The sequence below is a fragment of the Pseudomonas beijingensis genome, from assembly GCF_030687295.1.
Taxonomy (GTDB): Bacteria; Pseudomonadota; Gammaproteobacteria; order Pseudomonadales; family Pseudomonadaceae; genus Aquipseudomonas; species Aquipseudomonas beijingensis.
This window is the reverse complement of the sequence record NZ_CP117425.1, coordinates 974,347-1,031,078: the sequence shown is the minus strand read 5'-3', so window position 1 is coordinate 1,031,078 and position 56,732 is coordinate 974,347. Positions and strand designations below refer to the sequence as shown.

Genomic DNA, 56,732 nt, shown 5'->3' with positions numbered 1-56,732 from the left:
TCGGGGAAGTATTGTTGCACCGCCAGTTGGAAGGCACTGAGGTTCTTGCGGTACTCCTGGCGGATATAGCGCAGGTGCCGGTCATAGCCGCCGTTTTCCAGGTAGGCGGCAATGCCCATCTGCGTAACGCTGCACGCCGAGTGAGTGCTGAAGGTCTGGAGCCGCTGGATTTCCTGCTGGAATTTCCCCGCGATCATCCACCCGATGCGCACTCCTGGCGACAAGGTCTTGGAAAAACTCGAACAGTAGATAACCCGGTCCAGTCGGTCATAGGCCTTGAGGGCCTTGGTACGCCCCTGCTCGAACATCAACTCGCCATAAATATCGTCCTCGACGATCTGGATGTCGAAGTCCGACGCCAGGCGCAGCAGTTGCTTTTGTCGTTCTTCCGGCATGGTGCCACCAAGCGGATTGCTCAGGCGCGTGGTCAGCACCAGCGCCTTGATCGACCACTGGTTGGCCGCCAACTGCAAGGCTTCCAGGCTCATACCAGTGACCGGATCGCTGGGGATCTCGATGACCTTGAGGCCCAATAGATCCGCCAGTTGCAGCAAGCCGTAATAGGTCGGCGACTCGGCGGCAATCAAATCCCCCGGCCGCGTGAGCACCCGCAAGGACATCTGCAGCGCATCGACGCATCCGTGGGTGATCACCACCTCGGAAGGGTCCACCACGACACCGGCATCGCGCATGCGAATCGCCACTTGGCGGCGCAACGGCTCGAAACCCGGGCTGAACATGTAGCTGAACGCCCGTGGGCTGTGGAAACGCGTGACCTTGGCCAGTTGCTGATGCAAGGCTCGAACAGGCAGATAGTCGACGCTCGGCACCGCCGCGCCCAGGGGGAACACCCCTTCGCGTCGCGACTCGACCAATACCTGCTGGATGATGCTGCTGCGCGTCACCAGCCCCGGACGCTCTACCCGGGCAATGTCCGGCGTCGGTGCCGTCAGGGCCGGCGTCTGGTGCACGTAGTAGCCCGATTGCGGCCGCGCGCGAATCAGCCCCTGGTCTTCAAGGTTGGCGTAGGCCTGCAGCACCGTGGCATGGCTGACGTTGAGCTGCGAGCTCATTTTGCGCACCGAAGGCACGCGTTCACCGGGCTGATACACACCACGCCGGATGTCTTCAGCCAGCTGTTGAGCAATACGTTGATAGAGCAGGAGGTTGGTCATGACGCAGCACTCGATTTCACGGGCATTTTATTCTTGTTGGAAACGATACCGGAACAGTTTAGAAGTGTACTGGGACAGTTGCCAGATTACTCGACAGTACAGTGGAGTGACAGCTCTAACTGTACTCATCCTGCGTCGACTGCAGGGCCAAAAAAACCCGGCGCCTGTTACAGGGGCCGGGTTTTCCAGTGACGCAACCCTTAGCGGGCGGCGCCGAGCTGGCCTTTTTCGTCGGAGAACACAATTTCAACGCGACGGTTCTGTGCCCGGCCCCGCTCGGAAGCATTGACGTCCACCGGGTACTCATCCCCATAGCCTTCGACCTGAATGCGCTTTTCATCAATCCCCAGGTCCACCAGCACATCCGCTACCGACTGTGCACGGTCGCGGGACAGCTTGAGGTTTTCCTGCTTGCCGCCGGTACTGTCGGTATACCCCTCGATACGCACCACGCGCTTGGGGTTGAGCTGCAAGAACTGCACGATCTTGAGCACGACCCGGTTGGCCGAGTTCTTCAGTTCCGCTTCACCGGTGTCGAACAACACGTCGCCCAGGGTCATCACCAGGCCGCGATCGGTCTGGGTGGTCGCCATCGCCATGATCTGCTCTTCGAGCCATTTGCCCTGCTGCTGCACACTCAGCAACTTGGATTCACGCAAGGCCAACTGCAGGCGCTGGCGCTCCAGTTCGAGCTTCGCCGCACGTTCTTCGTTGAGCACCTGGTTACTGTGTTCCCGGGCGATCGCACTGTAGCGTTGGCTCAGGTAGGGCGTAATGCTGCACGTCCTCGCCGCTGCCCCAGTAGCTGGACAAGCGATCGGCACGAGCCAGGGATTCACCGGCGCGGATCAAGTCCCGGGGTGCGGCACGCAACACGTTGGCGTCTTCCTTGACCTTCTGGAAATCGGTGCTGGCCTGCTCGAGTGCCGCTTCGCTGCGTTGGCCGGCGCAGCCATACAAGCTGGCCAGGCCGGCGAGGACCAAACCGCCCAATACGTGGGAGTGCTTCATTGGGCGTCCTCCCTCAACTGTTTGCGCAAGCGCTTGATGCGGGTGTCGAGCACGTTCAATTGCTCCTGGCTCTTGAGGGTCAGCACCTTCGCTTCGGCCAGGCGGGCGTCGAGTTCAGCCTGTTCGGCCCGCATGCGCGCCTTCTTGTAGGATTCGTCGGCCATGTTGGATTTGGCGCGGGCGAATTTTTCTTCAGCCAGTTTCAATTCGGGCACTTCGTCGGCAGTGGCGCCAACGGCCCGGGCTTGCTCCAGTGCCTGTTCGGTCAGGCGGATCTGTTCATTCGGCGCCGGATCGGCTGCGCAGCCCGCCAGAGCCAGAACGGCCAGGGCAGCGAAAAGAGGTCGAATAGTCACTAATGTTCCCTACTGTTTTGGGGCACTGACAGGTGGCTGCAACTGTGTGTTCCAACGCTCTAGATTGCGCTGCAACACAGCCTCCGTCAGACCGGACGCGGCCAATTCTGTCATCTTTTGCGCCAGCTGTCCGCGTAACCATGGGTCATTGCAGGCGGAGTTATGGGAAACCGCGAGGAACAACCCGGGTTTGTCCACCGGTTGTGCCGCGGCTTGCAGGTCGCTGGCCATCCCCAGTGTCTGCGCCATCGCCAGGCCTGAATAGCGCCCCGCCAGGACATATTCCACCTCTCCCAACAGCAATTTCTGAAAGGCCTGGGTCAGGTTGGGCGTGCGCACCAAGGACAATTTCTGCTCGGCAAAAACGCCGAATCCTTGGGTCATGCGAGACTTTTCCGACAAGGCGCCGGGATGACCGTGAAGATCCTCGGGCTGGTTGATGACCAAAGTCGAGTCCTGGCGGGTCCAGACAAGGTAATCGTTTTCCAGCAAGGGCGGATGGACGTAATCCAGCGCCTCCAGCCCGGTGACGGTCAGCGGAGCGTCGGTGAGCAGGTCCATGCGTCCACTGCGCACTTCGTCCAGCGCCTGGGCGCGCTTGCCGGCATACAACAATTCGATCTTGATCCCCAACTCCGCCGCGACGTGCCCCAGCAGATCGGCGCCAGCGCCAATCAGGTGCTTGGGGTCCTGAGGGTCTTGCCAGAGGTAAGGTGGCGCGTCCGGGCTGCCGGTGGCGATCAGGCGTTCACATTTGCCGGCGGCGACAGACAGGCCTGGCACGAGCGCCAACGTCCACAGCAACGACCAGCCGGTCAAACGACGCAGATCCATGGCGATATGCTCCCCTTGCAGCGAAAAAAACAGTGCAGAAAATAAAAAGCCCGGCCAAAGGGCCGGGCTCTTTATAAGTGAAGACGCCGGATTAGACCAGCTTCTCCAGCTCAGGGATGGCTTCGAACAAGTCCGCTACCAGGCCGTAGTCGGCCACCTGGAAGATCGGCGCCTCTTCATCCTTGTTGATCGCCACGATCACCTTGGAGTCTTTCATACCAGCCAAGTGCTGGATCGCGCCGGAGATACCGACGGCGATGTACAGCTGTGGCGCAACGATCTTGCCGGTCTGGCCGACCTGCATGTCGTTGGGCACGAAACCGGCGTCGACCGCGGCGCGGGAAGCACCGACGGCGGCGCCCAGCTTGTCGGCCAGGGCATAGAGGTGCTTGAAGTTGTCACCGTTCTGCATGCCACGACCGCCGGAAACGACGATCTTGGCCGCGGTCAGTTCAGGACGGTCGGACTTGGCCAATTCTTCGTTGACGAAGCTGGAGATGCCGGCGTCATGAGCAGCAGCGACTGCTTCAACGGCAGCCGAACCACCTTCGGCGGCAACCGGGTCGAAACCGGTGGCACGCACGGTGATGACCTTGACCGCAGCGTTCGATTGCACGGTGGCAATGGCATTGCCGGCGTAGATCGGGCGCTTGAAGGTGTCGGCGCTTTCAACCGAGATGATTTCGGAGATCTGGTCGACGTCCAGTGCGGCGGCCACGCGCGGCAGGATGTTCTTGCCGTTGGAGGTGGCGGCCGCCAGGATGTGACTGTAGCCCTTGCCCAGCTCGGCGACCAGCGGAGCAACGTTTTCCGGCAACTGATGCGCGTAGGCGGCGTTGTCGGCCGACAGCACTTTTGCCACGCCAGCGATTTTCGCAGCGGCTTCGGCAACGGCGCCAGCACCCTGCCCGGCTACCAGGACGTGGACATCACCACCGATTTTGGCGGCGGCTGCAACGGTGTTCAGCGTGGCCGGAGCCAGCGCTTTGTTATCGTGTTCGGCGATTACCAAGATAGTCATAGTCAGATTACCTTCGCTTCGTTTTTCAGTTTCTCGACCAGTTCAGCCACCGACTTGACCTTGATGCCCGCGCTGCGTGCAGCCGGCGCTTCGACTTTGACGGTCTTGTTGGTGGAGGCGGTGGAAACGCCCAAAGCGTCCGGAGTCAGCACTTCAAGCGGCTTCTTCTTGGCTTTCATGATGTTTGGCAGGGACGCGTAGCGCGGCTCGTTCAAACGCAGGTCGGTGGTGACGATGGCCGGCAGTTTCAGGGAAACGGTCTGCGCGCCGCCGTCGATCTCACGGGTCACGGCAACGCTGTCGCCGGACACTTCGACTTTCGATGCGAAGGTGCCCTGACCGTAGCCGCTCAATGCCGCGAGCATCTGGCCGGTCTGGTTGTTGTCGCTGTCGATGGCCTGCTTGCCGAGGATCACCAGCTGTGGCTGTTCCTTGTCGACTACGGCCTTTAGCAGCTTGGCCACGGCCAGGGAAGTCAGGTCTTCGGCGGATTCGACGAGGATGGCGCGATCGGCACCCAGTGCCAGCGCGGTGCGCAGTTGTTCCTGGGCGGTGGTCGGGCCGATGGAGACGACGACGATTTCCGTTGCCACGCCTTTCTCTTTCAGGCGTACGGCTTCTTCCACGGCGATTTCGCAGAAGGGGTTCATCGACATCTTGACGTTGGCGAGGTCGACGCCGGAGTTGTCCGCCTTGACGCGAACCTTGACGTTATAGTCGACCACTCGTTTGACAGCTACAAGAACCTTCATGGATTCCTCGTTACTCTCCGGTGAAAAAAAGTCGCCTAGGCGAACCTGGCGGTTGATGCTCATGGGCGCAAGGGCACCTCTAAAAACGCCGGCATGAACCACACATGACCTTGCTCACGGGAGTGAAGACCATTGGTCAGTGATGACCGATGAGTCATTCATTATCGCGGCGTGTAAACTGCGCCTCGGAACCGCGCAATACGTCACTTTATGCTGCCTTCGCCCTGTCTTTAGAGGTGCTCTTGAAACCAACAGTCAGCCTACGGCGAGCGCAAAACCGCCCGTATCTTGACCGGAACGCCTATTCCGGTCAATACGGCAAAATGGTCAGTCATAAGCCGTACGTCAGTGATTTATCTGGGCTGCGGCAATTTCAAACAAACGTTTGTATTGGACCCTGAGAGTGGTGTAGATATAATGCGCCGCTTAAGAGAGACCCGCGGTTCATCCATTGTCGATTTCGTCGCTTTTTGCGAAGCAAACAAGGATGCAACGCCAAACCTCCAATTAGAAAAACTGTGAGCCTTGAGTAGGAGATAGCCTGTGGAACGCGAATACATGGAATTCGACGTGGTCATCGTCGGTGCCGGCCCCGCTGGCCTGTCTGCCGCTTGCCGACTGAAACAGAAGGCCGCCGAAGCCGGTAAGGAAATCAGCGTCTGCGTGGTCGAAAAAGGTTCCGAAGTCGGTGCGCACATTCTCTCCGGCGCGGTGTTCGAGCCCCGCGCCCTGAACGAACTGTTCCCCGACTGGAAAGAGCTCGGCGCGCCGTTGAACACGCCCGTCGTTCGCGATGACATTTATGTCCTGAGAAACGCCGAGGCCGCGAGCAAAATCCCTGACTTCTTTGTGCCCAAGACCATGCACAACGAAGGCAACTATATTATTTCCCTGGGCAACCTGTGCCGCTGGCTGGCCCAGCAGGCCGAGAACCTGGGCGTGGAAATCTACCCGGGCTTCGCCGCCCAGGAAGCGCTGTTCGACGAAAACGGCGTGGTTCGCGGGATCATCACCGGCGATCTGGGTGTCGACCGCGAAGGCCACCCGAAGGACGGCCTCTACACCCCCGGCATGGAATTGCGTGGCAAATACACGCTGTTCGCCGAAGGCTGCCGTGGTCACATCGGCAAACAGTTGATCAAGCGTTTCAACCTCGACAGCGAGGCCGACGCCCAGCACTACGGCATCGGCCTGAAGGAAATCTGGGAAATCGATCCGGCCAAGCATCAACCCGGCCTGGTGGTGCACACCGCTGGCTGGCCGCTGGACATCATGGGCACCGAGAACACCGGCGGCTCCTTCCTCTATCACCTGGAAAACAACCAGGTGGTGGTCGGCCTGATTATCGACCTGTCCTACAGCAACACCTTCCTGTCGCCGTTCGACGAGTTCCAGCGCCTCAAGCATCACCCGGTGCTCAAGCAGTACCTGGAAGGCGGCAAGCGCGTCAGCTACGGCGCCCGTGCCATCTGCAAGGGCGGCCTGAACTCGTTGCCGAAAATGGTCTTCAAGGGCGGCGCGCTGATCGGTTGCGACCTCGGCACCCTGAACTTCGCCAAGATCAAAGGCAGCCACACCGCCATGAAATCCGGCATGCTCGCCGCCGAAGCCGTGGCCGATCGCTTGTTCGCCGAGTCCGAAGGCGGTGACGAACTGACCGCCTACGTCGACAACTTCAAGAACAGCTGGCTGTACGAAGAACTGTTCGCCAGCCGCAACTTCGGTGCCGCGATCCACAAATACGGCGCGATCATCGGTGGCGGCTTCAACTGGCTCGACCAGAACATCTTCGGCGGCAAAATACCGTTCACCCTGCACGACAACAAGCCTGACTACGCTTGCCTGAAACTGGCGGCCGATTGCAAGAAAATCGACTACCCGAAACCGGACGGCAAGCTCAGCTTCGACAAACTCAGCTCGGTGTTCATCTCCGGTACCAACCATGAAGAAGAACAACCCTGCCACCTGAAGCTGACCGACCCGAGCATCCCGATCAGCAAGAACCTGCCGCTGTACGACGAACCGGCCCAGCGCTACTGCCCGGCTGGCGTGTACGAAGTGGTGACCAAGGAAGACGGCGAGAAGCGCTTCCAGATCAACGCCCAGAACTGCGTTCACTGCAAGACCTGCGACATCAAGGACCCTGCACAGAACATCACCTGGGTATCGCCGGAAGGCGCTGGCGGGCCGACTTACCCGAACATGTAAGCCACACGCTGAACATCGAGGCTCCCGCAATGGGGGCCTTTTTGTTGCCTACATTTCAAGGCACACCACAGTCCAAATGTGGGAGCGAGCTCGCTCGCGATGGCGGTTTATCATTCAACACAGATGTCGGCTGACACACCGCCATCGCGAGCAAGCTCGCTCCCACAAGGGATTTGCGTGGATCACGCCACGCGCTCTTCCCCGGGGTTGCGCTCGAAATAGCGCTTGTACTCGCGACTGAACTGCGACGGGCTCTGATACCCCACCTGATGTGCAACCTGGGCCACGCCCATGCCCTCGATCAGCAGCAACCGCTGAGCCTTGAGCAGTCGCAGCCGCTTGAGGTACTGCACCGGCGACAGCAAGGTGCTGCGCTTGAAATGCTCATGGAAGGTCGAAGCACTCATGTTCGCGCAACTGGCCAGGGTCTCGACGTTCAGCGGCTCGGTGAAGTGCGCATGCAAATGACTCAAGGCCACGGCGATCCGGGCGAACTGGCCTTGCTGCTCCACCAGTGCCCGCAGCACATCGGCCTGGGGCCCGCGCAACGCGACGAACAGCAACTCCCGCAGCCGTGCCTGGCCCATGACCTGGCATTCCAACGGATCGTGCAAGCAGCGCAGCAAGCGTTCAACACACCCACGCATGGCGTCATCGAGCACTGCGCAGGTCATCGATTCCGGCGTCTGCGGCGCCAGGTTCCGACCCGGTACCAGCCCCATGGCCAGCACCAGCTCCCCCAGCATCGCCCGATCGATCGCAACGGAAACCCCAAGCAGTGGAGCATTGGGCATGGCGTAGGTTTCGCATTCGAACGGCACCGGCAAGGCCTGGATCAGATAATGCCCGGCGCCATATTCCAGCGTACGAGGCCCCAGGTACGCCAGTTTGCTGCCCTGGGCAATGATCACCAGGCTCGGCTCGTAGAGCTGCGGGCCACGGGCGACGTCCTGGCTGGCCCGAAGCGTATGCACGCCGGGCAGTGGCGTCGGGACGAAACCGTCGCGGGTCGCCAAGGGTTCTATCAATGAAACCAACGTGGCGTTGGCATCGAGATGGCGGGTCAACAACATGGGTGAAAACTTCACGAAAAAGGGGATGAAACCATCATCGCAGGTCTCGCGCCACAGAGGATCAAATCCTGGCCAAGACCGGAGGATTAGGCATGACAGGCGGAGGAATCGCCATCGCCGCCTGTCGCCAGGACTCCCAGAATGGACGCCTCACCGTTCATTGTTTAGCGAGGTCCATCATGTACACAGCCATCGGATATGCCGCCCAGTCGGCCACCACTCCCCTCGCCCCCATGAAATTCGAGCGTCGCAGCCCGCGAGCCGACGATGTGGCGATCGATATTCTCTACTGCGGTGTCTGTCACTCCGACATCCATCAGGCCCGCAATGAATGGGGCATCGCCGTTTATCCGCTGATGCCCGGCCATGAGATCATCGGCAAAGTCACCGCCGTCGGCGCGGACGTCACCCGCTACAAGGTTGGCGACCTGGTGGGCGTAGGCTGCATGGTCGACTCCTGCCGCGAGTGCGAAGCGTGTCACGCTGACTTGGAGCAATACTGTTTCGAAGGCATGACCCAGACCTACGCCAGCCCGGACCGCGTGAGCGGCGGCCACACCATGGGCGGTTACTCCAACAGCATCGTGGTTAACGAGCACTTTGTGCTGCGCATCCCGGCCGCACTCGACCCGGCCAGCGCCGCGCCGCTTCTCTGCGCCGGCATCACCACCTACTCACCCCTCAAGCACTATGGCGTGAAGGCCGGTGACAAGGTCGGCGTGCTAGGCATGGGCGGTCTCGGCCACATGGGCATCAAGTTCGCCAAGGCCATGGGCGCAGAAGTGACGCTCTTCACCCGCTCAGCCAGCAAAGCTGACGAGGCTCGTCGCCAAGGCGCGGACCACGTGATCGTGTCCACCGACGCCGAACAGATGGCTGCCGCAGCCGGACGTTTCAACTTCCTGTTGGACACCATTCCGGTGCAGCACGACCTCAACCCCTACCTCGACACGCTGCGTTTCAACGGCGTGCACATCATCGTGGGCCTGGTCGAGCCGATCGATCCGCCGGTACACGCGGCAAAACTGATCATGGGTCGCCGTGTCCTGGCCGGCTCGTTGATCGGCGGTATCGCAGAAACCCAGGAAGTGCTGGATTTCTGCGCCGAACACAACATCAGCTGCGACATTGAAATGCTCGACATTCGCCAGATCAACGAAGCCTACAGCCGCATGATCGCAGGCGACGTGAAGTACCGCTTCGTCATCGACATGGCGACGCTCAAGGCCTGACGTTCGTCAGACCTTGGCACCCAGTTCCGCCGACAGCCGGGCTGTGACCCCTTTGACCAGGGGAATCAGCTCGGCCATCTTTTCCAGCGGCATGTATGGCACGGTGCTGGCGATACTGATGCCGGCGACGATACGCTTGCCGGCGTCACGGATCGGCGCCGCCACACAGCGAATCGACGGTTCGTTGTCTTCCAGGTCGAAGGCATAGCCCCCCGCCACGTACTCCACCATCCGTTGCTGGAACTGTTCCCAGGATTGCTCCTGATGCTGGGGCCAGAACTGATTCTTCCCACCCGCCGGGAGGCTGATTTCATACAGCCGCTTCCATTGTTCCTGAGTGTCATCGAGCATCAGCGCCTTGCCGATCCCGGTGCGCGCCAACGGCATGCGATGGCCTACGCGCGAGCGCATTTCCGGGCCGTTACGCCCCGGATTCTTCAGCAGGTACAAGACTTCGTCGCCCTCGCGAATCGCCAGGTGAACGGTGTCTCCGGTCAGCGCCGACAGCTCGTCCAGGTACGGCCCCGCCAGGCTCACCAGCGGCAACTCTTCCCGGGCCTGGAAGCCCAGCTCGATCAACTTTGGCCCCAACAGGTAACCCACTTGCGGCACCACGCGCAGGTAACGTTCGTCCACCAGGCAACTGGCCAGGCGATGGGTGGTGCTGCGGGTGGTGCCGATCAGCCGGGCGATTTCCTTCAAGTCACGGGCACCGCTGGCGACCGCCTGGACCACGCCCAGGCCACGCAGCAATGTTTGCGTGCCTGTGGGCGCGGCGTCCTTGGTGATTTTTGGATCGTCTTGCTGCATAGCCGGCCTTCAACAGTGAGCGGGAAACGGGCGGCATTATGGTCGCCCGCCCCGTAGGACTACAACTCGATGCGCTCGACCTTCCCGACCAGCAGGATGTAGGACAGCGCGCCAGCCAATGCCAGGACAGAGATATAGGTAATGGCCGGGGCGAATGAATCGCCGCTGGCGAGGAAGCCAATCACGATCGGCGTGGCGATGGCCGCCAGGTTGCCGATGAAGTTGAACACCCCGCCGGTCAGCCCGAGCAGTCGTGCCGGCGCCAAGGTCGAGACCAGCGACCAGGTGATCGACGCCAGGCCAGTGCCGAAGAACGCCAGGGCCAGGAAAGCGATCACCAGCGGCGTCGACTCGACAAAGTTGGCGCCGATGATCGAGGTCGAGATCAGCAACCCGCCGATGATCGGCAGCTTGCGCGCGAACCCCACGGTGGCGCCGCGGCGAATCAACCAGTCGGAGAAAAACCCGGAGCACAGCACGCCGACAAACGCTGCGAGGAACGGCAACGACGCCAGCAGGCCAGACTTGATGAAGTCCATGCCGCGATATTTCACCAGGTAGGTCGGGAACCACGTCAGGAAAAACCACAACGTAGAGTTGAGACAGAACTGACCGAGGTAAATGCCCCACAGTTTGCGCTGGGTCAGGACGATCCCCAGGTCCGCCCAGCTGAATTTCGCCTTGGCCTTGGCGGTATCGGCCTGGATATCCACCAGCCCGCCGCCTTCGCGGATCAATTCGATTTCGGCAGCGTTGGCACCTTTGAAATCCCGGGGCTCGCGATACACCGCGTACCAGATCAGCGCCCAGAGAATGCCCACCGCGCCCGTGGCGACAAACACCATGTGCCAACCGAAGGCGTGTTGCAGCCAGGCTAATACCGGCGTCAGGAAGGCCAGGCCGACAAACTGTCCGGAGGTGTAGAAACCGATGGCCGTGGCCCGCTCGCGCTCGGGAAACCAGGTGGTCACCACGCGGCTGTTGATCGGATAAGCCGGCGCTTCCAGGGCACCCACCGCCATGCGCAGCACGAACAGCGCGATGAAACTGGCGGCGAACCCCAGCATCACCGTGGCCACCGACCACAACAGCAATGCCACGCTGTAGAGAATACGCGGTGGCACCCGGTCCACCAGCCAGCCACCGGGGATCTGCATGGCGGCGTAGGTCCAGCCGAACGCCGAGAAAATCAGCCCGACGTGGATCGGGTCGATGCCCAGGTCGCTGGTCAGCGCAGGGGCGGCAATCGAGAGGTTGCTGCGGTCCAGGTAATTGATCACCACGGTGATGAACAGCAGGACCATGATGAAAAAACGCTTGCGGCTGGGCGTCACCAACGACGCTTGCGCGCTCAGGGTGTGCGCTTGCATGTGAGGTGCCTCTTTTTATGTTTATTGAGGAAACGGGCGCATCGAAGAAGATCTCCCTGCTTGCGAAGATCAAACTGTGGGAGCGAGCTTGCTCGCGATGACGGTGTGTCAGTTGGTGCATGTGTGACTGATACATTGCCATCGCGAGCAAGCTCGCTCCCACAGGGGACCTGGGGTGCGCATGAGCTTTGCATTCACCACAGGACCACAGGGACTTTGGGTGGATCAGGCGTGACTCACCACTCGGCAAAACTACCATCGGCATGGCGCCAGATCGGGTTGCGCCAGCGGTGGCCGATGGCGGCGCGTTCGATGACGTATTCCTCGTTGATCTCGATACCCAGGCCCGGACCATTGGGGATCTTCACGAAACCCTTGTCGTAGTCGAACACCTGCGGGTCCTTGATGTAATCCAGCAGGTCGTTGCTCTCGTTGTAGTGGATGCCCAGGCTTTGCTCCTGGATAAACGCGTTGTAGCAGACCGCATCCAGTTGCAGGCACGCCGCCAGGGCGATCGGGCCCAGCGGGCAGTGCAGCGCCAGCGCTACATCGTAGGCTTCGGCCATGTTGGCGATCTTGCGGGTTTCGGTGATGCCGCCGGCGTGGGACGCATCCGGTTGGATGATGTCCACGTAGCCTTCGCTGAGCACCCGTTTGAAGTCCCAGCGCGAGAACAACCGCTCGCCCAGGGCAATCGGGGTGCTGGTCAGCGGCGCCAACTCCTTGAGGGCTTCGTAGTTTTCGCTGAGCACCGGCTCTTCGATGAACATCAGTTTGTACGGGTCGAGCTCCTTCATCAGCACCTTGGCCATCGGTTTGTGCACACGACCGTGGAAGTCCACGCCAATGCCGACGTTCGGCCCGACGGCATCGCGCACCGCCGCCACGTTGGCCAGGGCCAGGTCGACTTTTTCAAAGGTGTCGAGAAACTGCAGCTCTTCGGTGCCGTTCATCTTCACCGCCGTGAAGCCCCGCGCCACCGCCTCTTTCGCCGCCCGGGCGGTATCTGCCGGCCGGTCGCCGCCAATCCACGAATACACACGGATCTTGTCCCGCACCTGGCCACCCAGCAGGTCACTGACCGACACGCCCAGGGCCTTGCCCTTGATATCCCACAGCGCCTGGTCGATGCCGGCCAGGGCGCTCATGTGAATAGCACCACCGCGGTAGAAGCCGCCGCGATAGAGCACGGTCCAGATGTCTTCGATGTTGCGTGGGTCTTTGCCGATCAGGTAGTCGGACAATTCCTCAACGGCAGCCGCCACCGTGTGGGCACGGCCTTCGACCACGGGCTCGCCCCAACCGGTCACGCCCTCGTCGGTTTCGACCTTGAGGAAGCACCAGCGCGGCGGAACGATAAACGTGGTCAGCTTGGTGATTTTCATCTTGTTGTCTCTCTTGTCAGATGCAGCGCACGGAGCGCTGGAAAAGTCTTCAGTTCAAGGCATTCCATGCGGCCACGTAGGCCTTGGCGCGTACCGCCACTTCATCCGCTGTCAGGCCCGGCTTGAACAGCCCGGAGCCGAGGCCGAAACCCTTGACGCCAGCCTCGACGAACACCGCCATGTTGTCCGGTGTGATCCCGCCCACCGGCACCAGCACGGTCCCGGCCGGCAGCACCGCGAGCCAGGCCTTGACCACCGCCGGGCCCATTTGCTCGGCGGGAAACATCTTCAGCACATGGGCGCCTTCGGCCAATGCGGCAAAGGCTTCGGTGGGCGTGGCGACGCCTGGCGACAGGTACAAGCCCGCCGCTTTCGCCGCGCGCAGCACCTTCGGATCGCTGTGGGGCATGACGATCACTTGACCACCGGCGGCTCTCACCTGCTCGACCTGTTCCGGCGTGAGCACGGTGCCGGCACCGATCAGGCAATCAGCGGGCAAGGTATTGCGCAGGATGCGGATACTTTCGTACGGCTCGGGGGAATTGAGCGGTACTTCGATGACGCGAAATCCTGCGCTGTACAGGACTTCGCCGATGGCCGCCGCCTCTTCGGGACGCAGACCCCGCAGGATCGCGATCAGCCCGTTGTGCGCCAGTGCTTGTGTGAGCATGTCAGACCTCCAGTCAGGTTCAGGGGACGGTGGAATCGAGCAACCCGGCCGCCACGGCCAGTTGCCACAAACCGCGTTCGGTGGCCTGTTCGGCCAGGACCACCCGGGCGAAGCCGCAGGCGTCGAGGGCCCGTTGATAACGGACACAGAGTTGGGAGTTGCCGATCAGCACCACCGTCGGCAGGTGCAGGCTGTCGCGGCGCCGGCGCTGTACCTCGGCCAACGCCGTCAGTTCATGGCCGATCAACAGGCCCGAGAGGTAGTCCGCCTGGGCGCTGGCCGCCAGCTCGCCGGTCAAGCCCAGGCTGCGGGCGCTGAACACGGTGGACAACGGACCGATCTGGCCGTCTACCGATAACGCTACCTGCACGCCGCGATCAAAGGCCGCGCCATCGAACGTCACATTCCGTTGCTGGGTACGGCCGAGAATGCTGTGGTCGCTGAGCACGGCGAAGATCTCGCCGGTCATGAAGGTATCGAAATGCACGATGCAGCCATCGGCCACTTCTACCCATTTCGAATGACTGCCGGGCAGGCCGATCAGCACCGCTTCGTCCGGCAGGCTGTGCAAGGCACCGAGCACTTGGGTTTCTTCGCCGCGCATGACATTGGGCAAGCGTGAGCGCTGAATCACCCCCGGTACGATGTGCACATCGACACCGCGAAGGCTGCGAACGGTTTGTAGGGAATGTCCGAGATTGGCGACGTTGGCGGGTGTGTCGCAGTACGGCGCTTCACGCCAGCCCTGGGCACTGCCGACCATGCCGCAGGCAATCACAGGCAAGCCCGGCTGTGCGTCGAGCCAGTCGCCGCAGGCCTCGTCGAAGGCCAGTTCGAAACCGTCGATGCACACCCGACCGGCCACGCTTCGCGGCCCGGAGGGCAACTGCATGATCCCCGATGACAGCGAACGCTGCTCGAGCACCTCGCCACCGGCTGCGAGTTTGTAAGCCCGTAATGAGGTGGTCCCCCAATCGAGCGCGATCAATTGCGCCTGCATCCGCTTCACCTGTTCTGTTTTTTGGCAGTGAGTGAGACGGACTATAAACCCGGGCGCGACATAATCTCAATATATAAATATCACTCCCATATATTGGGATAAAATCCGCGAACGACAAAGCCAATCGCCATCCGCCCAAGACCCTGCTACGTTTTCTGACCGGACGCCAAACAACTAGGGAAAAAGTGATGGGACAACTGCTGAAAATCCTCGGTCGCACTTCCTCGATCAACGTCAGAAAAGTGTTGTGGACCTGCCAGGAATTGGACATCGCCTACGAGCGCGAAGACTGGGGCATCGGCTTTGCCTCGACCCATGACCCGGCATTCCTGGCCTTGAATCCCAATGCCCAGGTGCCAGTGATCATTGATGAGAATGGCGTGCTCTGGGAGTCGAACACCATTTGCCGCTATTTGGTGGGCAAGCATGGGCGCAGCGATCTGCTGCCCGTCGAACCTGCCGCCCGGGCGCGTGTCGAGCAGTGGATGGACTGGCAAGCCACAGAACTCAACCCGTCATGGGGTGATGCATTCTACGGACTTGTGCGCAAACACCCGGATTTCCAGGACCCACAACTCATCGCTGCCGGCGTCAAAGGCTGGAACGAGAAGATGGGTTTGCTGGAGCAGCAGTTGAACCGCACCGGCGCCTACGTGGCCGGTACGGCATTTTCCCTCGCGGACGTGCTCATTGGCTTGTCCGCCCACCGCTGGCGCCAGACGCCCATGGAACGCCCGGACTATCCAGCGGTGACCGCTTATTGCAAGCGGCTCGAACAGCGCCCCGGATTTGCCGAGTACGCATCCAACGCCTACTCGTGAATCTCAATTGCCGTTCGCGAAATCCCGTAGCACCTTGCCGTCCATTCGGTAGCGCACCCACTCTTCCTGTGGTTGCGCGCCGAGGGATTTGTAGAACTCGATGGCCGGCGTGTTCCAGTCCAACACGCTCCATTCGAAGCGACCGCAATCGTTGTCACAGGCGATCTTCGCCAGATGCCGCAACAGCGTCTTCCCTGCCCCGCCGCCGCGCTGTTCGGGTGTGATGTACAGGTCTTCCAGGTACAGGCAGTTACTGCCCAGCCAGGTGGAATAGCTGAAGAAGAACACCGCGAAACCGATCGGCACGCCATCACGCAGGCAGATCAGCCCGTGGGCAGTCGCGCCTTCACTGAACAGGCTGCGCTCGATGTCGGCCACACTGGCGATGACTTCGTGGCGGGCCTTTTCGTAATCGGCCAACTCGGTGATGAAGGCAAGGATTTGAGGCGCATCGCTGGGTTGCGCGGGACGGATCTCGATCGACATGAACAGGCCTTGTAGCCAATTGAAAGCGCCATACTAAGCCGCCAGGTGCCGCTCGTCACATCCCGATCCAACTATTTGATCGCAGACGCCAGCCTCTTTCCAAAATGCCATTCGTCGCGCCCCAGGCACCAACCCCAAACCGCCACGGCCCAAGACCAGGTAAGCATTCTAAAAAATGGAGGCGACACCATGATCACTTCAAGGCTGACTGCATTCACCTTCGCCGCGCTGCTGTCCTCGGTGGCTTTCGCGGTTTCTACCTCGGACACCGGGCCGACCGACCCCGTGGAGCAGTCCAACTCCCCCGCCACGCAAGGCCTGCCCAAGTTGAACACCGACGGCAACGGCGGCGGAGGCCTGAACAATGGCCAGCCACCGGCCAGCACCGGCACCGATCCGCGCGTGCAGGGGAATGACACGGGGCGCCAGGGTGGCATGAATACGCCGGACTCGACCGCGCCTGATAACGCCGAGACCGGGGTGGGCTCGAAAACCACGACCGGTAGTTCGGGCTCTGAAGGTGGCGCCGCCAGCCAGTAGCCTCTGCCCGGACAGTTGAGGAGGAACATCCCATGCCTCGTGGAAGCAAAGACAAATACACCGCTGAGCAAAAGCGCAAGGCCGAACACATTGAAAAGAGTTACGAGAAAAAAGGTGTGTCCGAGAACGAAGCCGAGGCACGGGCCTGGGCGACGGTGAACAAGCAGTCCGGTGGCGGCGAGCGCTCCGGTGGCTCAGGTAAGGAAAAACCGGCGACGGCCAAGAAAACCGACCGCAAGGAATCGGCCCGCCGCGCCGCCAAGACCCGCGAAGGTCACCCGCGCACCAGCAAAGCCTCCCATGGAACCCAGACCGTGGACAGCCTGATGAAGGAGGCCCGGGCGAAAAATATTCCCGGGCGTTCGAAGATGCGCAAACAGGAGTTGGTCGAAGCGTTGCGCAAGGCGGGGTGATGGTTGGCATCAGGGAGGACGCTATCGCGAGCAAGCTCGCTCCCACACTGGCTCTGCGCTGTGCCGAGGTTCAAAGCCCTGACACAAAAACCCTGTGGGAGCGAGCTTGCTCGCGATGGCGGTGGGTCAGGTTAGAAGATGTTGGATGTGCCGACGCCTTCGCGAGCAAGCTCGCTCCCACACTGGTTCTGCGCTGTGCCGAGGTTCAGAGCCCTGACACAAAAACCCTGTGGGAGCGAGCTTGCTCGCGATGGCGGTGGGTCAGGTTAGAAGATGTTGGATGTGCCGACGCCTTCGCGAGCAAGCTCGCTCCCACACTGGTTCTGCGCTGTGCCGAGGTTCAGGGCCCTGACACAAAAAACCTGTGGGAGCGAGCTTGCTCGCGATAGCAGTAGATCAGTCGCCAGCGATTTCTGGCTTCAGCGTTGCTTCAAGCGGTCAATCACCACCGCCAGCAACAGGATCGAGCCGCGGATGACGTATTGGTAGAAGGTGTCGATGTTCTTCAGGTTCATCGCGTTTTCTATGATCGCCAAAATCAGCACGCCGGCGATGACGTGACGAATCATGCCGATGCCGCCGCTCAACGACACCCCGCCCAGTACGCAGGCCGAGATCACGGTCAGCTCGAAGCCCTGGCCGATCATCGGTTGGCCTGAGGTCATGCGCGACGCCAGGATCACCCCGGCCAAGGCGCCGATCAAGCCATGCACGGCGAAGATGATGATCTTGGTACGATCGACGTTCACCCCTGCCAACAACGCCGCTTCCTGATTGCCACCGATGGCCATGGTGTTGCGCCCGTAGGTGGTGTAGTTCAGCAGCCAACCGAAAAACAGGAAGCAGACGATGGTGATCAGGATCGGCACCGGCACACCGAATAATTGGCCGTTGCCGAACACGAAGAACGATTCCTGCGACACACCCACCGCCTTGCCGTTGGCAAAGATGTAGGCCAGGCCCCGGACAATCTGCATCGTCGCCAGGGTGGTGATCAAGGCGTTGACCCGCAGCTTGGCGATGACGATGCCGTTGATCAGGCCGACGATCAGCCCCATCGCCAGCGCCGCGCTGACACCCAGGAATACGCTGTTGGTGTCGCGCATCACCACCGCCGCGACCACGCCCGCACAGGCGATCACCGAACCGACCGACAAGTCGAAGTGCCCGGACGCCAGGCAATACAACATGGTGCACGCGGCGATGCCGGTGGTGGAAATCGCCAGGCCCAGGCCGCGCATGTTCAGCGGCGACAGGAAGTTGTCGATCATCAAGGTGCAGAGCACGAAAATACCGATGGCCGCCAGCAGCATGACCCAGTCATCCAGGAAACGGCGCAGGTCCAGGGGTTTGCGTGCCGTTGGCAGTGCATTGTTTTGAATGGTCATGATTTACCTCTCAGTTCGCCGCGTCGGCAACGCGTTGGCGCGGCAGCGCCAGTTGCAGCAGGTTGGATTCATTGGCCTGGTCACGCGGCAGCTCGCCGCGCATGGCCCCTTCGCAGAGCACCAGGATTCGGTCGGAAATGCCCATCACTTCCATCAGGTCGCTGGACACCACAATCACCGCGATGCCATCGGCCGCCAGGTCGTGGATAATCTGGTAGATCTCCGCCTTGGCGCCGATGTCGATGCCACGGGTCGGTTCATCCAGCAGCAGGACTTTCATCGGCATCGACAGCCAGCGACCGAGAATCGCCTTCTGCTGATTGCCGCCGGACAGGTACATGATTTTCTGGCTGGCCGCCGGGGTCTTCACCTTCAGCGACTTGATCTGCTTGTCGGCATTGCCCCGCTCCCAATCACCGCGCAGCAGGCAGCAAAGGGTGGAATGAGCCGGGCGCGCACTGATGTTGATGTTCTCGCCCACGCTGCCCAACGGGATGATGCCTTCCTTCTTGCGATCTTCCGGGCAGAGCAGCACGCCAGCGGCGATGGCATCCCGGGGCGAACGCAATTTCAATTCCTTGCCGTGCAGCACGAGGCTTCCCTCGCTCTGGCGCTCCAGGCCACTGAGCAAGCGAAACAGCTCGGTACGACCGGCACCGACCAGCCCGAACAAGCCGAGGATCTCGCCCTTGTGCACCTGGAAGCTCACTGGTTCGCGCAAGCCCGGCCCCAGCAGGCCCTTCACCTGCAGCGCCACATCACCGCGCTCCCGAGGGCGGTAATCATAGATGTCCTGGATGTCGCGACCGACCATGCACGTGACCAACTGATCGTGGGTAAGCTCGCTCATGTCCTCGAAGGTCCGGACATAACGACCGTCCTTGAACACCGTCACCGCATTACAGATGCGGAACACTTCTTCCATGCGGTGGCTGACGTACAGCACCACTTTGCCCTCGTCTCGCAAGCGGGCGATGATCGCCATCAAACGGTCGATTTCCCGGGCCGACAGGCTACTGGTGGGTTCGTCGAAGGCAATGACGTGGGCGCCACGGGACAAGGCCTTGGCGATTTCCACCAATTGGCGCTGGCCGAGGGACAGGCGACCGACTTTTTCCTGCGGATCGATCTCGTCGGCCAGGCCTTTGAGCAGCGTCAGCGCCTGCTGGCGCAGCACGCCACGATTGACCAAGCCGAAACGCGCCGGCAAATGGCCGAGAAACAGGTTTTCAGCAACGGTCATTTCCGGCACCAGGTGCAGTTCCTGGTGAATCACCGCCACCCCGCTGGCGATGCTGTCGGCGGTGCCTTTGAAGGCCATCGTCTGTTCGCCGATCTGCAGGTCACCGCTGCTCGGGATGTAGGCGCCACCAAGGATCTTCAGCAACGTGGACTTGCCCGCGCCGTTCTCGCCCATCAAGGCATGCACCTGCCCCGGATGTGCGACGAAACTGATATTGGCCAGCGCCTGCACGCCGGGAAAGGATTTGCCGATCCCGTTGAACCGCAAGCTGCCGCCGATGTTGTGTTGCCGTGTCGCTGTTTGCGCTTGCATAACCACCTCGAACTTACAGAGATCAAGCGACCCCGCCACTCATGTGACCAGGGCCGCTTTTGAATCAACCGGCCATCAGTTCCACAGGCCGATCTTTTCCAGCTCCTGCTTGAAGTTCTCCCGGGTGATCAGCGTCACCTCGTCCATGGCGGTGTACTTCGGCGGCTCCTTGCCGGTGGTGATCCACTCGTACATCATTTCGGCGGTCTTGTAGCCTTCGATGTGCGGGCTTGGCAGCATCGAACCGAAGAAGCCGCTGTTAGGCTTTTTCAATTCACCGATGGCATCGGTGCCATTGATACCGATACCGATCACATTGGCCGCCTTGAACCCGGCCGCTTCGGTGGCGCGTACGCCGCCCAGCACGGTGTTGTCGTTCATGCCGCCGATGATCAGGTTGGTCGCGCCGCTTGGCAGCTTCACCAACGCCGAGTTGACGGAGTCCATGCTGCCGGGTACGTCGAGGGTCTTGAGCGGCGAATAAAGGATGTGGTCTTCCGGCATCCCGGCCTTCTTCAGGGCATCGACCGAACCGTCGGTGCGCTTCTTGCCGGTGTCCAGCTCGTTGAAGGTGCTGATCACGGCGTAGGTGTTTTTCCAGTCCCAGTTGCGCTTTTTCGCTTCAGCGGCCATGGCCTGACCTTGCTTCTGACCCACTTCGAACGCGGCCATGCCCAGGTACGGCACGTCTTCCATGAACTTGCCGCTGGCGTCGACAAAGCGGTCGTCCACGGCAATCACCTTGAGATCGTTGAGCTTGGCCTTGGCCATGATGGCCGGGCCGAGGGATACGTCCGGCGGGCAGATCACAAAGCCCTTGGCCCCGTTGGCGGCCAAGCTGTCGATGGCCGAGAGGGTCTTCTCGCCATCAGGCACGGCGATCTTGATCAACTCAAAGCCTTTGTCCTTGCTCGCCTTCTCGGCGAACGCCCATTCGGTCTGGAACCAAGGCTCCTCAGCCTGTTTGACCAGGAAACCGATTTTTACGGGATCGGCCGCCAGCAAGCTGCTGCTGAGGCTGACTGCGGTAACCGCCAGGGCGGCGCGACACAGGGAACGGATCCCACGACGATGTTTCATAGTTGACTCCTTGTTTTTTTTATTGAAAGCCAAACGTCCAGGGTCTGCTCCACCGACGGTGGAAATGCGCAGGCTGGGCGGTTACATCAAGTTGCTACACAGCATAGGCCTAAATAGTCATATCGTATGATGATTGGATTACAGGCGAAGTTTCCCACTGCAACCCAGGAATATTCAGTCGTGGTACATGACCGAACGTCCTCCATCAATGGTGATGCATGAGGCATTGATAAACGGTGCTTCGTCACTGGCCAGGAACACGGCCGTCATTGCCACTTCGATCGGTTGCCCGACACGCCGTGGCGGGTGCAGATCCAGCGCACGCTGGCGTTCGGCATGGGGATCGGCAAAGCCGTTCCAGTAGTCGACGTTCAGTTGGGTTTCGATGTAACCCGGGGCGATGGCGTTGACGCGTACCCCTTTGGGTGCGTATTCGATGCCCAGGGCGCGGGTCAGGCCGAGCAGGCCGTGCTTGGCCACCGGGTAAGGGAAACAGCCGGGAATGATGTGGGACGAATGCACGGAGGCAATGTTGATGATGCTGCCCACGCCCTGCTCGATCATCTGTGGCAGCACCGCCTTGCAGCCGTACCAGGCGCCATCCAGGTCGATGGCGAAACAGCGACGCCAGTCCTCTTCGGTCATTTCCAGCGGGTCACGGAAGACATTGATGCCGGCGCAGTTGACCAACACATCGATGCGACCGTGCAGCTCGACGGCGCGACGGGCCATGGCCTGCAAGTCCTGCTGCTTCGACACATCGGCCTGCAATGCTTGCACATCATCGCCGCGTTCACGCCAATGGGCGGCTACCGCCTCGACTTTCTGCGCCTGGATATCACTGATCACCAGCCGGGCTTGTTGCGAAGCGAACGCCGCGACGATGGCTTCGCCAATGCCTTGGGCGGCACCGGTCAACAGCACGACCTTGTCCTTCAGGCGTTCGCCCTTGGGTGGCTCCGGCACGGGTGGCAAGACCAAGGGCTCAGCCATGGCTCAAGGCTCCTGCGTGCGGGCACGACAAAAACCGGGCATCCACGGATGACCGGCGCGAAGGCGCTTGAAAGAACAGTGGCCGGCGTACGCCACCGGGGCGTACGAGGAAAGATCGTTGCATCACTTCACCTGTTTTGTTTTTTTAGTGTGAGTGCGTATTGCCGATGGAGCCGACTATAAACCCGGCCGCCAAACAATCTCAATATATATATTTACATCCCATATTTTGGGATTCATCCAGCAAACCTCGTACACGCCACGCCCGGCACGTCAACACGCATCGACAGCACGGCACCGTCCAGCGGATGACCCACCGGGCTCGCCGCGCTGGTGATGTACAACGTCTTGAGGTCTTCACCGCCGAACACACAACTGGTCGGGCGGCTGACGGGCAGTTCGATCACCCGATCGACCTGGCCATTCGGGGTCAGCCGCAGCAGGCAACTGCCGTCCCAGCGGGCGTTCCAGATATAGCCTCGGGCATCCATCGCCGAGCCATCCGGACCGCCACGCGGATGCGGGCCGAACCAGACCTCGGCAGGCGCCAGGTTGCCTTCCGGGTAAATAAAGTGCCGATACAACGTGCCATCCAGGCTGTCGCCGAAATACACCGTGGTGCCATCAGGGCTCCAGAGCAAGGTGTTCGGAATGCCCAGCCCGCGCAACAGGGGCTGGACCCGGCCATCACTCCCGATGCGAAACAGGCCGCCGGAGCGGTGCTCGATCGGCAAGTCCTCGCCTTCGGCACCAATGTTGTTCTGCATGGTGCCAAGCCAGAGTTGACCCAGGGGGTCGCAACGGGCCTCGTTGGCGCGATTGCCGGGCTGGGGGTCAGCCATGCGCAGCAGCGTCAGGCGCGGTTCCAGGCCCGGCGAATCAAGATCGAGGCGGTAGACACCGCTACTCAGGGTCACCAAGGCGTCGCCATTCTGGGTCGGTATGAAGGCGGAGACATGCTCGGGCATCTGCCAGATCTCCACATTGGCGCCGATCAGCCGCAGGGCCTGCTTGCCGGCAATATCGACCCAATACAACGCTTGGGTCGGCGCATCCCAGAAGGGTCCTTCGCCCAACCTCGCCCGGTGTTCCGTCACAGCCGTCCACTTCATTGAAACCTCCCGTTCCCGGCTTGCCCGGCGGCGTCTGTTCGACCGGCCATGACATTGGGGTAAAAGCGTTTGATCGCCAGGTCAGCGTTATCGATCAGGGTCATGCAGGCCCAGACGCCACGCGCCGCGTCACGGGCGGCGATGGCGTCGGCGATGTCCTTGTGGATGGGCAAGGTGCGGCGCAGTTCATCGGGGTCGGCCGCCGACACCTCGAACGACACCGCCAGCAGCGCCCCCAGGGCCGGGACCATTTGTTCGATGAATTGATTATGGCTGGCGGCCAGGATGCACTCATGGAAAAACTGGTCGGCGCGGTTGTAATCGGCGCCGCTGTCCACCGCCCGCTCCAGCGCATGGTAGGCCAGTCGGATCGCCTGCACCTGATCGGCGGTGGCCCGCTCGCAGGCCCAGCGCACCGCCATGGGCTCGATGGTACGGCGCAGGTCCAGCAAGTCATCGACGAAGTTTTCCGGCAGGCCGCTGCGTGACAGCCAGCCCACCACTTGGGGATCGAACAGGTTCCAACGGCGCACCGGCAACACCCGCGTGCCGACTTTCGGCCCGACTTCCAGCATGCCTTTGGCGACCAGGGTCTTGATCGCCTCGCGAATCACCGTGCGACTGACGCCCAGTTGCTCGCCCAAGTCCGCCTCGACCTTGATGGTTTGCCCAGGCTTGACCTGGCCAGCGGCTATCCAGCCCCCCAGCCAATCGACGGTCGACGCATGAAAACTGCTGGACATGAAAACCCCGCGGGCCACTCTTATTGGAGGCCCACGCTAATCATCATACGATTGGGTGTCAATTTTAATTTTTACGCAGCCCACCTGGGGGAGCGAGCCGATAGCGGTGGGTCAGCTCAGGAGATGTTGATAATGCTGCCGTCATCGCGAGCAAGCTCGCTCCCACAGGGTTTGGTGGCGCCCACAGATATTGCAGGCACCCCAAATTCACTGTGGGAGCGAGCTTGCTCGCGATAGCGATCATCCAGCCAACACAGGTGTTGGATCAACCACCGCTCCTACAGAGGATCAGGGCTCCAGGCCGATGGGGAAAAACTCGCCGCCGCTCCACACGCCCAACCAACGCTGCCCGTCGATCTCGCGGCTGACCGCCAGCTCCACCAGTTGGTAGAACACATTGCGATGGACCAGCGCTTCGAGATTGCTGCGCACATGCACGTAGGGCGCCGGTTCCTGGGTCTGGGGATCGATCACCACCCGCAACGGGTGCTCGGCGCCGGCCTCAGTGATTTCCTCGACATTGGTGGTGAAACGCAACAACTGCCCTTCCCCCTGCCCTTCGACCTCAAGGGTCACGGCCACAAACGGCGCGTCGTCGACCTTGATGCCGACTTTTTCCACAGGGGTAATCAGGAAGTAAACATCGCCGTCGCGGCGGATGATGGTGGAGAACAGCTTGACCATCGGCTTTCGCCCGATGGGCGTGCCCAGGTAATACCAAGTACCGTCCCGGGCGATGCGCATGTCGATGTCACCGCAGAAGTCAGGGTTCCACAAGTGGACCGGCGGCAGGCCTTTGGTCTTGGGGATCTGCCCCAGCAAGTCATTGGCTTTTTGCGGTCCGCTCATGGTGACTCCTTGTAATTACTCGTCACTCATCCCCAACAGGCTACGGGCATATTCACGCAACGGCGGGGCGATGAGGTCTTGGGGCTGTTTGTCGTGCAACGTCAGTAAACCGCCACGACTCTTGATTCGTGCAGTATCAATCAAATACTGGGTGCTGGTCTCGATCAACATGATTTGAATCACGCTGGTATCAACACCCAGGCGATCCACGGCTTCTTCATCCTGCCATTCGTCAGTGTTGCCGATGCGGTTGTCAGCCTTGGCGAAGCGGGTGTACAGCAGGTAATGGGCACCGGCGGCACGGGCTTCGCCCATGGCTTGGTCGAGGCCTTCGGGAACACGGGCGCGACGGACCATGGGGAAATATTCGATGAAGCCATTGAAGGCTTCTTCGGCCACGACGTTGGGACGCGGATAGGCACTGCCCGGCGGAGCGAAGGCGCCCTGGGCGATGTAGATGAACGAGTCGGGCTGGATACGCAGGTTGTTCACCCGACGGCTGTCGCTATGGTCCAGCAGGCCGGCGTCGCTCATGTGATAACGAACGCCCTCTCCCATGTCGCTGACATTCATGCAACCGCCAAGCGCCAAAACGGCCAGCAGTAAAACCAGGCTACGCATCCTACCCTCCAAAAACCGGTGTCGGAAAACCGGCGAATGGTCGTGGGATGCAGCTTTTGCGCCAGCTCATCAAGATGGGGGGCAGACGAACCCAAGTGAATGGGAAATTGCTATCGCGGGCAAGCCTTGCTCCCACATGGTAAGCGTCGTACTTGTGGGAGCAAGGCTTGCCCGCGATAGCAATAGATCAGCCGCCGATGATCTTCATGATGGTCGCGCCACCGGAGAACGCCACTTCCTGCTTGTCCCCCAAGGCCTTGACCAGCAAGCGCTGAAGCGCCGGCAGGGCCTGGTGGCGAGGCTTGTCCAGGAGGTCGCCGACGAAGTGACGGTTACTCGACGACAGGCAGCCGTGCAGCCAGCCCGTGGAAGACAACCGCAGTCGCGAACAGGTACGGCAAAAAGGCACGCTTTCGTTGGCGATCACGCCAAAGTGCCCCAGCCCCGGTATCTCATAGCGCACCGCCGTGGCATCCACCGGCGCGTTGGCTTGCAGGTATTCGTATTGATCGCCGATCAGGCTGAGCAATTGCTGGAGGCTGACGAACTGCTGCAGGAAGGCATTGGAGTCGCTGGCCAGGTGGCCCATGCGCATCAACTCGATGAAACGCAACTCATAGCCACGTTCCAGGCAGTATTCGAGCAAAGGCATCACCTGGTCCAGGTTCTGCCCGCGCAACGGCACCATGTTGACCTTGATCTTCAGCCCGGCGGCCCGGGCCTGTTCCATGCCGTCGAGCACGGTCGCCAGGTCACCGCCACGGGCGATACTGCGAAACGCAGCGGGGTCCAGGGTGTCGAGGGAAACATTGATGCGACGGATACCGGCGTCTACCAGCAAAGGCAGTTTTTTCGCCAGCAACTGGCCGTTGGTGGTCAGGCTGATGTCTTCCAGGCCCATCTGCCCCACCGCCGTCATGAAACGCTCGAGCTTGGGGCTGACCAGCGGCTCGCCGCCCGTGATGCGCAGCCGCTCGATACCGGCCGCCTCGATCAAATAGGCCACGCCGCGCGCCATGGCGTCGGCCGACAGTTCATCCTGCGCAGCCACCAACCGCTTGCCATCAGGCACGCAGTAGGTACAGGCATAATTGCAGGCTGAGGTCAGGCTGATCCGTAGATTACGGAAACGCCTGCCTTGACGGTCAACGATCATGGATCACTCCGGCATGAGAAAAAACGGACTCACGAAAATTGACCTAGAAATCAAGATTTCGCAAGACCCAAGCCTGAGTATATTACTGGGGCACTGCGCCATGTAAGCGGACATGGCGCAATAAGGCAGCTGAATGTCTTGTTGCCTGTGCGGCCAGTCAACTGCTCGGGTGGTCGGTATCGCGCTTGCGCTTGTTACCCATACGCACGCCAATGTCCATCAGGAACTGGAAGAAACCTTCCTGGTCTTCCAGCACGTTGCTCCAGAACGGCGAGTGATACAGCGCCACCGCGCCGTGCACCAACGCCCAGGCAGCGCAGTAGTGGAAATAAGGCGGAACGTCCTCGAGCTTGCCTTCACTGATCCTGCCCTTGATCAGCAGGGTCAGGCGTTCGAAGTTGGAGGCGCGGATCTTGTGCAGCTCCTCGACCATCTCCGGCACCTGGTTGCCCTTGACCACCTTCTCTTCCAAACGGTCGAACAAGCGGTAGCGCTGCGGGTCGCGCATGCGGAACTCGAAGTACGCCCGGGACAGGGCCTCCTTGTCCTTGTCCACATCGGCCGAATGCAGCAGCTCGTTCAAATCGCGCTCGTAGTCGAGCATCAGGCGCAGGTAGATCTCCGCCTTGGATTTGAAATGTTTATAAATCGTGCCTTTGCCGATACCCACGGCATCCGCAATCATCTCGACGGTGACACTGTCTTCACCCTGGTCGAGGAACAACTTGAGCGCGGTGTCGAGAATTTCTTGCTCGCGGCGGCGAAACTCACGGACCTTACGGGGTTCTTTGTGCATAAGAAAAAGGTCTGAAGGGTCAAAATTCGAAGCCGGGTATTATGCCTAACTTACGCAAAAATGCACGGATCATCCGTTCTCGGCCACTGTTCTTCACAAAACCGTACACACCCGGCTCGCCTTTTCCCGCGCCAATGCGCCGCGCTGGCGAGCTTTGGCGACAGTGAGAACTTATCCGAAGCGAGCGTATTCCAAATTTGTTTAAAAACCACCCCGGCCAGACTGGACGGGTTGGCATACTGATCAATACTTGAACTGTCGGCGCGACATCTCCCCCAAGTGACGCGCTGATAAAGGTACCAACGGACCGCGTGCCTTTGTTTTACTCCTAATGGTCTTAACCCGGATTCACCCCCCAGAACCCGGGTTTTTTTTGCATGAAATTCAGGCATTCACCGGACGGACGTGAGCCAGCGGAAACAATTGCTTAAAGTTTTCCGTCGTCTGCTCGGCAAACCGCTCGTAGGACTCACCGCGCAACATCGCCAGAAATTCTGCCACTTCCCGTACGTATTGCGGAAGGTTCGGCTTGCCGCGATACGGGATCGGCGCCAGGTAAGGCGAGTCGGTCTCCACCAGCAACCGATCAGCCGGTACTTTGCTGGCAACGTCCCGCAGGGCATCGGCATTGCGGAACGTGACAATCCCGGACAAGGAAATGTAATAGCCCATGTCCAGGGCGGCCTTGGCCATGTTCCAGTCTTCGGTGAAGCAATGCAGCACACCGGCCTGGGGCAACGCGGCATCACGCAGCAAGGCCAAGGTGTCGGCACGGGCGCCGCGGGTGTGGATGATCACCGGCTTGCCGGTCTGCCGGGCGGCCTCCAAGTGCAGCCGGAACGAGGCTTGCTGCACGTCGGCAGCTTCCGGCTCGTAGTGATAGTCCAGGCCGGTTTCGCCAATGGCGACCACCCGTGGATGATCGAGCTCACGCAACAGCCAATCGAGCGCCGGCGCGGCGTCGGGCTGGACGTCCAGCGGGTGGACGCCGACCGAACAATCGACATCGGCATAACGTTCGGCCAAGGCCTTGACGTCGGCGGCGTTGTCGGCGCTGACGCCGATGCACAAGAAGTGCCCTACACCCCTCTCACGGGCCGCGTCCAGCGCAGCATCCAGGGAACCGCCATGGGCAGCGAGGTCGAGACGGTCAAGGTGACAATGGGAATCTACAAGCATAAAAGGCCAGGCTACATCGTATGGGTGGGACGGTCGGACTTCAGGGAGCCGGCCAAGTGGGTTTCGATCTGATTGCGGGCCGAATTGTCGCCGTCGTTGAACTGCACGCCCACGCCGGCGGCCCGATTGCCCTGGGCGCCCTTGGGGGTCAGCCAGATCACCTTGCCGGCGACCGGGATTTTCTCCGACTCATCCATCAGGCTCAACAGCATGAACACTTCGTCGCCCAAGCGATAATTCTTGTTGGTCGGAATGAACAGGCCGCCGTTCTTGATGAAGGGCATGTAGGCGGCGTAAAGCACCGACTTGTCCTTGATGGTCAGGGACAGGATGCCGTTGCGTGGTCCGGGGCTGACAGGTTCGTTCATGCTGATCTCCGCTACGGTTGAGCTCAGTCTAGGCCGTGTCTGTCAGTTTCGACCAGGCAAACTCGCCCACTGCACCAACAGCGCCTCGAGCAACAGCACCCGATTGAGGTTCGCCTTGCTCAGCACCTTCTGACGTTGGGCAAGAATCCAGTCCTGGATGTTCAAGATTTTATCCTGGCTGCTTTTTTGCGCCAGGTACTGGATCACCTTGCGCATGTCCGCCAACCCAAGGCCGGCCTCATCCTCAGTCAACTGGTAACGCAGGATCAGGCTCGACCAGTCGCAGAACCAGTCAAACAGCAGGAGTAGCGGGATGGCGTTCCAGCCCTCGGCCAACTGCGTGGGGGATTGTTGCTGCTTGAGCAGTTTCTTCACCCCATCCACCACCAAGGCCCGCTGTTCGCGCACACCTTGGGCCTGAAGGCTGACAGCCGCCAGGGGCGAACCGGCCGCGAGGGTCAACAGCTCGACACGCTCTTCATCGGTGTTGTCAGGCAAGGCCCCGGGCCAGCCACTGCAAGCTCATCGCCTCGCTCGGCAGCGGACAGGCCTGTTGCACGCAGCGGCTCTTGATGGTCGGCAGCAAGCGACTCGGTTGGTGGCTGACCAGCAGCAGCACGGGTATCGCCGGAAGGTTCTTCGAGGCTCTTGAGCAAGGCGTTGGCGGCGTTGATGTTCATGGACTCGACCGGCTCGATCAGCACCACTTTGCGCCCGCCCATCTGCGCGGTCTGGACCACGAAGCTGACCAGGTCCCGGACCTGGTCGACCTTGATCGCCTTGTCCGCCTCTTCCGGCTCCAGCACGTAATTGTCGGGATGGCTGCCGGCCTTGAGCAGCAGGCAGGACTTGCATTCACCACAGGCGTTCGAGACACCCGGGCGCTGGCACAGCAGGCTGGCCATCAGGCGTTCGGCCAGTGCCCGCTTGCCGATACCGACCGGGCCGTGCAGCAGGTAAGCGTGGGCATGCTGGGTACGACCGGCCAGTTGCTGCCAGAGACCGTCTTGCCAGGGATAGGCTTCAGCCACGGACACGCTCCAACAAACGCGGCAGCAAGCCATCCAGAGACTGCTGGACCTGGGTCAGCGGCTGCGCGGCATCGATCAGCAGGTAACGCGCCGGATCGGCCTTGGCGCGCCCCAGGAAGGCATTGCGCACGGCGTTGAAGAAATCCTGGCCCTCCAGCTCGAAACGATCCAGCCGGCCACGGGCGCTGGCGCGGGCCAGGCCGATTTCCACCGGCAGGTCGAACACCAGGGTCAGGTCTGGTCGCAGGTCACCCTGGACGAAGGTTTCCAGCGCGGCGATGCGCTCCACGGACAAGCCCCGGCCGCCGCCCTGGTAGGCGTAGGTCGAATCGGTAAAACGATCGCAGAGCACCACGGCGCCACGGGCCAGCGCCGGGCGAATCACCTCGGCCAGGTGCTGCGCCCGGGCAGCGAACACCAGCAGAAGCTCAGTGTCAGGGTTCATGACTTCTTCGAGGGGTGCCAGCAGTACCTCGCGAATGCGCTCGGCCAGCGGCGTACCGCCCGGCTCGCGGGTCAATACCACCTCGATGCCGGCGGCCCGCAGGCGTTCGGCCAGGTATTCGCGGTTGGTGCTCTTGCCGGCGCCTTCCGGGCCTTCCAGCGTTATAAACAAGCCAGTCACGGGGCGATCCTTAATCAAAGTCATTGCGGGCTCGGTGGCTCGCTGGCGTCCGGTTCAGGGGCCGTGTCGGGTGATGCCGCCGGGATCGGCATCTGCTCGTCCGGCGTTGCCGGGGCCGGGCTGGAGCGATAGTCGGCACGGCGCTTGAGCTGGAACTCGCGCACGGCGCTGTTGTGCGACTCCAGGTCATCGGAAAACACATGGCTGCCATCGCCACGCGCGACAAAGTAAAGGCTGTTGCCCGGCGCCGGGTTCAACGCAGCATGAATTGCTTCACGCCCCACCATCGCAATCGGCGTCGGCGGCAAGCCCGGGATCAGGTAGGTGTTATAGGGGTTTTCTTCTTTCAAATGGGCGCGGGTGAGCTTGCCGGTGTAGCGCTCGCCCAGGCCGTAGATCACCGTGGGGTCGGTTTGCAACAGCATGCCCAGGCGCATGCGCCGCACGAAAACGCCGGCAATCTGCCCGCGCTCCTGGGGCACGCCGGTTTCCTTCTCCACCAGGGATGCCATGATCAGCGCCTGGTACGGCAAGGTATAAGGCACATCGGCGGAACGCTGGGCCCACTCCTTGGCGAGCACGTCTTCCAAGCGGTCGTAGGCTTTCTTCAGCAGGTCGACATCCGAGGTACCGCGCACGAAGCGATAGGTGTCCGGGAAGAACCGGCCTTCGGGAAATACCCCCGAATGCCCCAGACGCTCCATGACCTGGCTGTCGCTCAGGTCGGTGAGGGTCTGCTGGAGTTTTTCATCCTTGGCCAGTGCGGCGCGCACCTGGCGGAAATTCCAGCCTTCCACCAGCGTCACGCTGTACTGAACCACTTCGCCGCGTTTCCAGACAGCGATCAGGCCTTCCATGGTCATGCCCGGTACCATCCGGTATTCCCCGGAATGCAACGGCTGGCCAGCGAGATTGAAGCGCCAATAGATCCGCAGCCAGAAGGCGTCCTTGATCAGGCCATCGGCTTCGAGGCGCTTGAGGGTTCCGGTCGGGGTGGTCCCGTTGGGCACGTCCAGCAATTCTTCCTGGGTGATGTTCAGCGGCTGTTGCAGCGCCGAATGAATCTTCCAGGCCGAAGCACCCAACAACAGCCCTGCCAGGACCAGTCCGGTCTCCAGCAGCAGCAAGAATTTACGTCTCACGAATCAAACATCCAATAGCGCACGGGCAAGGGTCTGCAGTTTACGGGTGAGCGGGCCAACCGACCAGCGCGCCGAACCGCATCCGCGTACCGGCCACACGCCATAAACGCTGTTGCAGACGAAGACTTCATCGGCCTGGTGCAGTTGTTCGAGGCGGATGTCGGTGATTTGGGTGGCGATGCCTTGGGACTTGGCTTGAAACAATAATTCGGCGCGCATCACGCCGGCCACACCGCAACGGCTCAGGTCCGCCGTGAACAAGACGCCATCGCGCACCAGGAACAGGTTGCTGAACACACCTTCGATCACCCGTCCGGACGCGTCCAGCATCAGACCTTCGGCGTACTGCGCATCGCGCCATTCGGCCCGGGCCAGCACTTGTTCCAGGCGATTGAGGTGCTTGAGCCCGGCGAGCAAAGGCTGCTCGGCCAAACGCACGGTGCAGGGAAACAGGTAGACGCCTTGTTCGGCATGGCCGGCGGGATAAGCGGCCGGTGGACTGCCTTGCAGGATGCGCCTGGCCGGAGCCGATGGATCAGCGGCATAACCGCGCAGGCTGTCGCCACGGGTCACGATCAGCTTCAGCACACCGTCGCCCAGGCAGCGGGCGTAGGCGTCCAGCTCGGCGCTCAACGCGCTCATGTCGACGTTGAGCGCCAGCCGCTGGCAACCTGCATCCAGGCGCTGCAGGTGACGCTCCAGCAACAGCAGGTTGCCATCGTGCACGGCAATGGTTTCGAACAACCCATCGCCGTAAGCCAGGCCGCGATCTTTCAGCGACAGGACGTCGGCCGGCTGACCGTCGACCCAGCTTTCCATCAACCGGCGAACCGGCGGAACACCAGCGAACCGTTGGTCCCGCCAAAGCCGAAGGAGTTGGACAGCACCACATCGATCGCCATGTTGCGGGCGGTGTGCGGCACGAAGTCCAGGTCGCAGCCGTCGTCCGGCTCATCGAGGTTGATGGTCGGCGGCGCCGTCTGGCTGTTGATCGCCAGTACGCTGAAGATCGCTTCCACCGCCCCAGCCGCACCCAGCAGGTGACCGGTCATGGACTTGGTCGAGCTGACCGCCAGCTTGTAGGCGTGCTCGCCAAACACGGTCTTGATCGCCTGGGCTTCGGCCAGGTCGCCGGCCGGGGTCGAAGTGCCGTGGGCGTTGATGTACTGCACCTGCTCGCCATTGATTTTCGCGTCACGCAAGGCATTGACGATGCAACGGGCCGCACCGGCGCCATCGGCCGGTGGCGAGGTCATGTGGAACGCATCGCCACTGGTGCCAAAACCGATCAGCTCGGCATAGATGGTCGCCCCACGCGCCTTGGCGTGCTCCAGTTCCTCGAGCACCAGCGCACCGGCACCGTCGGACAGTACGAAGCCATCGCGGCCCCTGTCCCACGGGCGGCTCGCACGGGCGGGCTCATCATTGCGGGTCGACAGCGCACGGGACGCGCCGAAACCGCCCATGCCGAGACCGCAAGCGGCCATCTCAGCGCCACCGGCAATCATCACGTCGGCTTCGTCGTACATGATGTTGCGTGCGGCCATGCCGATGCAGTGGGTACCGGTGGTACACGCCGTGGCGATGGCGTAGTTGGGTCCCTGCGCCCCCAGATGGATGGACAGGAAACCGGAAATCATGTTGATGATCGAGCCCGGCACGAAGAACGGAGAAATCCGTCGCGGCCCCGAATCGTGCAGCGTGCGGCTGGTTTCTTCGATATTGGTCAAGCCGCCAATACCCGAGCCCATGGCCACGCCGATGCGTTCACGGTTGGCGTCGGTGACTTCCAGGCCGGCGTTACGCACTGCCTGGAAACCGGCTGCCAAACCGTATTGAATGAACAGGTCGAGCTTGCGGGCTTCCTTGACCGACAGGTATTCCTCGACATTGAAGCCCTTTACCGAGCCGCCAAAACGGGTGGAATAGGCAGAAAGGTCAGTGTGTTCGATCAGACCAATGCCACTGCGGCCAGCCAGAATGCCCTGCCAACTGCTCGGCACATCCGTGCCCAGTGGCGACAACATACCCATACCGGTGACTACGACGCGTCTACGCGACACAGCACTCTCCTTTTTCTAATGACGACTTTGCATCAGGCCTAAAGAAAAAACCGCACGCCGTGACGGCAGTGCGGTTTTTCCATGACAGCTAGCGACGACTAAAAACGATTACGCCTGGTGGCTGGTAACGTAGTCGATAGCAGCTTGTACAGTAGTGATCTTCTCAGCTTCTTCGTCAGGAATCTCGGTCTCGAATTCCTCTTCCAGAGCCATCACCAGCTCAACCGGTGTCAAGGGAGTCGGCACCCAGGTCTTCTACGAAGGAAGCGGTGTTCACAACTTCTTCTTCTTTAACGCCCAGTTGCTCGGCAACGATTTTCTTGACGCGCTCTTCGATGGTGCTCATACCTTGTTTTCACTCCTAATGGACAAATTCAGGCAGCTGGCCGGTGGGTAAGTGTATAGAAGAACTTTTCGGTTTTTCAACCGAAAGCTTCACTCCTCAAACCCAGCGGCCCGCCGTCTATAAATTGATTGCAGCTTTATAACGGATTTTAGACAGCTCGTATGACATTTTTTTGAAGCAATCCGTCACATTTAACTCATGTACATCCCGCCGTTCACCGGGATTGTAGCCCCGGTCACGTATGCCGCACCGTCCGACGCAAGAAAAGCGACCACGGACGCGATTTCTTGAGCTTGCCCCAGACGACCCAGCGGAATCTGTGTCAACAAGGCTTCGCGCTGTGCTTCCGGCAGTTCACGGGTCATGTCGGTGTCGATGAACCCCGGTGCAACCGAGTTTACCGTAATCGAGCGCGAACCCACTTCACGCGCCAGCGCACGGCTGAAACCTTCCAGACCGGCCTTCGCCGCAGCATAGTTTACTTGGCCTGCGTTGCCCATGGCACCCACAACCGAGCCGATACTGATAATTCGACCCCAACGAGCCTTGGTCATGCCACGCAGAACGCCCTTGGACAGCCGGTACAGACTGTTCAGGTTGGTGTCGATGACGTCGAACCATTCGTCATCTTTCATGCGCATCATCAGGTTATCACGGGTGATACCGGCATTATTGACCAGGATCGCCGGCGCGCCGAACTGCTCCTGAATGCTTGCCAACACCGCCGCAACGGATTCGTCGCTGGTGACGTTCAGCTCAAGGCCGGTGCCCTGAATGTCGTTTTCCTTCAGGGTCGCGGCGATACGCTCGGCGCCCGAAGCGGAAGTCGCGGTGCCGATAACGATGGCGCCTTGACGACCCAGTTCCAGGGCAATGGCCTGGCCGATGCCACGGCTTGCACCGGTCACCAGTGCAACTTTACCTTGCAGACTCATGCAAGCTTCTCCTGTTCAGGCCTGCGCTGCACGGGCGGCAGCGAAAGCGTCTGGGGTATTGAGGTTGGAAGTCGACACGCCCCTTCGGCGCAGCGTTTGTTCAGGCCTGCCAGCACTTTGCCAGGACCGCATTCGACCAGTTCGGTCGCGCCCTTGGCTGCCAGGGTCTGTACCGATTCGACCCAGCGAACCGGCTTGTAGAGTTGCTCCAGCAGATCGCGCTTGAGGGTCTCGAGATCCGGCGCCACGCTGGCGCTGACATTCTGCACCACGGGAATCTGCGGAGCCTGCCAATCGATGGCAGCGATGGATTCGGCAAAGCGTTCGGCGGCCGGACGCATCAGTTCACAGTGCGACGGTACGCTGACCGGCAGTGGCATGGCGCGCTTGGCACCACGGGCCTTGCAGCCCTCGATGGCGCGCTCGACCGCCGCCTTGGCACCGGCGATGACCACCTGGCCCGGGGAGTTGAAGTTCACTGCGCTGACCACTTCGCCTTGCGCCGCTTCGGCACAGGCGGCCAGTACATCGGCGTCTTCCAGGCCGAGGATCGCGGCCATGCCGCCCTGCCCCGGCCGGAACGGCTTCTTGCATCAACTGGCCACGACGCTCCACCAGTTTCACCGCGGCACCCAGGCTCAGGCTGCCGGCGGCCACCAGGGCGCTGTATTCGCCCAGGCTGTGACCCGCAACGAACGCCGGGCGCGCGCCGCCTTCAGCCAGCCACAGGCGCCACAAGGCGATCGAGGCGGTGAGAATGGCCGGTTGGGTTTTATCGGTTTGATTGAGCTGCTCTTCCGGCCCTTGTTGGGTCAGTGCCCACAAGTCATAGCCGAGCGCATCGGAAGCTTCTTTGAATGTTTCGAGGACCAGCGGGTATTGCGCGCCCAGCTCGGCCAGCATGCCGAGGGACTGCGAGCCCTGCCCTGGAAAGACGAATGCGAGGGAAGCAGACATGAAAACAAAGCCCCTAATGATCTTGTCGTCAAAAATTGACGCCCCTGGGGGCGCTAGCAAACTGCAAGTTGGATGGCGGGTTGAACCGACCGGTCACATTTAAGCATTGTCGGACGAAAATGCCTAAGTTAACAAATCCTCGAGGCGACCGTGCAAGCGCTCCGGCAGGTTCTCCTGGATCTCGATCACCGCTCGGTTGATCGCACTTTGAAAACCCTGCACGCCCGCCGACCCGTGACTCTTGATCACGATCCCTTGCAGCCCGAGAAAACTCGCACCGTTGTGTCGTGCCGGCGCCAGGTCCGCCTGCAACCGGCGCATCAACGGCAGCGCCAGGGCGCCGACCACCCGCGAGGCGAGGCTTTGCTTGAACAAGGTCTCGATGCGCTGGCCGATCATGGTGGCCAGCCCCTCGCTGGACTTGAGCAGGATATTGCCCACGAAGCCATCACAGACCACCACATCGGCCTCGCCACGGTACAAGCCATCACCTTCGACGAAACCGATGTAGTTGATACCCCGCGCAGCCTGCAACAACGTGGCCGCCAGCTTGACCTGCTGGTTGCCCTTGATGTCTTCAGTGCCGATGTTCAGCAACGCCACGCGAGGACGCACGATGCCCAGGGTTTCAGCCGCGACCGAGCCCATCACCGCAAATTGCAGCAAATGTTCGGCACTGCAATCGACGTTGGCCCCCAGGTCGAGCAACTGACAGAAACCACGCTGGGTCGGGATCGCCGCCACCATCGCGGGCCGGTCGATCCCCGGCAAGGTCTTGAGTACGTAGCGCGACAGCGCCATCAGCGCACCGGTATTGCCGGCGCTGACGCAGGCTTGGACCTTACCATCGCGCAGCAGCTCAAGGGCCACCCGCATCGAGGCGTCAGGCTTGCCGCGCAGGGCCTGGGCCGGCTTTTCGTCCATGGTGATGATTTCGGACGCCGGGACAATCGTCAGGCGCGCGCGATCCACAGCCGATTGGCCGCTGAGCATGTCTTCCAGGAGGGGGGATTGACCGACGAGGGTCAGGTGCAGCGAGGGTGTAGCATTCAGACAAGCAAGGCTGGCCTGAACAATGCTGCGGGGACCGAAGTCCCCGCCCATTGCGTCAATCGCGATGACTTGAGCGGACAAGTGATTACTCGTCGGCGCCCTTGTCGATCACTTTACGACCACGGTATACGCCTTCTGGCGATACGTGGTGACGCAGGTGAACTTCACCGGTGGTCTTTTCTACGGACAGGGTGCTAGCCTCGAGAGCGTCGTGCGAACGGCGCATGTCACGGGCAGAGCGGGATTTTTTGTTCTGCTGAACAGCCATAATTGATTAACTCCTAAACGTTTGGGTCACGCTTTAACTGCGCCAATACACTGAACGGGTTGGACCGCGTTACCTCGTCCTCGCTCGGTTCGGGCTCATCTGCTCCCGCCGGCTGCTGGCATTCTTCCGGATGATGAGCAGGCACAATGGGCAAGGCGAGCAGAAGCTCCTCCTCGATCAGTGACTGCAGATCCAATGGATCTTCGCCCAGTTCCAGCACGTCATAACCTTTCGGCAACGACTGGGTATTCGCACCCTCCTTCACCACGGCGTAACTGCATTCGCTGTGGATCGGCAGGGTGACCAGCTCAAGACAACGCTGGCAAACCATTTTGACTTCAGTGTCGATAAAGCTGTGGATAACCACAGATTTACGTTCATCTCGTTCAAAAACGAATTTGGCCTGGACCGTACCGACATCGTCGGAAAGCGGGTCGCAGAGTCTCTTCAAATCGGCCAGCAGCAGCTCACCTTGAAGGGTGGTGCCACGGTCAGCCAATTTGCGCGGGTCAACGTGAGGTGGAATCGGGTCATTCAACATAGGCGCAGCATTATAGGGATGCCCCCGGCCATGTCAAAGGAAATTCAGCCCTGTCCGTCACTTGCATGCCTCGCTAGAATTCGTGCCTGCCTTCTGGAGATGTCCATGCTGCCTTTATTACTTGCCTCAAGCTCGGTCTATCGTCGGGAATTGCTCGCCCGCCTGGGACTGCCGTTCGTCTGCAGCTCACCTGATATCGACGAAAGCCAGCACCCCGGCGAGCACGCCCTCGAACTGGTCAAACGCCTGGCCCGGGAAAAAGCCCTGGCACTGGCCGGCAGCCATCCGGGGCATCTGATCATCGGCTCAGATCAGGTCGCCGTGCTTGGCGAGCGCATCCTGGGCAAGCCCCACACCTTCGAGAATGCACGCGAACAACTGCTGGCCGCCAGCGGCGCCAGGGTCACGTTCCTGACCGGCCTGGCGCTACTCAACAGCCAGACCGGCGCCTGCCAGGTCGATTGCGTTCCGTTTACCGTCAATATGCGCACCCTGGACCCAGAGCGCGTCGAACGCTACCTGCGCGCCGAGCAACCCTACGACTGCGCCGGCAGCTTCAAAGCCGAGGGGCTGGGCGTAAGCCTGTTCCAGAGCACCGAAGGGCCGGACGCCACCAGCCTGATCGGGCTGCCGCTGATTCGTCTTGTGGATATGTTGCAGGCCGAGGGTGTGCAGGTTCCCTGACCCAACATACACGCATGGCGAAGAGATTCATTTGTGGGAGCAAGGCTTGCCCGCGATGCAGGCGCCGTGACGATACAGGCCAGCCGAGTTATCGCTCATCGCGAGCAAGCTTTGCTCCCACAGCAATCTCCTCGCCACAGAAGATCGCGCGAAATGAGAAGCTAGCGCAACGCCGGCCCCTGGAACCCCATCCACATCGCCAGATGCTCGGCGATGCTCGCTCCCAGCTTTTTCGAGAAGCGATCGAACGGTGACTCTTCGATCGTGAAGTCCACCAGGTCCTTCTGACCGATCACATCCCGCGCCACCGAACTGGCACTGCCCAAGCCGTCGATCAGGCCAAGCGGCAATGCCTGCTCCCCCGACCAGACCAACCCAGAGAACAGTTCCGGATGCTCCTTATCCTTCAGGCGCTCACCTCGACCCTTCTTGACGCTGGCAATGAATTGTTTGTGAGTCGTGTCGAGCACGCCCTGCCAAAAAGCGGTTTCTTCAGGCTTCTGTGGCTGAAACGGATCCAGGAAGGATTTATGCTCGCCGGAGGTATACACCCGACGCTCCACACCCAGCTTCTCCATGGTCCCGACAAAGCCATAGCCGGCTGCCGTCACGCCAATGGAGCCCACTAGGCTGGCCTTGTCGGCATAGATCTGGTCCGCCGCACTGGCAATGTAATAGGCACCGGAAGCACCGAGATCGGCAATGACCGCATACACCTTGGTATCCGGATGCAATGCGCGCAACCGAACGATCTCGTCGTAAACATACCCCGACTGCACCGGACTACCGCCCGGGCTGTTGATACGCAGCACCACGCCCTTGACCTTCGGATCCTCGAAGGCCGCCCTCAGGCTACCGACAATGTTGTCCGCACTGGCAGGCTCCTTGTCGGCGATCATGCCTTCGATATTGATCAAGGCGGTGTACGCCGAACCGCCGACGGCGCTTTTCTCCATGTCCATCAGCGGCGTGAACAGCGCCAGCGCAGCAAAGAGATAAGTAAAGGTCAGCAACTTGAAGAAGATGCCCCAGCGACGGGAGCGACGCTGCTCCTGCACGCTGGCGAGCAAGGTTTTTTCCAACAGCTTCCAGCTTTTGTCATCACCGCTCTCGGCGCTCGCCTTGACAGGTGCTTTCCATTCATCGGTCATGCGTGAATCCCCAGCAAAACTTAAAGGGCCCGCTGGCTCAGCCAGGCGTGCAACTCAGGAAAATGATCAATGGCCAGTCGCGGCTCGAACGCCCGTAGCGCCTCGATCGTCTGAGCCCCATAGCTGACAGCCACCGAGCCCATGCCGGCATTGCGCGCCATCTGCAGGTCGAACGACGAATCCCCCACCATCAGCGCCTGCTCCGGCCGCACGTTGCAGTGCGCCAGGATCTGCTCGAGCATCAGCGGATGCGGCTTGCTGGCGGTTTCATCCGCGGCACGGGTGATGTCGAAATAATCCTCCCAGCCGTGGGACTTCAATACCCGATCCAAGCCCCGACGAGCTTTCCCGGTAGCAACCGCCAAGTGGTAACCCTCGGCCCGCAAGGCCCGGAGCGTCTCCACCACACCCTCGAACAACGGCGAAGGCTCGGCCTCAAGCGCAATGTAGTGATCGGCATAGTGCTGGCGAAAAACCACCAGCTCATCGCCGTCGATCTCCGGGTACAAACTGCGAATCGCTTCCGGCAATCCCAAGCCGATGATGCCCTTCACCGCAAAATCGTCGCACCGGGCAAACCCCGAGCGATCCGACGCGACATGCATCGATTCCACGATCCGACCAATGGAATTGGCAAGAGTGCCGTCCCAATCGAAGATCAGCAATTTGTAGTCAGGATGCACTCAACCGCTCCACGGTCTTGGCCCACATGTCATCCACCGGGGCCTGCAATTTCAGCTCGCCACCATCAGGCAACGGCACGGTAAGCATATAGGCATGGAGAAACAGGCGCTTGCCGCCCAGATCGCGGATTTCCTTGGTGAAATCGTCATCGCCGTATTTGCTGTCACCGGCAATGCAGTGGCCGGCGTGCAGGGTATGGACGCGGATCTGGTGCGTGCGCCCGGTCACCGGCTTGGCCTCGACCAAGGTGGCGAAGTCATCGAAACGGCGCAAGACCTTGAACACCGTCAGCGCCTCCTTGCCCTCCTCGTTGACTTCGACCATGCGCTCGCCGGAACGCAGGTTGCTCTTGAGCAGCGGCGCACGAACCTGCTTGATGGAGGTTTCCCAGCGGCCACGCACCAGCGCCATGTAGCGCTTGTCGACGCCGTCGCCGCGCAATTGCTCGTGCAGATGGCGCAACATGCTGCGTTTCTTGGCGATCATCAGCAGGCCGGAGGTATCGCGGTCGAGGCGATGGACCAGCTCCAGCTCCTTGGCGTCCGGACGCAACTGACGAAAGGCTTCGATCACACCGAAATTCAGGCCGCTGCCGCCGTGAACCGCAATGCCCGCGGGCTTGTTGATCACGATCAGGGCCTTGTCTTCGTAGACGATCGAGGCTTCAAGGCGTTGCAACAAGCCCTGGGCCAAGGGCACCGGCTCATCGCGCTCGGGCACGCGAACCGGCGGCACGCGCACGATATCACCGGCCTGGAGCTTGTATTCAGGCTTGATCCGACCTTTGTTCACCCGCACTTCGCCTTTGCGCAAAATGCGGTAGATCAGGGTCTTGGGCACGCCTTTGAGCCGGGCCAGCAGGAAATTATCGATTCGTTGGCCGGCATATTCCGGCGAGACCTCGAGCAGTTGAACGCCAGGGGTCGAAGGGGCAGTAGTTGTCATGGCGGCGATCATAACAATTTTTTATGGAATTGAAGCACTTAATCATTGCTGCTATAGTCGCGAACGCCGCCAAAAGTGGCTGGACAGTGGACCAGCGGTCAAAAACCGGCCCTGACCAACGCAATTCACGAGGACGAGAGGCCGTCCTACGGGGCTTTCGCTACGTAACGGTAGAGTTTTCAGGTGTAACGAGCGCAGGTGACATGAGGCCTGAAATACGCCGCAAAGCAGAGTTTTGACTCGCCTTGCGCGCCACATTCACGGCCAGTTCACAAAGTGCAGTCAGCTGCGAACGACCCCGAGCGAGAGCTTCGGAAACAACGCCTAAATTAGCCATGATGCGTGACCTCCCCTTCCGGAGCTCACGGTAAATGCCAACCCGCTGCGGATTCTGCGCGCGGCAGCACCCGAATTATCAGGGATACGTGTAGGGTGGAGACGTACAACCGTCGGACTGTGTAGCACTAGGCTTATATTTAGACGCTTCATCTCGTCCACAGACGCCGGTTGATTCCTCCTCCTGACTGAGTGCTTGAGTACCAGCAAGCAGGACGCGTCCGTCGCGACTTCGCCATCATTGGGTCGAACTCGCTGGACACTGGAATGGCCTCGCCATCTCCAGGACGCACCTGACACCGACCGTGAGAAGTCGTGTGTGCCGAACGCCGTTTCCGGCAGCCCGGAAACCGACGGTACTACATGAAAAGAATGCTGATTAACGCAACTCAACCCGAAGAGTTGCGTGTTGCACTGGTAGACGGCCAGCGCCTCTACGACCTGGATATCGAATCCGGTGCACGCGAGCAGAAGAAGGCCAACATCTATAAAGGCCGGATTACTCGCATCGAACCAAGCCTTGAGGCTGCCTTTGTCGATTTCGGCTCTGAGCGCCACGGCTTCCTGCCCCTCAAAGAAATCTCCCGCGAATACTTCAAGAAGGCTCCTGAAGGCCGCGTCAACATCAAGGACGTCCTGAGCGAAGGCCAGGAAGTCATCGTCCAAGTCGAAAAAGAAGAACGTGGCAACAAGGGCGCCGCCCTGACCACCTTCATCAGCCTGGCCGGCCGTTACCTGGTCCTGATGCCGAACAACCCGCGTGCCGGCGGCATCTCCCGCCGTATCGAAGGCGAAGAGCGCAACGAACTGCGTGAAGCCCTGAACGGCCTGGTTGCCCCGGCTGACATGGGCCTGATCGTGCGCACTGCCGGCCTGGGCCGCAGCAGCGAAGAAATGCAGTGGGACCTCGACTACCTGCTGCAACTGTGGACCGCCATCAAAGAAGCCTCGCTGGATCGTTCCGCGCCGTTCCTGATCTACCAGGAAAGCAACGTGATCATCCGCGCCATCCGCGATTACCTGCGCCAGGACATCGGTGAAGTGCTGATCGACAGCGTTGAAGCCCAGGACGAAGCCCTGACCTTCATTCGCCAGGTGATGCCGCAGTACGCCAGCAAGATCAAGCTCTACGAAGACAGCGTTCCGCTGTTCAACCGTTTCCAGATCGAAAGCCAGATCGAGACCGCTTTCCAGCGCGTCGTCGAACTGCCGTCCGGCGGCTCCATCGTCATCGATCCGACCGAAGCCCTGGTGTCCATCGACATCAACTCGGCGCGCGCCACCAAAGGCAGCGACATCGAAGAAACCGCCCTGCAGACCAACCTTGAAGCCGCCGAAGAGATCGCCCGTCAGTTGCGCCTGCGCGACATCGGCGGCCTGATCGTCATCGACTTCATCGACATGACCCCGGCCAAGAACCAACGCGCCGTGGAAGAAAAAGTCCGCGAATGCCTGGAAGCTGACCGCGCTCGCGTACAGGTCGGCCGCATCTCGCGCTTCGGCCTGCTGGAAATGTCCCGTCAGCGCCTGCGTCCATCCCTGGGCGAAAGCAGCGGCATCGTTTGCCCGCGTTGCAACGGCACCGGCATCATCCGTGACGTCGAGTCGCTGTCCCTGGCAATCCTGCGCCTGATCGAAGAAGAAGCCCTGAAAGACCGCACCGCCGAAGTTCGCGCCCAAGTGCCGATCCCGGTGGCCGCGTTCCTGCTCAACGAAAAACGCAACTCGATCACCAAGATCGAACTGCGCACCCGCGCTCGTATCGTCATCCTGCCGAACGATCACCTCGAGACGCCGCACTTCGAAGTGCAGCGCCTGCGCGATGACAGCCCGGAAGCCCACACCAACCAGTCCAGCTACGAAATCGCTGCTGCCGCTGCCGAAGTGGAAGAAGTCCAGCCGGCCGCCGCCACTCGCACCCTGGTTCGCCAGGAAGCCGCGGTCAAGACTGCTCCGGCCCGCGCCAACGCTCCGGTTCCGACCGAAGTGGCCGCTCCGGTTGCCGCCCCGGCCGCAGCAGCCCCGGAACCGAGCCTGTTCAAAGGCCTGGTGAAATCGCTGGTCAGCCTGTTCGCCACCAAGGAAGAACCCGCTGCCCCGGCCGTCGTCGCCAAGCCTGCCGCTACCGAGCGCCCTGCCCGCAACGAAGAACGCCGCAACGGTCGCCAGCAGACCCGCAACCGCAACGGTCGTCGCGACGAAGAGCGCAAGCCTCGCGAAGAACGTGCACCGCGTGAAGAACGCGCGCCACGTGAGCCGCGTGAAGAGCGCCAGCCGCGCGAAGCCCGTGAGGAAGCGCCAGCCGTAGCCCGCGAAGAACGCGCACCGCGTCCGCCGCGTGAAGAGCGTCAACCACGCGCACCGCGTGAAGATCGCAAGCCACGTGGCGAGCGTGAAGAACGCGTTCGCGAACTGCGCGAGCCCCTGGATGCCGCCCCGGCCGTTGCGGCTGCCACCGCTGAAGAGCGTCCGGCCCGCCAGCCTCGTGAAGAACGCGCACCGCGTCCTCCACGTGAAGAACGCCAGCCACGCGCCGAGCAGGCGGCCGCCGTAGCCAGCGAAGAAGAAGTGCTGAACGCCGAAGAGCAACTGCAGGAAGATGGCCAGGACACCGCCGAAGGCGATCGTCCACGCCGCCGCTCCCGTGGCCAGCGTCGTCGCAGCAACCGTCGTGAGCGTCAACGCGACGCCAACGGCAACGTGATCGAAGGTTCGGAAGAGTCCGAATCCACCGAGAACGCCGAAGCGCCAAGCGCTGCGGACCTGGCCGCCGGCCTGGCCGTAACTGCGGCCGTTGCCAGCAGCGCGATCAGCGCCCCGGCCGAAGCCCAGGCTCACGAACAAGCCGAACGCGCCACCGCTGCAGTGGAAAGCGCGCCGGTTGAAGCGCCAGTGGTCGAAGCCACTACCCCGGTAGAAGCCACCGCCTCGCCAGAAGTGGAACTCGCACCGGCCCCTGAAGCCCAGCCTGAAACTGAAGTCGCCGCCGAGCCTGCACCGGTCGTCGAGGCTCCAGTGGTCGCTGCCGAACCGGTCGTCGAAGCACCGGCCGAGGAAAAGGCACCCGAGCCTGTCCGCGAAGAGCAGACTGCGTTCAACTGGACCGCCGAGCCAGCCGCACCGGCCCCCGTTGCCGAGCCAGAACCGGCACCAGAGCCCGTGAAAGCGGTCGAGCCAGAAGTGGTCGAGCCTGCTCCAGTGGTCGAAGCGCCGGTGGTTGCCGAAGCCACCGCAGTGGTGGAAGAGCCTGCACCTGCCAGCGCCCTGACCGCGAATGGCCGCGCGCCGAACGATCCGCGTGAAGTGCGTCGTCGCAAGCGTGAAGCCGAGCGTCTGCAGAAGGAAGCCGAACAAGCTGCCGCTGCCGCCGCTCAAGCGCCTGCTGCCGAGCCTGCGCCAGTCGTGGAAGAAGTCGCCGAGGCAGCCCCTGCCCCGGTCGCTGAAACCCCGGTTGAATCGGCTCCGACGTTCGACGAACCTCAGCACACCGCTGAAGAAATCGCGCCGCGTCACACTGAAGCCTTGGAAAAAGAGCACGAGCCTAAACCTCACGCCTGATTCCACCGCCCAGTAAAAAGCCCCGCCTGGTCATGCCAGGCGGGGCTTTTTTATGCCTTCAGACTTATCCACAGAAGGGGGTGGGTTGGGCACAAGACTTACATCCACTGAAAATCCAATGTGGGAGCGGGCTTGCTCGCGAAGGCGGCGGGCCAGCTTGCATCAACGGTGAATGTCAGGCCGCTATCGCGAGCAAGCTCGCTCCCACAGGGAGGGCTGGGGTCGGCACAGGTTTTATATCCACTGAAAGATCCAGTGTGGGAGCGAGCTTGCTCGCGAAGGCGGCGGGTCAGCCTGCATCAATGGTGAATGTCAGGCCGCTATCGCGAGCAAGCTCGCTCCCACAGGGAGGGCTGGGGTCGGCACAGGTTTTATATCCACTGAAAGATCCAGTGTGGGAGCGAGCTTGCTCGCGAAGGCGGCGGGTCAGCTTGCCTCAATGGTGAATGTCAGACCGCTATCGCGAGCAAGCTCGCTCCCACAGGGAGGGCTGGGGTCGGCACAGGTTTTATATCCACTGAAAGATCCAGTGTGGGAGCGAGCTTGCTCGCGAAGGCGGCGGGTCAGCCTGCATCAATGGTGAATGTCAGGCCGCTATCGCGAGCTAGCTCGCTCCCACGGGGAGGGCTGGGGTCGGCACAGGTTTTATATCCACTGAAAGATCCAGTGTGGGAGCGAGCTTGCTCGCGAAGGCGGTGGGTCAGCTTGCCTCAATGGTGAATGTCAGACCGCTATCGCGAGCAAGCTCGCTCCCACAGGGAGGGCTGGGGTCGGCACAGGTTTTATATCCACTGAAAGATCCAGTGTGGGAGCGAGCCTGCTCGCGAAGGCGGTGGGTCAGCTTGCCTCAATGGTGAATGTCAGACCGCTATCGCGAGCAAGCTCGCTCCCACAGGGAGGGCTGGGGTCGGCACAGGTTTTATATCCACTGAAAATCCAATGTGGGAGCGGGCTTGCTCGCGAAGGCGGCGGGCCAGCTTGCCTCAATGGTGAATGTCAGACCGCTTTCGCGAGCAAGCCCGCTCCCACAGGGTTTTGCGTCGTCTGTTATTTGAAGGTCAGTGCTTCTGGCACATCGACATCCCAAACAACGCCAGGATCGTCCACCGGCACTTCGACCACCTGCGCCCCGGCAAACAATACCTTTGCGCCGCGATCCCCGGTCAGCGCCATCAGTTTCGGCCCAAATCCACGACCAAATCCTACCGGATGCCCATACTCACCTGCGAGGACCGGCACGCTGATGCCATCCGCGCGAATCCCCGCCGCCACCTGCTCAATGCTCGACGGCAAGATGAACGGCATGTCGCCCAGCAAAATCAGCCAGCCATCAAGGTCCGGGCAGGCCTGGACACCGGCGGCAATGCTGTCGCCCAGGCCGGGGGAGTCCAATTCCACGCAACTACATCCATAGGCCTGGGCCATGCGAATGGCTTGCGGCCGATTCTTGCTCGTCACCAACACGCGCTTTTCCAGGGAGGCCGGCAGATTCACCAGCACCTGTTCAATCACCGAGCGCACGGCACCGTCGCGCCCGGTGCAATCGGCGAGCAATTTATCCTTGTCGGGGCCTGCAATCTGGCGAAAACGGCTGCCCGTTCCAGCCGCCAGGATGATCACGCCAATCGACTCGCTCATACGCCCTCCTTACCCACGGCTTACAGCGTTTTTTTCTGCCGCGGTGCCACGCCATTTTTGATCGCCACGATTTCGGCCAGCAGCGACAAGGCGATTTCCGCCGGGGTGTGGCTGCCGATGTGCAAGCCGATCGGTCCATACAAGCGGCCAATCGCCTCTGCAGACAAGCCTAGCTGAGCCAGGTTGTCCCGACGTTTCTGGCTGTTGACCCGCGAACCCAGGGCACCGACATAAAAAGCCTTGGAGTCCAGGGCCGTGAGCAGCGCCATGTCGTCCAGGCGTGGATCATGGGTCAAGGCCACAATGGCCGTGCGCTCGTCGGTCTGGATGCTCAACACGGCTTCGTCGGGCATCCCCGAGACAAAGCGCCCATGCTGCTCTTCCCAACCATAGACAAACTCCTTGCGCGGATCGCAAATCAGCACTTCGAAGTCCAGCAGTCGGGCCATTTCCGCCACGTAGCGCGACAATTGTCCGGCGCCGATCAGCAATAGCCGCCAACGTGGGCCGTAAATGGCCCGCAGCACCTGCCCATCGAACACCAGGGCGTCGGTCTTGCTGGCCGAGACCAGGACCACATTGCCGGTGGTGATCGTCAGCTCACGGGCGACGATCTCATGGGCCTCGCAGCGCTCCAGCAGCTCTGCGACCCAGTGCGGATCGCCCACCCGCTCTTCGGTCAGGCGCAACGTACCGCCGCACGGCAGGCCGAAGCGCGCCGCTTCTTCGCGGGTGACGCCATAGGTGATCAGTTGCACCGGCGGACCGTCCGCAGGAATGCGGCCGTCGTGCAACCGGGCGATCAGGTCATCTTCGACACAACCGCCCGACACCGAACCGATCACCACGCCATCTTCGCGCAGGGCCAGCATCGCCCCCGGCGGCCTGGGCGCGGTGCCCCAGGTCTGGACCACGGTGAACAACACCACCCGCTGCCCGGCGCGGCGCCACTCCAGCACGCTGCGCAGGACGTTCAGATCGACGCTGTCCATCAGGCCTTGGCCTGTTGCCAGCCTTGCAGCTGATAGCGCACAGGCAGATTACGGATACGCTGACCGGTGGCGGCGAAAATGGCGTTGCACAGGGCCGGCGCAATCGGCGGCACGCCCGGCTCGCCGACACCGCCCAACGGCACCTCCCCCGGCGGCGTGACCAGGTGCACGGCCACTTCCTTGGGCGCCAGGGACATGCGCGCCACCTCGTACATGTGGAAGTTGTCCTGCTGCACCTTGCCGTCCTTGAAGCTGATTTCACCCACCATCGCATTGCCCAGGCCCATGACGCAGGCGCCCTCGAACTGGGAGCGGATGCGCTCGGGGTTGATCTGCGGGCCGCAGTCTACGGCAATGTCCGCCTTGTGCACGATCACCGTGCCATCGTCCTTGACCTCCACCTCGAGCACCGCCGCCACGTAAGTGACAAAGCTGTAGTGCACCGCCAGCCCCAGGCCACGGCCCTTGGGCAGCTCCCGCCCCCAACCGGCGGCCTTCGCGGCGGTTTCCAGCACCGTGCGAATCCGCGCCGTATCAATCGGGTAACGCTCAGGGGATTCGCCGTAGTTCCATTCTTCGCTCAAGGTGCGCGGATCGATCTTACGATCCGGCCCGAGCAATTTGACCTGGTACTTCAGCGGATCCTGGCCGGCCTTGTGGGCCAGTTCGTCGATGAAACTCTGGATCGCAAAACCATGGGGAATGTTCGACACCGAGCGGTACCAGCCCACCCGGGCATGGGCCACCGCTTCGGGGTTTTCCAGGCGCAGGTTGGGGATGGCGTAGGCCATGTTGGTCACGCCCATACCTATTTCGAACGGCGCCTCGTGAGTCATGCCCGGTGCAAACAGTGCCGTGATGCTCGGGGCTACGGTGCGGTGCAGCCAACCGGACGGCATGCCGTCCTTGTTCAGGCCAGCCTTGAGGTATTCGGCCGATACGGTATGGAAATACGAGTGGTGAATATCGTCCTCGCGGGTCCATTGCACCCGTATTGGCTGGCCTGGAAATTCCTTGGCCAGCACCGCCGCTTCGACGACAAAGTCAGGTTTGGACTTGCGTCCGAAACCGCCGCCCAGCAACGTGATGTTCACCGTGACTTTCTCGAAAGGAATGCCCAGGCGTTCGGCGACACGCTCACGGGTCACCTGCGGCGCCTGGCTCGGTGCCCAGGCTTCGCATTGGCCGTCCTTGAACCGGGCAACAGCAACCATCGGCTCCATGGGGGACTGGGACAAATGCGGCAAGTAATACGACGCTTCCAACGTCGAATCAGCCGTGGCCAACGCGTCGTCGAGATCACCGCTGCTGCGCACGACTTTTCCGGGTTTGAGGGCCGCCGCTTCCAGCTCCTTGCGATAGGCAATGGAGTCATAACCGGCATTCGGGCCGTCGTCCCACTGGATTTTCAGCGCCTCGCGGCCCTTGATCGCCGCCCAGGTGTTCTTCGCCACCACCGCCACGCCGCCCAAACGGCTGGAACTCCGAAGGCAGCGGGCGCCCTTCGATCTGCACCACCTTGACCACGCCCGGTACCTTCAGCGCCGCGCTACTGTCCACGCTCTTGACCTTGCCGCCATAGACCGGCGGACGCGCGATGACCGCATAGAGCATGCCGTCGAAATGCACATCGGCACCAAACACGGCACGACCGTTGACGATGTCCGCGCCATCGATTGCCCGGCTCGCTTCCTTGCCGATGTAGCGGAACTCGGACGGCTGCTTGAGACGCAAGCTGTCACGGGCCGGCACTGGCAAGGCACTGGCGGCGGCGGCCAATTCGCCGTAACCCAGTTCACGCCCCGAAGGCTGGTGCAGCACTTTGTGCAGTTGCGCACGGCATTCACTCACCGGCACCTTCCCACTGCGCAGCGGCGGCCAGTTCCAGCATGGTCCGGGCGGCGGCCCCGCAACGGCGCATCGGTTCGTACCAGTGACGCATGCTGCGCGAACCGTCGGTGTCCTGGTTGCCGAAACGCGCCTCATCGGCCGGCGCCTGCTTGACCTTGACAAGCGCCCAGTCAGCATCCAGTTCGTCGGCGACCACCATACTCAGGCTGGTGCGCACGCCCTGGCCCATTTCCGAACGGTTGCAGATCACGGTCACGCTGCCATCGGTGGCAATGCTGACGTAAACCTTCGGGTCGTCGACCGCACCATGGGGCATGCCCTCGGCGCCGAATTTCTTTTCCTCGGCAAAGGCATCCGGCAGGCCCCACGTGGCCGCCAGCACCAGCATGCCGGTGGCGCTCGCGCCCTTGAGGAAACCACGGCGGCTGAGATTGCTCAGCACGAAATCATCGGGCAAGCGGCTCATGCCTTGGCCTCCTTCAGGTGAGTGGAAGCCTGGCGGATCGCGGTCTTGATCCGGTTGTAGGTGCCGCAGCGGCAGATGTTGCCGACCATGGCTTCTTCGATTTGCTCATCGCTCGGGTTGGGGTTGGTCTTGAGCAACGCGGTAGCAGACATGATCTGTCCGCCCTGGCAGTAACCGCACTGAGCCACCGCAGTGTCGAGCCAGGCCTTCTGGACGACTTGCCCGACCGGGTCGGCGTGAAGCCCGTCGATGGTGCTGACGTCCTGCCCTTTCACCGAGCCGATTGGCGTGATGCAACTGCGCGCCGGGGCGCCGTCGATGTGGATGGTGCAGGCGCCACACAGGCCCATGCCGCAGCCGAATTTGGTGCCGTTGTAACCGGCCACATCCCGGATAGCCCACAGCAGCGGCATGTCCTCGGTCACATCCAGTTGATGGTCTTTTCCATTGAGTTTCAGGGTAATCATGGGCACGCCCGCATAGTTATCGAGTTATGGGGTCGAGCAATCTGCCGCTTAGGTAACGGTTCGGTTGTCGCAGACTGGCTCAGGCTGATCGGGCTCTCTTATGCAAACGCACACAGGCGTCTGCATCGGGCCTTTGGGATGCGATGGTCGCATCGTTAGCGAACTAAATTAACCCAGGATCAAGCAAAACGCCCTGCACAATCCTGCACAAATACTCGTGTGCTGGGTGTGCAGGGCGCTTTTTCAGGTGCTGCGTGGAGACGGCTCAGTACCGATTGGGTTCCATTTCCAACTCGACCTGGAAACGTTCGGCAATGTCTTTCTGGATGCGCAGGGCCAGGTCCAACAGTTGCGGGCCCGTGGCGTTGCCGTAGTTGACCAGCACCAACGCCTGCAACTTATGCACACCGGCATCACCCTCACGAAAGCCCTTCCAGCCGGCCCGTTCGATCAGCCAGCCGGCGGCGATTTTCATCTGCCCCCCAGGCTGTGGATAAGCCACCAGATCGGGGTACTGCTGCTTGAGGTGTGCCACGTGCGTGGCCGGCACCAGCGGATTCTTGAAGAAGCTGCCGGCATTGCCCAGCACGGCCGGGTCGGGGAGTTTTTCGCTGCGGATGCTGCAGATGGCCCGGCTCACGTCCGTGGGCGTCGGCTGATCGATGCCTTGTTCGGTCAATCGCTGGCGGACTGGGCCGTACTCCAGGTGCAAGTGCGCGGCGCGACTGAGGGCGAAACGCACCCGCAGGATCAACCAGCGTCCCGCCTGCTGCTTGAACACGCTGTCGCGGTAGGCAAAACAGCACTCTTCCAAGGTGAACTCACGCAGTTCACCGGTCAGGCGATCCAGCGCGGTGAGGCCAGCGAAGACATCCTTGATCTCCACGCCATAGGCGCCAATGTTTTGCATCGGTGCCGCACCGACAGTACCGGGAATCAGGCTGAGGTTTTCCAGGCCCGACCAGCCTTGCGCCAGCGTGTGCTGGACGAAGGGATGCCAGGGTTCCCCGGCTTCGGCCTCGACCACCACCTGCTCACCGTTATCGCTGAGCAGGCGGATCCCCTGGCTGGCCATGCGCACCACCAAGGCGTCGATGTCGCCGGTCAGCAACAGGTTGCTGCCACCGCCGATCACCAGCAACGGCACGGCATGCTCGCTGGCATAGGCCAAGGCCTGGCGAACATCGCCATCGTCGTGGGCTTCGGCGAATAACCGGGCGCTGACGTCCACGCCAAAGCTGTTGAAGGGCTTGAGGCTGACGCCCGCCCGTACCTGCAAGGTCATAACCGCCCCTTCAATTCGATCACCAGGCGATCCGTGGCGCGCTCGATCAGGTCCAGCACCTGCTCGAAGCCCTGCTCGCCGTCGTAGTACGGGTCCGGCACATCGTCGATTTCGGCTTCGTATCGCCGCAGGAACAGATCCAACTCGGCCTTGCCATTGGCCGGTTGCAGGGCCTGGAGATTGCGCAGGTTGCTGCTGTCCATCGCCAGGATCAGGTCATAGGCGGCGAAGTCGGCGCGCGTCACCTGTTGCGCGCGCTGGGCCGACAAGTCGTAGCCACGCCTCAGGGCGGCGGCCTGGCTGCGCTTGTCCGGCGCCTTGCCGACATGCCAGTCACCGGTACCGGCGGAAGCGACTTCCACCTGCCCGGCCAGCCCGGCCTCGCGCAACTTGTGGCGCAAGATGCCTTCGGCGGTAGGCGAGCGGCAAATATTGCCGAGGCAGACGAACAGGACCCGCATCAGGCCTCCAGCAGGCGACGAACGCGCTCGAGGTCTTCGGCCGTGTCGACACCGGTCGGCGGGGCGATCAGCGCATCGGCGACATGGATCCGCACGCCATGCCACAGGGCTCGCAACTGTTCCAGGGCTTCAGTGTTTTCCAGCCAGCACGGGCCCCAGGCGACGAAGTCCTGGAGAAAGCCGGCGCGGTAGGCGTAGATGCCGATATGACGGCGGTACGGCACGCCCTCCGGCAGCACGTCGCGGTCTTGGGCGAATGCGTCCCGCGCCCAGGGCAACGTCGAACGGCTGAAGGACAACGCCAGGCCATTGAGGTCGCTGACCACCTTGACCACGTTAGGGTTGAACAGGGTTTGCACATCCTCGATCGGCTCGGCCAGGGTGGCCATGCGCGCTTCGGTGTGGGCCGCAAGGTTGGCGGCGACCTGATCGATCACGCTCGGCGGGATCAACGGCTCGTCACCTTGCACATTGACGATGATCGCGTCGGCGGCAAGACCGAGCTTCGCCGCGACCTCCGCCAGGCGATCAGTGCCGGAATTATGGTCTTCGCGAGTCAGCACGACCTCGGCGCCAAAGCCTTTGCAGGCCTCGACGATCCGCGCATCGTCAGTCGCCACCACCACGCGCTGGGCGCTGCTTTTACAGGCCTGTTCCCAGACGTGCTGGATCATCGGCTTGCCGGCGATCGACAGCAACGGTTTGCCGGGCAGGCGCGTCGAGGCAAAGCGCGACGGAATGACAACGGTAAAGGCGGTGGTCATTTATCCAGGCGCTCGTCGGTGGTCAGGGTGCGGGCTTCGCTTTCGAGCATCACCGGGATGCCGTCGCGAATCGGGTAGGCCAGGCCGGCGCCCTTGCTAATCAGTTCGGTCTTGTCAGCGCTGAGCTTGAGCGGGCCTTTGCAGACCGGGCAGGCCAGAATATCGAGCAGTTTGGTGTCCATGGAATTCCCCTTGGTAAAAGGTGTTAAGGCACGAGCCGATCCGGTAACAGGCGCATCAATTGCGCATCGAACCAGGCCACAAAGGCCGGCGACGGCGCGGCGTCCACCGCCAGGTACCACCAGTCAGGCGCGGCGAAAGCACGGCATTTGACCGCGTCTTTTTCCGTCATGACCACCGGCAGGGATGGCGTGAAGTTCAAGGCTTGGGCGCTGTATTCGGCATGGTCGGCAAACCCGTGCGGTATTGGCCGCCAGTGTAGCGTTTCGAGGGTCTTGAAGAAACGCTGGGGGTTGCCGATGCCGGCCACGGCGTGCAGGGCCTGGCCGGGTGGAAAATGGTCGAGAGGACGGCGCTCGCCACTGGCCAGGTTCACCAGTTCGGTGGGAAGCAATTGGAAGGCGAAGCCGTCTTCGCGGTCGGTACTGGCGCCGTTGTACAGCACGGCGTCGACCGATTGCAGGCGCTCGACCGGTTCGCGCAGCGGCCCGGCGGGCAGGCAACGGCGGTTGCCCAGGCCGCGAGCGCTGTCGATCAGCACCAGTTCAAGGTCCCGGGCCAGCCGATAATGCTGCATGCCGTCGTCGGACAGGATCAGGTCCAGCGGTTCGCTCTCCACCAGCGCCTGGACCGCGCGGCTGCGATCGGGATCGATCATCAACGGCACGCCCGTGCGCTGGACGATCAGCAGCGGCTCGTCCCCCGCGACGTCGGCACCCTGCTCGGCCCTGACCCGCCACGGCAGTTGCGGCGGCTTGGCACCATAGCCCCGGCTGACCACCCCGACCCGCAAGCCACTGCGCTGGCAGTGCTGGATCATCCACAGGATCAACGGCGTCTTGCCAGTGCCACCCACCGTGATGTTGCCCACCACCACCAACGGCACGGGGGGCTGGTAGATCTGGCCTTCACCCGCCAGGAAACGCTCGCGCTTGCCCACCACCACCCGCCGGTACAACCACTCCAGCGGCCGCAGCAGGGTCAGGGCCGGGTGGCCTTCATACCACGCGGCAAGCAATCGATCGGACATGGCCATCAGGGTGCGGGCGCCGCCTCGACCGTGGTCATGCGCAGATGGCTGAAACCGAGCTTGCCGGCCGCGTCCATGGCGGTGATCACCGATTGATGAGGGGTCTTGCCGTCGGCGCTGATGGACAGCGGCAGGTTGGTATCGCCGCCGGACTCTTTCTGCAGGGCCTCGATCAGGCTCGCCAGGTCGCTCTTGGGCAGCAACTGGTTATTCACCGAGAACGCCCCTTCGGCGCTGATGGTGACTTCGAGGTTCTTCAGTTGCTGGTCTTCGGCCGGCGAGCCGCTGACGGCTTGCGGCAATTCAACCTTGAGCTGGGTTTCCCGGGTGAACGTGGTGGTCACGACGAAAAACAGCAACAGGATGAACACCACGTCGATCAGCGACGCGAGGTTGATCTCGATGTTTTCCCGTGGCTTGCGGCGGAATTTCACTGCTTGCCCCCAGCCAGGTCCACGTCACGATCACCCTGCACCACCTCGACCAGCTTGATGGCTTCCTGCTCCATGCCGACCACCAGCTCGTCGACGCGGCGTTGCAGGAACCGATGGAAGAACACGGCAGGGATACCGACCATCAGGCCGGCGGCGGTGGTGATCAGGGCCTTGGAAATCCCGCCCGCCAGTACCGCGGCATTCGTGGTCATGCCGGAGCCGGTAAACGCGCTGAAGATGTCGATCATGCCCAGCACCGTTCCCAGCAGGCCCAGCAGCGGGGACATGGCGGCGATGGTGCCCAGGGTACTGATGTAGCGTTCCAGTTCATGGATGACCCGGGCGGCGGCTTCCTCGATGCACTCCTTCATGATCTCGCGACCATGCTTGGAGTTCGCCAGGCCAGCGGCGAGGACCTCCCCGAGCGGCGAGCTGGCCCGCAGCTCCTTGAGCTTGTCCTTGTTCAGCTGCTTGTCCTTGATCCAGACCCAGACCTGCCCGAGCAGATGCTCCGGGGTCACGCGGCTGGCACGCAGGGTCCACAGGCGTTCGGCAACGATACCCAGTGCCGCGATGGAACTCAGAATGATCGGCAACATCATCCAGCCGCCGGATTTGACCAATTCCCACACAGTGACTGCCCCCTCGAAAAAGTGCGCCACTTTATCACACAGACTCGCCTTGCAGACCCGCCCCGCCGATAAGCGCATCAGCCAACTGCGCTGGATCAATGTTGCCTCGGTGTCCCGACAGCGGGCGGATCGCGCCAGTAGCGTCGGTGCCCGGCCTCGGTGCGTGGTAATTCGAACGCGCCCAGTTGCAGACGAATGGCGCCCTGCTCGGCGCTGTCGTAGGTCGCCAGGCCTGAGCGGCGGTACCGGGCCATCACCTGGGGATGGGGATGGCCGAACGCATTGCCCTGCCCGCGGGAGATCAACACCGAATGCGGCTTGAGGCGCGACAACAATGCCATCGATGACGAACTGCGGCTGCCGTGATGAGGTGCGGCCAGCCACTGGATCGGTAGCGCCAGGGCCTCGTCAAGCAAGGCGCGCTCGGCAGGGGTGTCGATGTCGCCGGTCAACAGCAGGCGTTCTCCGCCAGCCTCCACCAGCAGGACGCAGGACTTCTGGTTGCTTTCAACGGCAGAGGCCCAGCGCCACAACTCGAATCCGACCCCATCCCATTCCCAGCGCCTGCCGCTGTCGCAAGGCCCGGCCCGCAATTCGTCGGGCAGCGCGTCGGGATCGCCGCTGATGACTTCCATCGTCGGCAGTCCCTTGCGCACGGCCAGGGCACCGCCGGCATGATCGGCGTCGGCATGGCTGAGGAGCATCAGGTCCAAGCCGCGCACACCCAGTTTGCGCAAGGTCGGCAATACGACGCGCTCGCCCACATCGGCCTCGCCAAAGCGCGGCCCGGCGTCGTAAAGCAGGCTGTGATGCCGGGTGCGTACCAGCACCGCCAAGCCTTGGCCCACGTCCAGTTGCCAGACCTCGGCGTGCCCTTGCGGCAGGTGTTCTCGCGGTGGAAACACCATCAGCAGCATCATCGGCCACCCCAGCACACGCAGCGGCACGCCTTTGGGCAACAGCAGCAAGAAAGCCCCCAGCGCGGCGATGCCCAGGGCCCAGGGCGGGACCGCAACAGGGACCCAGGCAGGCATTCGTCCGGCCATCAGCCCCAGCCCTTTGAACAACAGATCGAGCAACCCGCCGGCGATCCACAGCAGGCCTTCACCGATGAGCGGCACCGGTAACAACGCCGTGCCGAGCAGCGCTGGCGGCAAGACCAGCAGGCTGATCCAGGGCACCGCGAGCAAGTTCACCAGTGGCCCGCTGAGGCTGA

Annotated in this window: 52 protein-coding genes and 6 pseudogenes (2 of these 58 only partly in view); 7 read left to right on the top strand and 51 right to left on the bottom strand. The window is 61.7% G+C overall.

Going from position 1 to position 56,732, the window contains the following annotated elements:
• From PSH84_RS04830 to PSH84_RS04805, 6 genes and pseudogenes are all read right to left on the bottom strand, one after another.
• On the bottom strand, positions 1–1,175 hold the 5' portion of the coding sequence (locus PSH84_RS04830) for an aminotransferase-like domain-containing protein (RefSeq protein ID WP_122568635.1). It extends 268 nt beyond the left edge of the window; only the first 1,175 of its 1,443 coding nucleotides appear in the window; its start codon is at positions 1,173–1,175; its stop codon lies beyond the left edge, outside the window.
• 200 nt (positions 1,176–1,375) lie between these two features.
• Positions 1,376–2,186: pseudogene (locus PSH84_RS04825) on the bottom strand (OmpA family protein).
• Positions 2,183–2,542: a DUF4398 domain-containing protein gene (locus PSH84_RS04820; protein ID WP_003204190.1), complete on the bottom strand. Its 360-nt coding sequence runs from the start codon at positions 2,540–2,542 to the stop codon at positions 2,183–2,185. The pseudogene PSH84_RS04825 and the gene PSH84_RS04820 overlap by 4 nt, the downstream one beginning before the upstream one ends.
• A 9-nt stretch (positions 2,543–2,551) precedes the next feature.
• Entirely contained in the window at positions 2,552–3,376 is an 825-nt protein-coding gene (locus tag PSH84_RS04815; protein ID WP_305467857.1) for a substrate-binding periplasmic protein, read from the bottom strand.
• Between the two features lie 91 nt (positions 3,377–3,467).
• The gene (locus PSH84_RS04810; RefSeq protein ID WP_305467859.1) at positions 3,468–4,397 is read right to left on the bottom strand and encodes an electron transfer flavoprotein subunit alpha/FixB family protein; all 930 of its coding nucleotides are present in this window, start codon (positions 4,395–4,397) and stop codon (positions 3,468–3,470) included.
• Between the two features lie 2 nt (positions 4,398–4,399).
• Positions 4,400–5,149 (bottom strand): electron transfer flavoprotein subunit beta/FixA family protein, encoded by a 750-nt coding sequence (locus PSH84_RS04805; protein WP_028620627.1) that lies wholly within the window; start codon positions 5,147–5,149, stop codon positions 4,400–4,402.
• Positions 5,150–5,692: 543 nt separating this feature from the next.
• Here PSH84_RS04805 and PSH84_RS04800 point away from each other — a divergent pair.
• On the top strand, positions 5,693–7,357 hold the full coding sequence (locus tag PSH84_RS04800) for an electron transfer flavoprotein-ubiquinone oxidoreductase (RefSeq protein WP_122566319.1): 1,665 nt from the start codon (positions 5,693–5,695) through the stop codon (positions 7,355–7,357).
• A gap of 182 nt (positions 7,358–7,539) precedes the next feature.
• Here PSH84_RS04800 and PSH84_RS04795 read toward each other — a convergent pair whose 3' ends face one another.
• Positions 7,540–8,430 (bottom strand): AraC family transcriptional regulator, encoded by an 891-nt coding sequence (locus PSH84_RS04795; RefSeq protein WP_122566320.1) that lies wholly within the window; start codon positions 8,428–8,430, stop codon positions 7,540–7,542.
• 179 nt (positions 8,431–8,609) lie between these two features.
• Between PSH84_RS04795 and PSH84_RS04790 the strand changes: the two genes are divergently transcribed.
• Positions 8,610–9,662, top strand: coding sequence for an NAD(P)-dependent alcohol dehydrogenase (locus tag PSH84_RS04790; RefSeq protein ID WP_122566321.1), 1,053 nt, complete (start codon positions 8,610–8,612; stop codon positions 9,660–9,662).
• Between the two features lie 6 nt (positions 9,663–9,668).
• Here the strand turns inward: PSH84_RS04790 and PSH84_RS04785 are convergent, their stop codons facing one another.
• The 5 genes from PSH84_RS04785 to PSH84_RS04765 all read right to left on the bottom strand — a co-directional run bounded on the left by PSH84_RS04785 (position 9,669) and on the right by PSH84_RS04765 (position 14,897).
• Positions 9,669–10,472, bottom strand: a complete 804-nt coding sequence (locus tag PSH84_RS04785) for an IclR family transcriptional regulator (protein ID WP_058544290.1) — start codon at positions 10,470–10,472, stop codon at positions 9,669–9,671.
• Positions 10,473–10,531: 59 nt separating this feature from the next.
• Complete coding sequence (locus PSH84_RS04780) at positions 10,532–11,842, bottom strand: MFS transporter (protein ID WP_305482353.1); 1,311 nt, start codon at positions 11,840–11,842, stop codon at positions 10,532–10,534.
• Between the two features lie 236 nt (positions 11,843–12,078).
• A complete protein-coding gene (gene dgoD / locus PSH84_RS04775; protein ID WP_003179439.1) occupies positions 12,079–13,227 on the bottom strand; it encodes a galactonate dehydratase in 1,149 nt (382 codons plus the stop codon).
• A gap of 49 nt (positions 13,228–13,276) precedes the next feature.
• The gene (locus tag PSH84_RS04770) at positions 13,277–13,897 is read right to left on the bottom strand and encodes a 2-dehydro-3-deoxy-6-phosphogalactonate aldolase (RefSeq protein WP_122566323.1); all 621 of its coding nucleotides are present in this window, start codon (positions 13,895–13,897) and stop codon (positions 13,277–13,279) included.
• A 19-nt stretch (positions 13,898–13,916) separates the two neighbouring features.
• Entirely contained in the window at positions 13,917–14,897 is a 981-nt protein-coding gene (locus PSH84_RS04765; RefSeq protein ID WP_305467862.1) for a 2-dehydro-3-deoxygalactonokinase, read from the bottom strand.
• 188 nt (positions 14,898–15,085) lie between these two features.
• Here PSH84_RS04765 and PSH84_RS04760 point away from each other — a divergent pair, with 188 nt between their 5' ends.
• Positions 15,086–15,718, top strand: coding sequence for a glutathione S-transferase family protein (locus tag PSH84_RS04760; protein WP_122566325.1), 633 nt, complete (start codon positions 15,086–15,088; stop codon positions 15,716–15,718).
• Between the two features lie 3 nt (positions 15,719–15,721).
• On the opposite strand, the gene PSH84_RS04755 is transcribed toward PSH84_RS04760, so the two are convergent.
• Positions 15,722–16,204 (bottom strand): GNAT family N-acetyltransferase, encoded by a 483-nt coding sequence (locus tag PSH84_RS04755; RefSeq protein ID WP_014339485.1) that lies wholly within the window; start codon positions 16,202–16,204, stop codon positions 15,722–15,724.
• A 189-nt stretch (positions 16,205–16,393) separates the two neighbouring features.
• Here PSH84_RS04755 and PSH84_RS04750 point away from each other — a divergent pair, with 189 nt between their 5' ends.
• Positions 16,394–16,744 (top strand): hypothetical protein, encoded by a 351-nt coding sequence (locus tag PSH84_RS04750; RefSeq protein WP_305467863.1) that lies wholly within the window; start codon positions 16,394–16,396, stop codon positions 16,742–16,744.
• 32 nt (positions 16,745–16,776) lie between these two features.
• Positions 16,777–17,157: a Rho termination factor N-terminal domain-containing protein gene (locus PSH84_RS04745; RefSeq protein WP_305467865.1), complete on the top strand. Its 381-nt coding sequence runs from the start codon at positions 16,777–16,779 to the stop codon at positions 17,155–17,157.
• A gap of 419 nt (positions 17,158–17,576) precedes the next feature.
• On the opposite strand, the gene araH is transcribed toward PSH84_RS04745, so the two are convergent.
• The 23 genes and pseudogenes from araH to PSH84_RS04630 form a co-directional block, all read right to left on the bottom strand.
• Positions 17,577–18,545 carry an L-arabinose ABC transporter permease AraH gene (gene araH, locus PSH84_RS04740; protein ID WP_025214842.1) on the bottom strand — a complete coding sequence of 323 codons (969 nt, stop codon included), beginning with the start codon at positions 18,543–18,545 and terminating at the stop codon, positions 17,577–17,579.
• Positions 18,546–18,555: 10 nt separating this feature from the next.
• Positions 18,556–20,100 (bottom strand): L-arabinose ABC transporter ATP-binding protein AraG, encoded by a 1,545-nt coding sequence (araG, locus tag PSH84_RS04735; RefSeq protein WP_305482352.1) that lies wholly within the window; start codon positions 20,098–20,100, stop codon positions 18,556–18,558.
• 75 nt (positions 20,101–20,175) lie between these two features.
• Positions 20,176–21,180: a substrate-binding domain-containing protein gene (locus PSH84_RS04730; RefSeq protein WP_122565877.1), complete on the bottom strand. Its 1,005-nt coding sequence runs from the start codon at positions 21,178–21,180 to the stop codon at positions 20,176–20,178.
• A gap of 174 nt (positions 21,181–21,354) precedes the next feature.
• Positions 21,355–22,173, bottom strand: a complete 819-nt coding sequence (locus PSH84_RS04725) for an SDR family oxidoreductase (protein WP_305467866.1) — start codon at positions 22,171–22,173, stop codon at positions 21,355–21,357.
• A gap of 236 nt (positions 22,174–22,409) precedes the next feature.
• Entirely contained in the window at positions 22,410–23,285 is an 876-nt protein-coding gene (locus PSH84_RS04720) for an SMP-30/gluconolactonase/LRE family protein (RefSeq protein ID WP_305467868.1), read from the bottom strand.
• Positions 23,282–24,028: a FadR/GntR family transcriptional regulator gene (locus tag PSH84_RS04715; protein ID WP_003204233.1), complete on the bottom strand. Its 747-nt coding sequence runs from the start codon at positions 24,026–24,028 to the stop codon at positions 23,282–23,284. Before PSH84_RS04715 ends, PSH84_RS04720 begins: the two co-directional genes overlap by 4 nt.
• Before the next feature lie 288 nt (positions 24,029–24,316).
• Positions 24,317–24,877 (bottom strand): DUF1285 domain-containing protein, encoded by a 561-nt coding sequence (locus tag PSH84_RS04710; protein WP_305467869.1) that lies wholly within the window; start codon positions 24,875–24,877, stop codon positions 24,317–24,319.
• 15 nt (positions 24,878–24,892) lie between these two features.
• The gene (locus PSH84_RS04705) at positions 24,893–25,498 is read right to left on the bottom strand and encodes a DUF4823 domain-containing protein (RefSeq protein WP_122565880.1); all 606 of its coding nucleotides are present in this window, start codon (positions 25,496–25,498) and stop codon (positions 24,893–24,895) included.
• A gap of 187 nt (positions 25,499–25,685) precedes the next feature.
• Positions 25,686–26,654: a GTP 3',8-cyclase MoaA gene (locus PSH84_RS04700; RefSeq protein WP_122565881.1), complete on the bottom strand. Its 969-nt coding sequence runs from the start codon at positions 26,652–26,654 to the stop codon at positions 25,686–25,688.
• Between the two features lie 157 nt (positions 26,655–26,811).
• A complete protein-coding gene (locus PSH84_RS04695; protein WP_122565882.1) occupies positions 26,812–27,450 on the bottom strand; it encodes a TetR/AcrR family transcriptional regulator in 639 nt (212 codons plus the stop codon).
• Between the two features lie 384 nt (positions 27,451–27,834).
• Positions 27,835–28,629: a TatD family hydrolase gene (locus tag PSH84_RS04690; RefSeq protein ID WP_305467871.1), complete on the bottom strand. Its 795-nt coding sequence runs from the start codon at positions 28,627–28,629 to the stop codon at positions 27,835–27,837.
• Positions 28,630–28,640: 11 nt separating this feature from the next.
• Positions 28,641–28,997 carry a PilZ domain-containing protein gene (locus PSH84_RS04685; RefSeq protein ID WP_122565884.1) on the bottom strand — a complete coding sequence of 119 codons (357 nt, stop codon included), beginning with the start codon at positions 28,995–28,997 and terminating at the stop codon, positions 28,641–28,643.
• A 42-nt stretch (positions 28,998–29,039) separates the two neighbouring features.
• Positions 29,040–30,028 (bottom strand): annotated as a pseudogene (locus PSH84_RS04680) (DNA polymerase III subunit delta').
• Entirely contained in the window at positions 30,021–30,653 is a 633-nt protein-coding gene (gene tmk, locus PSH84_RS04675) for a dTMP kinase (RefSeq protein WP_060743157.1), read from the bottom strand. The pseudogene PSH84_RS04680 and the gene tmk overlap by 8 nt, the downstream one beginning before the upstream one ends.
• A gap of 20 nt (positions 30,654–30,673) precedes the next feature.
• Positions 30,674–31,795, bottom strand: coding sequence for an endolytic transglycosylase MltG (gene mltG / locus PSH84_RS04670; RefSeq protein WP_305467873.1), 1,122 nt, complete (start codon positions 31,793–31,795; stop codon positions 30,674–30,676).
• 3 nt (positions 31,796–31,798) lie between these two features.
• Positions 31,799–32,614, bottom strand: coding sequence for an aminodeoxychorismate lyase (gene pabC / locus PSH84_RS04665; protein ID WP_305467875.1), 816 nt, complete (start codon positions 32,612–32,614; stop codon positions 31,799–31,801).
• A complete protein-coding gene (fabF, locus tag PSH84_RS04660; protein ID WP_122565888.1) occupies positions 32,614–33,858 on the bottom strand; it encodes a beta-ketoacyl-ACP synthase II in 1,245 nt (414 codons plus the stop codon). Before fabF ends, pabC begins: the two co-directional genes overlap by 1 nt.
• Positions 33,859–33,966: 108 nt before the next feature.
• Positions 33,967–34,204 (bottom strand): annotated as a pseudogene (gene acpP / locus PSH84_RS04655) (acyl carrier protein).
• Between the two features lie 191 nt (positions 34,205–34,395).
• Positions 34,396–35,139, bottom strand: coding sequence for a 3-oxoacyl-ACP reductase FabG (gene fabG / locus PSH84_RS04650; RefSeq protein ID WP_092168510.1), 744 nt, complete (start codon positions 35,137–35,139; stop codon positions 34,396–34,398).
• Positions 35,140–35,154: 15 nt separating this feature from the next.
• Positions 35,155–36,096 (bottom strand): annotated as a pseudogene (gene fabD, locus PSH84_RS04645) (ACP S-malonyltransferase).
• Between the two features lie 123 nt (positions 36,097–36,219).
• Positions 36,220–37,230: a phosphate acyltransferase PlsX gene (gene plsX, locus PSH84_RS04640; protein WP_122565890.1), complete on the bottom strand. Its 1,011-nt coding sequence runs from the start codon at positions 37,228–37,230 to the stop codon at positions 36,220–36,222.
• A gap of 4 nt (positions 37,231–37,234) precedes the next feature.
• Positions 37,235–37,417 (bottom strand): 50S ribosomal protein L32, encoded by a 183-nt coding sequence (gene rpmF, locus PSH84_RS04635; RefSeq protein ID WP_003179396.1) that lies wholly within the window; start codon positions 37,415–37,417, stop codon positions 37,235–37,237.
• Between the two features lie 13 nt (positions 37,418–37,430).
• On the bottom strand, positions 37,431–37,958 hold the full coding sequence (locus PSH84_RS04630; RefSeq protein WP_003204262.1) for a YceD family protein: 528 nt from the start codon (positions 37,956–37,958) through the stop codon (positions 37,431–37,433).
• A 105-nt stretch (positions 37,959–38,063) separates the two neighbouring features.
• Between PSH84_RS04630 and PSH84_RS04625 the strand changes: the two genes are divergently transcribed.
• A complete protein-coding gene (locus PSH84_RS04625) occupies positions 38,064–38,642 on the top strand; it encodes a Maf family protein (protein WP_305482351.1) in 579 nt (192 codons plus the stop codon).
• Positions 38,643–38,803: 161 nt separating this feature from the next.
• Here the strand turns inward: PSH84_RS04625 and PSH84_RS04620 are convergent, their stop codons facing one another.
• Genes PSH84_RS04620 through rluC form a run of 3 tightly spaced genes read right to left on the bottom strand, consistent with a single transcriptional unit; the run spans position 38,804 to position 41,422 of the window.
• On the bottom strand, positions 38,804–39,793 hold the full coding sequence (locus PSH84_RS04620) for a S49 family peptidase (RefSeq protein WP_305482350.1): 990 nt from the start codon (positions 39,791–39,793) through the stop codon (positions 38,804–38,806).
• Positions 39,794–39,813: 20 nt separating this feature from the next.
• Positions 39,814–40,476, bottom strand: coding sequence for an HAD-IIIA family hydrolase (locus PSH84_RS04615; protein ID WP_305482349.1), 663 nt, complete (start codon positions 40,474–40,476; stop codon positions 39,814–39,816).
• Positions 40,466–41,422, bottom strand: a complete 957-nt coding sequence (rluC, locus tag PSH84_RS04610; RefSeq protein ID WP_060743156.1) for a 23S rRNA pseudouridine(955/2504/2580) synthase RluC — start codon at positions 41,420–41,422, stop codon at positions 40,466–40,468. The genes PSH84_RS04615 and rluC overlap by 11 nt, the downstream gene beginning before the upstream one ends.
• 699 nt (positions 41,423–42,121) lie before the next feature.
• Between rluC and rne the strand changes: the two genes are divergently transcribed.
• Complete coding sequence (gene rne / locus PSH84_RS04605) at positions 42,122–45,316, top strand: ribonuclease E (RefSeq protein ID WP_436278776.1); 3,195 nt, start codon at positions 42,122–42,124, stop codon at positions 45,314–45,316.
• A 1,047-nt stretch (positions 45,317–46,363) separates the two neighbouring features.
• On the opposite strand, the gene PSH84_RS04600 is transcribed toward rne, so the two are convergent.
• From PSH84_RS04600 to PSH84_RS04545, 12 genes and pseudogenes are all read right to left on the bottom strand, one after another.
• Entirely contained in the window at positions 46,364–46,954 is a 591-nt protein-coding gene (locus PSH84_RS04600; RefSeq protein ID WP_305482348.1) for a nucleotidyltransferase family protein, read from the bottom strand.
• A gap of 20 nt (positions 46,955–46,974) precedes the next feature.
• Entirely contained in the window at positions 46,975–47,946 is a 972-nt protein-coding gene (locus tag PSH84_RS04595) for an XdhC family protein (RefSeq protein WP_305482347.1), read from the bottom strand.
• Positions 47,946–50,263 (bottom strand): annotated as a pseudogene (locus tag PSH84_RS04590) (xanthine dehydrogenase family protein molybdopterin-binding subunit). The gene PSH84_RS04595 and the pseudogene PSH84_RS04590 overlap by 1 nt, the downstream one beginning before the upstream one ends.
• A complete protein-coding gene (locus tag PSH84_RS04585) occupies positions 50,260–50,730 on the bottom strand; it encodes a (2Fe-2S)-binding protein (RefSeq protein ID WP_305482346.1) in 471 nt (156 codons plus the stop codon). The pseudogene PSH84_RS04590 and the gene PSH84_RS04585 overlap by 4 nt, the downstream one beginning before the upstream one ends.
• Positions 50,731–50,995: 265 nt before the next feature.
• The gene (gene murB, locus PSH84_RS04580; RefSeq protein ID WP_122565899.1) at positions 50,996–52,015 is read right to left on the bottom strand and encodes a UDP-N-acetylmuramate dehydrogenase; all 1,020 of its coding nucleotides are present in this window, start codon (positions 52,013–52,015) and stop codon (positions 50,996–50,998) included.
• Entirely contained in the window at positions 52,012–52,476 is a 465-nt protein-coding gene (locus tag PSH84_RS04575) for a low molecular weight protein-tyrosine-phosphatase (RefSeq protein WP_122565900.1), read from the bottom strand. Before PSH84_RS04575 ends, murB begins: the two co-directional genes overlap by 4 nt.
• Positions 52,476–53,240, bottom strand: a complete 765-nt coding sequence (kdsB, locus tag PSH84_RS04570; protein ID WP_122565901.1) for a 3-deoxy-manno-octulosonate cytidylyltransferase — start codon at positions 53,238–53,240, stop codon at positions 52,476–52,478. Before kdsB ends, PSH84_RS04575 begins: the two co-directional genes overlap by 1 nt.
• Positions 53,237–53,422: a Trm112 family protein gene (locus PSH84_RS04565; RefSeq protein WP_003179363.1), complete on the bottom strand. Its 186-nt coding sequence runs from the start codon at positions 53,420–53,422 to the stop codon at positions 53,237–53,239. Before PSH84_RS04565 ends, kdsB begins: the two co-directional genes overlap by 4 nt.
• Before the next feature lie 23 nt (positions 53,423–53,445).
• Complete coding sequence (gene lpxK, locus PSH84_RS04560) at positions 53,446–54,456, bottom strand: tetraacyldisaccharide 4'-kinase (RefSeq protein WP_305482345.1); 1,011 nt, start codon at positions 54,454–54,456, stop codon at positions 53,446–53,448.
• Positions 54,456–54,884, bottom strand: a complete 429-nt coding sequence (pocB, locus tag PSH84_RS04555; RefSeq protein ID WP_053123850.1) for a flagellar polar localization protein PocB — start codon at positions 54,882–54,884, stop codon at positions 54,456–54,458. Before pocB ends, lpxK begins: the two co-directional genes overlap by 1 nt.
• Complete coding sequence (gene pocA / locus PSH84_RS04550) at positions 54,881–55,516, bottom strand: flagellar polar localization protein PocA (RefSeq protein ID WP_025214875.1); 636 nt, start codon at positions 55,514–55,516, stop codon at positions 54,881–54,883. The genes pocB and pocA overlap by 4 nt, the downstream gene beginning before the upstream one ends.
• A gap of 95 nt (positions 55,517–55,611) precedes the next feature.
• Positions 55,612–56,732 (bottom strand): annotated as a pseudogene (locus PSH84_RS04545) (DNA internalization-related competence protein ComEC/Rec2); it runs 1,128 nt beyond the window's last position.

Excerpts from the sequence above, each read along its gene's own strand:
- PSH84_RS04620 (WP_305482350.1), bottom strand. The coding sequence starts at position 39,793 with ATGACCGATGAATGGAAAGCACCTGTCAAGGCGAGCGCCGAGAGCGGT.
- PSH84_RS04795 (WP_122566320.1), bottom strand. The coding sequence starts at position 8,430 with ATGTTGTTGACCCGCCATCTCGATGCCAACGCCACGTTGGTTTCATTG.
- PSH84_RS04685 (WP_122565884.1), bottom strand. The coding sequence starts at position 28,997 with ATGAACGAACCTGTCAGCCCCGGACCACGCAACGGCATCCTGTCCCTG.
- PSH84_RS04625 (WP_305482351.1), top strand. The coding sequence starts at position 38,064 with ATGCTGCCTTTATTACTTGCCTCAAGCTCGGTCTATCGTCGGGAATTG.
- PSH84_RS04785 (WP_058544290.1), bottom strand. The coding sequence starts at position 10,472 with ATGCAGCAAGACGATCCAAAAATCACCAAGGACGCCGCGCCCACAGGC.
- PSH84_RS04710 (WP_305467869.1), bottom strand. The coding sequence starts at position 24,877 with ATGAGCGGACCGCAAAAAGCCAATGACTTGCTGGGGCAGATCCCCAAG.
- PSH84_RS04695 (WP_122565882.1), bottom strand. The coding sequence starts at position 27,450 with ATGCACAAAGAACCCCGTAAGGTCCGTGAGTTTCGCCGCCGCGAGCAA.
- rluC (WP_060743156.1), bottom strand. The coding sequence starts at position 41,422 with ATGACAACTACTGCCCCTTCGACCCCTGGCGTTCAACTGCTCGAGGTC.
- PSH84_RS04630 (WP_003204262.1), bottom strand. The coding sequence starts at position 37,958 with ATGTTGAATGACCCGATTCCACCTCACGTTGACCCGCGCAAATTGGCT.
- murB (WP_122565899.1), bottom strand. The coding sequence starts at position 52,015 with ATGACCTTGCAGGTACGGGCGGGCGTCAGCCTCAAGCCCTTCAACAGC.
- PSH84_RS04780 (WP_305482353.1), bottom strand. The coding sequence starts at position 11,842 with ATGCAAGCGCACACCCTGAGCGCGCAAGCGTCGTTGGTGACGCCCAGC.
- pabC (WP_305467875.1), bottom strand. The coding sequence starts at position 32,614 with ATGGAAAGCTGGGTCGACGGTCAGCCGGCCGACGTCCTGTCGCTGAAA.
- PSH84_RS04595 (WP_305482347.1), bottom strand. The coding sequence starts at position 47,946 with ATGGACAGCGTCGATCTGAACGTCCTGCGCAGCGTGCTGGAGTGGCGC.
- PSH84_RS04770 (WP_122566323.1), bottom strand. The coding sequence starts at position 13,897 with ATGCTCACACAAGCACTGGCGCACAACGGGCTGATCGCGATCCTGCGG.
- PSH84_RS04765 (WP_305467862.1), bottom strand. The coding sequence starts at position 14,897 with ATGCAGGCGCAATTGATCGCGCTCGATTGGGGGACCACCTCATTACGG.
- PSH84_RS04815 (WP_305467857.1), bottom strand. The coding sequence starts at position 3,376 with ATGGATCTGCGTCGTTTGACCGGCTGGTCGTTGCTGTGGACGTTGGCG.
- PSH84_RS04755 (WP_014339485.1), bottom strand. The coding sequence starts at position 16,204 with ATGTCGATCGAGATCCGTCCCGCGCAACCCAGCGATGCGCCTCAAATC.
- PSH84_RS04715 (WP_003204233.1), bottom strand. The coding sequence starts at position 24,028 with ATGTCCAGCAGTTTTCATGCGTCGACCGTCGATTGGCTGGGGGGCTGG.
- kdsB (WP_122565901.1), bottom strand. The coding sequence starts at position 53,240 with ATGACCACCGCCTTTACCGTTGTCATTCCGTCGCGCTTTGCCTCGACG.
- rne (WP_436278776.1), top strand. The coding sequence starts at position 42,122 with ATGAAAAGAATGCTGATTAACGCAACTCAACCCGAAGAGTTGCGTGTT.
- PSH84_RS04730 (WP_122565877.1), bottom strand. The coding sequence starts at position 21,180 with ATGAAACATCGTCGTGGGATCCGTTCCCTGTGTCGCGCCGCCCTGGCG.
- lpxK (WP_305482345.1), bottom strand. The coding sequence starts at position 54,456 with ATGGCCATGTCCGATCGATTGCTTGCCGCGTGGTATGAAGGCCACCCG.
- PSH84_RS04760 (WP_122566325.1), top strand. The coding sequence starts at position 15,086 with ATGGGACAACTGCTGAAAATCCTCGGTCGCACTTCCTCGATCAACGTC.
- PSH84_RS04585 (WP_305482346.1), bottom strand. The coding sequence starts at position 50,730 with ATGATTACCCTGAAACTCAATGGAAAAGACCATCAACTGGATGTGACC.
- PSH84_RS04690 (WP_305467871.1), bottom strand. The coding sequence starts at position 28,629 with ATGCTTGTAGATTCCCATTGTCACCTTGACCGTCTCGACCTCGCTGCC.
- PSH84_RS04805 (WP_028620627.1), bottom strand. The coding sequence starts at position 5,149 with ATGAAGGTTCTTGTAGCTGTCAAACGAGTGGTCGACTATAACGTCAAG.
- dgoD (WP_003179439.1), bottom strand. The coding sequence starts at position 13,227 with ATGAAAATCACCAAGCTGACCACGTTTATCGTTCCGCCGCGCTGGTGC.
- PSH84_RS04600 (WP_305482348.1), bottom strand. The coding sequence starts at position 46,954 with ATGAGCGAGTCGATTGGCGTGATCATCCTGGCGGCTGGAACGGGCAGC.
- PSH84_RS04745 (WP_305467865.1), top strand. The coding sequence starts at position 16,777 with ATGCCTCGTGGAAGCAAAGACAAATACACCGCTGAGCAAAAGCGCAAG.
- rpmF (WP_003179396.1), bottom strand. The coding sequence starts at position 37,417 with ATGGCTGTTCAGCAGAACAAAAAATCCCGCTCTGCCCGTGACATGCGC.
- araH (WP_025214842.1), bottom strand. The coding sequence starts at position 18,545 with ATGACCATTCAAAACAATGCACTGCCAACGGCACGCAAACCCCTGGAC.
- PSH84_RS04705 (WP_122565880.1), bottom strand. The coding sequence starts at position 25,498 with ATGCGTAGCCTGGTTTTACTGCTGGCCGTTTTGGCGCTTGGCGGTTGC.
- PSH84_RS04700 (WP_122565881.1), bottom strand. The coding sequence starts at position 26,654 with ATGATCGTTGACCGTCAAGGCAGGCGTTTCCGTAATCTACGGATCAGC.
- PSH84_RS04575 (WP_122565900.1), bottom strand. The coding sequence starts at position 52,476 with ATGCGGGTCCTGTTCGTCTGCCTCGGCAATATTTGCCGCTCGCCTACC.
- PSH84_RS04720 (WP_305467868.1), bottom strand. The coding sequence starts at position 23,285 with ATGAAGTGGACGGCTGTGACGGAACACCGGGCGAGGTTGGGCGAAGGA.
- fabG (WP_092168510.1), bottom strand. The coding sequence starts at position 35,139 with ATGAGTCTGCAAGGTAAAGTTGCACTGGTGACCGGTGCAAGCCGTGGC.
- PSH84_RS04565 (WP_003179363.1), bottom strand. The coding sequence starts at position 53,422 with ATGGACACCAAACTGCTCGATATTCTGGCCTGCCCGGTCTGCAAAGGC.
- PSH84_RS04790 (WP_122566321.1), top strand. The coding sequence starts at position 8,610 with ATGTACACAGCCATCGGATATGCCGCCCAGTCGGCCACCACTCCCCTC.
- PSH84_RS04810 (WP_305467859.1), bottom strand. The coding sequence starts at position 4,397 with ATGACTATCTTGGTAATCGCCGAACACGATAACAAAGCGCTGGCTCCG.
- PSH84_RS04725 (WP_305467866.1), bottom strand. The coding sequence starts at position 22,173 with ATGGCTGAGCCCTTGGTCTTGCCACCCGTGCCGGAGCCACCCAAGGGC.
- PSH84_RS04750 (WP_305467863.1), top strand. The coding sequence starts at position 16,394 with ATGATCACTTCAAGGCTGACTGCATTCACCTTCGCCGCGCTGCTGTCC.
- araG (WP_305482352.1), bottom strand. The coding sequence starts at position 20,100 with ATGCAAGCGCAAACAGCGACACGGCAACACAACATCGGCGGCAGCTTG.